Source organism: Aeromonas sp. MTB (genome assembly GCF_056632455.1).
In genome coordinates this window covers 4,457,501-4,515,171 of record NZ_CP147026.1, presented here as the reverse complement: position 1 = coordinate 4,515,171, position 57,671 = coordinate 4,457,501, and the positions used below count along the sequence as shown (strand labels likewise).

The 57,671-nt window shown below is 58.9% G+C and carries 48 protein-coding genes and 1 riboswitch (2 of these 49 running past the window's edge); of the genes, 20 read left to right on the top strand and 28 right to left on the bottom strand.

What is annotated here, in order from left to right:
* Positions 1-2,017 carry the 5' portion of an immunoglobulin-like domain-containing protein gene (locus WBR25_RS20695; RefSeq protein ID WP_479749122.1) on the bottom strand. The gene continues 173 nt to the left of window position 1, outside the view, so the window shows 2,017 of its 2,190 coding nt (coding positions 1-2,017); it begins with the start codon at positions 2,015-2,017; the stop codon falls past the left edge of the window.
* A gap of 54 nt (positions 2,018-2,071) precedes the next feature.
* A riboswitch (cyclic di-GMP riboswitch) is annotated at positions 2,072-2,157 on the bottom strand.
* 424 nt (positions 2,158-2,581) lie between these two features.
* Between WBR25_RS20695 and prlC the strand changes: the two genes are divergently transcribed.
* Together prlC and WBR25_RS20685 are read left to right on the top strand one after the other, a co-directional pair.
* Entirely contained in the window at positions 2,582-4,624 is a 2,043-nt protein-coding gene (gene prlC / locus WBR25_RS20690; RefSeq protein ID WP_338773163.1) for an oligopeptidase A, read from the top strand.
* A 207-nt stretch (positions 4,625-4,831) separates the two neighbouring features.
* Complete coding sequence (locus WBR25_RS20685; protein ID WP_236269593.1) at positions 4,832-7,378, top strand: putative bifunctional diguanylate cyclase/phosphodiesterase; 2,547 nt, start codon at positions 4,832-4,834, stop codon at positions 7,376-7,378.
* A 6-nt stretch (positions 7,379-7,384) separates the two neighbouring features.
* On the opposite strand, the gene WBR25_RS20680 is transcribed toward WBR25_RS20685, so the two are convergent.
* Positions 7,385-8,125: a substrate-binding periplasmic protein gene (locus WBR25_RS20680; RefSeq protein ID WP_479749120.1), complete on the bottom strand. Its 741-nt coding sequence runs from the start codon at positions 8,123-8,125 to the stop codon at positions 7,385-7,387.
* Between the two features lie 76 nt (positions 8,126-8,201).
* Here WBR25_RS20680 and WBR25_RS20675 point away from each other — a divergent pair, with 76 nt between their 5' ends.
* Positions 8,202-8,951, top strand: a complete 750-nt coding sequence (locus tag WBR25_RS20675) for a class I SAM-dependent methyltransferase (RefSeq protein ID WP_076493766.1) — start codon at positions 8,202-8,204, stop codon at positions 8,949-8,951.
* A gap of 70 nt (positions 8,952-9,021) precedes the next feature.
* Here the strand turns inward: WBR25_RS20675 and WBR25_RS20670 are convergent, their stop codons facing one another.
* From WBR25_RS20670 to rhlB, 3 genes are read right to left on the bottom strand one after another with little or no spacing between them, the layout of a single operon-like run.
* On the bottom strand, positions 9,022-9,276 hold the full coding sequence (locus WBR25_RS20670; RefSeq protein WP_479749118.1) for a Rho-binding antiterminator: 255 nt from the start codon (positions 9,274-9,276) through the stop codon (positions 9,022-9,024).
* A 30-nt stretch (positions 9,277-9,306) separates the two neighbouring features.
* A complete protein-coding gene (gene gppA / locus WBR25_RS20665; RefSeq protein WP_021229247.1) occupies positions 9,307-10,797 on the bottom strand; it encodes a guanosine-5'-triphosphate,3'-diphosphate diphosphatase in 1,491 nt (496 codons plus the stop codon).
* 11 nt (positions 10,798-10,808) lie between these two features.
* Positions 10,809-12,098 carry an ATP-dependent RNA helicase RhlB gene (rhlB, locus tag WBR25_RS20660; protein ID WP_005339414.1) on the bottom strand — a complete coding sequence of 430 codons (1,290 nt, stop codon included), beginning with the start codon at positions 12,096-12,098 and terminating at the stop codon, positions 10,809-10,811.
* Between the two features lie 113 nt (positions 12,099-12,211).
* Between rhlB and trxA the strand changes: the two genes are divergently transcribed.
* From trxA to WBR25_RS20625, 7 genes are all read left to right on the top strand, one after another.
* Complete coding sequence (gene trxA / locus WBR25_RS20655; protein ID WP_005339416.1) at positions 12,212-12,538, top strand: thioredoxin TrxA; 327 nt, start codon at positions 12,212-12,214, stop codon at positions 12,536-12,538.
* 203 nt (positions 12,539-12,741) lie between these two features.
* Positions 12,742-14,007 (top strand): transcription termination factor Rho, encoded by a 1,266-nt coding sequence (gene rho, locus WBR25_RS20650; protein ID WP_005339417.1) that lies wholly within the window; start codon positions 12,742-12,744, stop codon positions 14,005-14,007.
* 108 nt (positions 14,008-14,115) lie between these two features.
* Complete coding sequence (locus tag WBR25_RS20645; RefSeq protein WP_479749115.1) at positions 14,116-15,108, top strand: hypothetical protein; 993 nt, start codon at positions 14,116-14,118, stop codon at positions 15,106-15,108.
* A 33-nt stretch (positions 15,109-15,141) separates the two neighbouring features.
* Positions 15,142-16,611 carry a 4-hydroxy-3-polyprenylbenzoate decarboxylase gene (gene ubiD, locus WBR25_RS20640; protein ID WP_479749114.1) on the top strand — a complete coding sequence of 490 codons (1,470 nt, stop codon included), beginning with the start codon at positions 15,142-15,144 and terminating at the stop codon, positions 16,609-16,611.
* A gap of 146 nt (positions 16,612-16,757) precedes the next feature.
* A complete protein-coding gene (fre, locus tag WBR25_RS20635; protein WP_005339423.1) occupies positions 16,758-17,456 on the top strand; it encodes an NAD(P)H-flavin reductase in 699 nt (232 codons plus the stop codon).
* A 16-nt stretch (positions 17,457-17,472) separates the two neighbouring features.
* Positions 17,473-17,604: a hypothetical protein gene (locus WBR25_RS20630; protein WP_257124013.1), complete on the top strand. Its 132-nt coding sequence runs from the start codon at positions 17,473-17,475 to the stop codon at positions 17,602-17,604.
* Between the two features lie 71 nt (positions 17,605-17,675).
* Positions 17,676-18,689, top strand: coding sequence for a GGDEF domain-containing protein (locus WBR25_RS20625; RefSeq protein ID WP_342402526.1), 1,014 nt, complete (start codon positions 17,676-17,678; stop codon positions 18,687-18,689).
* 54 nt (positions 18,690-18,743) lie between these two features.
* On the opposite strand, the gene ubiK is transcribed toward WBR25_RS20625, so the two are convergent.
* A complete protein-coding gene (gene ubiK / locus WBR25_RS20620) occupies positions 18,744-19,001 on the bottom strand; it encodes a ubiquinone biosynthesis accessory factor UbiK (RefSeq protein ID WP_005339429.1) in 258 nt (85 codons plus the stop codon).
* A 300-nt stretch (positions 19,002-19,301) separates the two neighbouring features.
* On the opposite strand from ubiK, the gene WBR25_RS20615 reads away from it, so the two are divergent.
* Positions 19,302-21,743 carry a VolA/Pla-1 family phospholipase gene (locus WBR25_RS20615; RefSeq protein ID WP_479749111.1) on the top strand — a complete coding sequence of 814 codons (2,442 nt, stop codon included), beginning with the start codon at positions 19,302-19,304 and terminating at the stop codon, positions 21,741-21,743.
* A 66-nt stretch (positions 21,744-21,809) separates the two neighbouring features.
* On the opposite strand, the gene glpG is transcribed toward WBR25_RS20615, so the two are convergent.
* The 7 genes from glpG to WBR25_RS20580 form a co-directional block, all read right to left on the bottom strand.
* Positions 21,810-22,643, bottom strand: coding sequence for a rhomboid family intramembrane serine protease GlpG (gene glpG / locus WBR25_RS20610; RefSeq protein ID WP_158111266.1), 834 nt, complete (start codon positions 22,641-22,643; stop codon positions 21,810-21,812).
* Positions 22,640-22,963, bottom strand: coding sequence for a thiosulfate sulfurtransferase GlpE (gene glpE / locus WBR25_RS20605; RefSeq protein ID WP_005355913.1), 324 nt, complete (start codon positions 22,961-22,963; stop codon positions 22,640-22,642). Before glpE ends, glpG begins: the two co-directional genes overlap by 4 nt.
* Before the next feature lie 122 nt (positions 22,964-23,085).
* The gene (locus tag WBR25_RS20600; protein ID WP_005342433.1) at positions 23,086-23,787 is read right to left on the bottom strand and encodes an ABC transporter ATP-binding protein; all 702 of its coding nucleotides are present in this window, start codon (positions 23,785-23,787) and stop codon (positions 23,086-23,088) included.
* 10 nt (positions 23,788-23,797) lie between these two features.
* Positions 23,798-24,571, bottom strand: coding sequence for a high-affinity branched-chain amino acid ABC transporter ATP-binding protein LivG (gene livG, locus WBR25_RS20595; RefSeq protein ID WP_005357323.1), 774 nt, complete (start codon positions 24,569-24,571; stop codon positions 23,798-23,800).
* Positions 24,568-25,836 carry a high-affinity branched-chain amino acid ABC transporter permease LivM gene (locus tag WBR25_RS20590; protein ID WP_005355922.1) on the bottom strand — a complete coding sequence of 423 codons (1,269 nt, stop codon included), beginning with the start codon at positions 25,834-25,836 and terminating at the stop codon, positions 24,568-24,570. The genes livG and WBR25_RS20590 overlap by 4 nt, the downstream gene beginning before the upstream one ends.
* On the bottom strand, positions 25,836-26,762 hold the full coding sequence (gene livH / locus WBR25_RS20585; protein WP_005339439.1) for a high-affinity branched-chain amino acid ABC transporter permease LivH: 927 nt from the start codon (positions 26,760-26,762) through the stop codon (positions 25,836-25,838). The genes WBR25_RS20590 and livH overlap by 1 nt, the downstream gene beginning before the upstream one ends.
* A 66-nt stretch (positions 26,763-26,828) precedes the next feature.
* Complete coding sequence (locus tag WBR25_RS20580; protein ID WP_005339442.1) at positions 26,829-27,950, bottom strand: branched-chain amino acid ABC transporter substrate-binding protein; 1,122 nt, start codon at positions 27,948-27,950, stop codon at positions 26,829-26,831.
* A 434-nt stretch (positions 27,951-28,384) separates the two neighbouring features.
* Between WBR25_RS20580 and WBR25_RS20575 the strand changes: the two genes are divergently transcribed.
* On the top strand, positions 28,385-29,389 hold the full coding sequence (locus WBR25_RS20575) for a substrate-binding domain-containing protein (RefSeq protein ID WP_005355925.1): 1,005 nt from the start codon (positions 28,385-28,387) through the stop codon (positions 29,387-29,389).
* A gap of 64 nt (positions 29,390-29,453) precedes the next feature.
* On the opposite strand, the gene WBR25_RS20570 is transcribed toward WBR25_RS20575, so the two are convergent.
* Both WBR25_RS20570 and WBR25_RS20565 read right to left on the bottom strand, forming a co-directional pair.
* The gene (locus tag WBR25_RS20570; RefSeq protein ID WP_206692012.1) at positions 29,454-30,779 is read right to left on the bottom strand and encodes a 6-phospho-alpha-glucosidase; all 1,326 of its coding nucleotides are present in this window, start codon (positions 30,777-30,779) and stop codon (positions 29,454-29,456) included.
* A complete protein-coding gene (locus tag WBR25_RS20565; protein WP_323925388.1) occupies positions 30,776-32,365 on the bottom strand; it encodes an alpha-glucoside-specific PTS transporter subunit IIBC in 1,590 nt (529 codons plus the stop codon). Before WBR25_RS20565 ends, WBR25_RS20570 begins: the two co-directional genes overlap by 4 nt.
* 282 nt (positions 32,366-32,647) lie before the next feature.
* Between WBR25_RS20565 and WBR25_RS20560 the strand changes: the two genes are divergently transcribed.
* Together WBR25_RS20560 and WBR25_RS20555 are read left to right on the top strand one after the other, a co-directional pair.
* Entirely contained in the window at positions 32,648-33,352 is a 705-nt protein-coding gene (locus tag WBR25_RS20560) for a GntR family transcriptional regulator (protein WP_005357335.1), read from the top strand.
* Positions 33,353-33,571: 219 nt separating this feature from the next.
* Positions 33,572-35,836, top strand: a complete 2,265-nt coding sequence (locus tag WBR25_RS20555; protein ID WP_479749107.1) for a methyl-accepting chemotaxis protein — start codon at positions 33,572-33,574, stop codon at positions 35,834-35,836.
* A 74-nt stretch (positions 35,837-35,910) separates the two neighbouring features.
* Here WBR25_RS20555 and WBR25_RS20550 read toward each other — a convergent pair whose 3' ends face one another.
* The 5 genes from WBR25_RS20550 to glyQ form a co-directional block, all read right to left on the bottom strand.
* Positions 35,911-36,405, bottom strand: a complete 495-nt coding sequence (locus WBR25_RS20550) for a DM13 domain-containing protein (RefSeq protein WP_150998327.1) — start codon at positions 36,403-36,405, stop codon at positions 35,911-35,913.
* A 481-nt stretch (positions 36,406-36,886) separates the two neighbouring features.
* Positions 36,887-37,774, bottom strand: a complete 888-nt coding sequence (locus tag WBR25_RS20545) for an endonuclease/exonuclease/phosphatase family protein (protein WP_005357351.1) — start codon at positions 37,772-37,774, stop codon at positions 36,887-36,889.
* A gap of 449 nt (positions 37,775-38,223) precedes the next feature.
* Positions 38,224-39,180 (bottom strand): FRG domain-containing protein, encoded by a 957-nt coding sequence (locus tag WBR25_RS20540; RefSeq protein WP_479749105.1) that lies wholly within the window; start codon positions 39,178-39,180, stop codon positions 38,224-38,226.
* Positions 39,181-39,464: 284 nt separating this feature from the next.
* Positions 39,465-41,534, bottom strand: coding sequence for a glycine--tRNA ligase subunit beta (gene glyS, locus WBR25_RS20535; RefSeq protein WP_479749104.1), 2,070 nt, complete (start codon positions 41,532-41,534; stop codon positions 39,465-39,467).
* Positions 41,535-41,543: 9 nt separating this feature from the next.
* The gene (gene glyQ / locus WBR25_RS20530) at positions 41,544-42,467 is read right to left on the bottom strand and encodes a glycine--tRNA ligase subunit alpha (RefSeq protein ID WP_005339464.1); all 924 of its coding nucleotides are present in this window, start codon (positions 42,465-42,467) and stop codon (positions 41,544-41,546) included.
* A gap of 222 nt (positions 42,468-42,689) precedes the next feature.
* Here glyQ and WBR25_RS20525 point away from each other — a divergent pair, with 222 nt between their 5' ends.
* Both WBR25_RS20525 and WBR25_RS20520 read left to right on the top strand, forming a co-directional pair.
* A complete protein-coding gene (locus tag WBR25_RS20525) occupies positions 42,690-43,262 on the top strand; it encodes a DNA-3-methyladenine glycosylase I (protein WP_107683489.1) in 573 nt (190 codons plus the stop codon).
* Positions 43,263-43,391: 129 nt separating this feature from the next.
* The gene (locus WBR25_RS20520; RefSeq protein ID WP_005339468.1) at positions 43,392-44,048 is read left to right on the top strand and encodes an OmpA family lipoprotein; all 657 of its coding nucleotides are present in this window, start codon (positions 43,392-43,394) and stop codon (positions 44,046-44,048) included.
* Positions 44,049-44,192: 144 nt separating this feature from the next.
* On the opposite strand, the gene WBR25_RS20515 is transcribed toward WBR25_RS20520, so the two are convergent.
* Both WBR25_RS20515 and tusA read right to left on the bottom strand, forming a co-directional pair.
* Positions 44,193-44,540, bottom strand: a complete 348-nt coding sequence (locus WBR25_RS20515; RefSeq protein WP_021229265.1) for a RidA family protein — start codon at positions 44,538-44,540, stop codon at positions 44,193-44,195.
* Between the two features lie 21 nt (positions 44,541-44,561).
* The gene (gene tusA, locus WBR25_RS20510; RefSeq protein WP_005339470.1) at positions 44,562-44,807 is read right to left on the bottom strand and encodes a sulfurtransferase TusA; all 246 of its coding nucleotides are present in this window, start codon (positions 44,805-44,807) and stop codon (positions 44,562-44,564) included.
* A 169-nt stretch (positions 44,808-44,976) separates the two neighbouring features.
* Here tusA and WBR25_RS20505 point away from each other — a divergent pair, with 169 nt between their 5' ends.
* Positions 44,977-45,168: a hypothetical protein gene (locus WBR25_RS20505; RefSeq protein WP_005339471.1), complete on the top strand. Its 192-nt coding sequence runs from the start codon at positions 44,977-44,979 to the stop codon at positions 45,166-45,168.
* Between the two features lie 75 nt (positions 45,169-45,243).
* Here WBR25_RS20505 and WBR25_RS20500 read toward each other — a convergent pair whose 3' ends face one another.
* The 6 genes from WBR25_RS20500 to WBR25_RS20475 form a co-directional block, all read right to left on the bottom strand.
* Positions 45,244-46,482, bottom strand: a complete 1,239-nt coding sequence (locus tag WBR25_RS20500) for an ABC transporter substrate-binding protein (RefSeq protein ID WP_216949862.1) — start codon at positions 46,480-46,482, stop codon at positions 45,244-45,246.
* Positions 46,483-46,486: 4 nt separating this feature from the next.
* Positions 46,487-47,932, bottom strand: a complete 1,446-nt coding sequence (locus tag WBR25_RS20495; protein WP_199765756.1) for an ATP-binding protein — start codon at positions 47,930-47,932, stop codon at positions 46,487-46,489.
* Positions 47,929-48,651, bottom strand: a complete 723-nt coding sequence (locus tag WBR25_RS20490; RefSeq protein ID WP_005339475.1) for a response regulator — start codon at positions 48,649-48,651, stop codon at positions 47,929-47,931. The genes WBR25_RS20495 and WBR25_RS20490 overlap by 4 nt, the downstream gene beginning before the upstream one ends.
* A gap of 278 nt (positions 48,652-48,929) precedes the next feature.
* The gene (fadA, locus tag WBR25_RS20485) at positions 48,930-50,093 is read right to left on the bottom strand and encodes an acetyl-CoA C-acyltransferase FadA (RefSeq protein ID WP_005342451.1); all 1,164 of its coding nucleotides are present in this window, start codon (positions 50,091-50,093) and stop codon (positions 48,930-48,932) included.
* A 21-nt stretch (positions 50,094-50,114) separates the two neighbouring features.
* The gene (fadB, locus tag WBR25_RS20480; protein ID WP_479749099.1) at positions 50,115-52,262 is read right to left on the bottom strand and encodes a fatty acid oxidation complex subunit alpha FadB; all 2,148 of its coding nucleotides are present in this window, start codon (positions 52,260-52,262) and stop codon (positions 50,115-50,117) included.
* A gap of 204 nt (positions 52,263-52,466) precedes the next feature.
* Positions 52,467-54,404, bottom strand: coding sequence for an acetoacetate--CoA ligase (locus WBR25_RS20475; RefSeq protein ID WP_429147970.1), 1,938 nt, complete (start codon positions 54,402-54,404; stop codon positions 52,467-52,469).
* Between the two features lie 191 nt (positions 54,405-54,595).
* Here WBR25_RS20475 and pepQ point away from each other — a divergent pair, with 191 nt between their 5' ends.
* The 3 genes in view from pepQ to WBR25_RS20460 are tightly spaced (at most 36 nt apart) and all read left to right on the top strand, a layout consistent with a single transcriptional unit that may run on beyond the window.
* Positions 54,596-55,918 (top strand): Xaa-Pro dipeptidase, encoded by a 1,323-nt coding sequence (gene pepQ, locus WBR25_RS20470; protein ID WP_129504971.1) that lies wholly within the window; start codon positions 54,596-54,598, stop codon positions 55,916-55,918.
* On the top strand, positions 55,918-56,535 hold the full coding sequence (locus WBR25_RS20465; protein WP_043825947.1) for a YigZ family protein: 618 nt from the start codon (positions 55,918-55,920) through the stop codon (positions 56,533-56,535). Before pepQ ends, WBR25_RS20465 begins: the two co-directional genes overlap by 1 nt.
* Before the next feature lie 36 nt (positions 56,536-56,571).
* On the top strand, positions 56,572-57,671 hold the 5' portion of the coding sequence (locus tag WBR25_RS20460) for a TrkH family potassium uptake protein (protein ID WP_005339482.1). The gene runs 358 nt beyond the window's last position; the window shows 1,100 of its 1,458 coding nt (coding positions 1-1,100); the start codon lies at positions 56,572-56,574; the stop codon falls past the right edge of the window.

Sequence of the window (57,671 nt, the reverse complement as noted above, 5' to 3'; positions counted from 1 at the left end):
CACCTTCGCCACCGCCGCTGTTCTCTTCGGTCAGCGCAACCGGGAAGCGCTGTACCACCGGCTGCTGGCCATCTGCCAGACCGGTGATCACCACGTCGTAGCTGCCATCGGTGACATTGCTGCCCAGCAGTACCAGGGTGCTGGTGCCGTTCACCTGGCTGCTGGTGGTACCGTGGCTGTGGCCGCTCTGCTCCAGAGTTGCGGTGATCTGTACCGGGTTGGCGGTGGTCAGGTTGAAGCGGATGCTGACCTGACCGTTGACTATGGTGTACTCGCTCGCCATGGCGCTGACGGTAAAGTCGCTGCTGCCTTCGGCGGGGGGCGTTGTGCCGCCGCAGTCGCTGTCGCCCTGTACGCGCCAGACGCCCCAGTCACCCGTGGTGCCCGGCTCTTCGTTCTGGGTCCACCAGCCTGCCAGCCAGTTCTTGCCGTTGTGGCTGACGATGTCGCCACCCACGTAGACCTTCTTGGCATCCCAGCTGTTTTCACAGACGGCGCCCTGCTCCCTGACGGTCACGTTGCGCTGCTGGGTTACCTGCTGACCGGCGCTGTCGCTCACCTGATAGGTAAGGGTGTAGCGGCCGACCTTGCTGCTATCGACGTTGCCGCTGACCTTGATTTGGGCGGTCAGGTCGCCATCTTCTTCATCATGGGCGCTGACGCCGGTCATCGGATCGAAAGCGGTACCCAGCTCCAGCGTGGTGTCGGTGACACCGCTGAACACCGGCTTCATGCTGTAGACCTCGATGGTACGTACCTGCTCGGTGACGTTGTTGTCGCGATCGCTCACCTTGTAGGTGAGGGGGTAGAGGCCGATGCGCTGGCTGTCTACCGAGCCTTCTACCTGGATCTGGCCAGTCAGGTCGCCATCTTCCTTGTCGTTGGCGCTGACACCGGCCAGCGGATCAAAGGCGGTACCCTGCTTGATGCGGGTATCGCTCAGGCCGCTGAACACCGGCTTGCCGTTGTCGACCGGCGGCGTGATCTCCTGATCGTGGATGAAGGGGCCGTAGCTCTTGATGAAGGATTCGTTGTAGGACTGACCGGCGGCGTTGCGGCCCATGTCCCAGTTGATGGACCAGGTCATCACGCCACGCAGCGGTTGCCCCTCGCTCTTCAGGCGGTTGAAGGCGTTGTAGAGCTTCTGCGGATCCTGCACATAGCCGGTGGCGGCGGCGTCAATGTTGGTCGGAATGCCGAACACCAGCTTGTCATGGGGGATCTTGTAGAAGCCGCGGGTTCCGTTGCTCAGCGAATCCGCCATGTAGTAGATGAACTCTTCTTTCAGGGCATCGTTGTTCTGGGCAATCCAGCCGATACCATCGATGTAGATACCGTCGCCACCCTGGTTGTAGAACTGAGGGTTGATCCAGTCGTAGTACCCTTCCAGATTGCGGATATAGGGGATGTAGGCGCCAGTCTGGGTCAGATAGGGGAACTCCGGCGCCATGGTGATGAGGAAGTTTTTCCCCTGGGCGCGGTAGTGATCCTTGACCAGACGCAGGGCCGCCGGGATCACGGTCTGGTTGTCGGCGGCGGTGATGGCGGCCTGTTCCAGGTCGATATCCAGCCCGTCGAAGCCATAGGTCTCCACCAGACGGATGATCTCGTCGGCAAAGGCCTGCTCCTGACCCTTGCGCAGCTCGATGTGTGCATCGGCACCGCCCAGCGCCAGCAGCACGGCACGGCCCTGACGGTTCAGCTCGGCGATCTGCTCTATAAACTGGCTTTCGCTCATGCCGATGGCCGGGTCGAGTTTGAAAGTGGGGATGGGATCGCTGCCATAGACCTTCATGAAGGAGACATCGACCACGTTGTATTGCGGGTTGACCTGATCGAGCTTGACGCAGGGGGCGATACCGCCCTTGTAGCCCGAGCCGTCACACCAGTTGTGCCAATAGCCGACCACTACGCCGGACTGGGGGTTGACCATCGCCTGACCGGCACTGGCGGCATATGCCATGGGGGCGCCCATGCCGAGCAGACAGCCCAGCAGGGATAACTTCAATTTGTTCATCTTGATATCTCCATACAGTACAAACGGAGCGTACAGCTATGGCCGAACGCTCCCGGGGGCAGCCCCGCTGTCATAGGTGTTTTCCCTTAGACCGGTGGCTTTGCGTCGCGCCCTTTCGGGTCACTTTGCCTTTTTCACCCGATTTCTGTGCAGCACAGAGAATCAAGTGACCTGAGTAACAGGCTGCTTATGATATGCACTTAAAAATAAATTAATCAACGTATGTGTATGATTTGTTTTGGTTATTAACTTGTTGATTGGTTATTTTCCAAGCATGGAAAGGGCCGGTGATAGGCCGCTGTAACCTACTCTTTTGTCGATTGGATTTGGTCTGCTCCCTTGTGGTTCGAGAGTTGAAAAAGCCGCAAAAAGAGCAAAAAAGTACCGATTATTCATGCTGTTGCCGTCCAGTATCTGGCAGAGAGGTGTTTGAGCTCACAAAGAGGGGAAAACAGTGCCGAGAGGTGGATTCCCGCTTGATTATTGCGTGGCTTGGCCACATGTTAGAAAGCCATACAGAGCTGCTAAAGCGGTCTGTTCAAGACCAAACAAGAGGTAACCGGGATGAATAACCCTTTGCTGACAATGGATTCGCTGCCCCCTTTCAGCCAGATCAAGCCGGAGCAGGTTCAGCCTGCCGTGATTCAGGCTATTGCTGACTGCAAGCAGAAGATCAGCGATGTGCTGGCCCAGCGTGATCCCCATACCTGGGATAGCCTGATTGCCCCGCTGGAAGAGGTAAATGACCGCCTGTCACGGATCTGGTCACCGGTCAGCCACCTCAACTCCGTACTCAACAGCGAAGCGCTGCGCGAGGCCCATGACGCCTGCCTGCCGCTGCTCTCCGAATTCCAGACCTATGTCGGTCAGCATGAAGGGCTCTATCAGGCCTATCTGGCCCTCTCCGAGAGCGATGATTTTCCGCTGCTGAGCGGTGCCCAGCGCAAGGAGATCCAGAATACCCTGCGTGACTTCCGCCTCTCCGGTATCGGTCTGCCTGCCGAGGCGCAGCAGCGTTACGGCGAAATTCAGGCCCGCCTCTCCGAGCTGGCCTCCCGTTTCAGCAACAACGTGCTGGATGCGACCCAAGGCTGGCACAAGCTGGTGGCCGATGAAGCCGAGCTGGCCGGTCTGCCCGACAGCGTGCGTGCCGCTGCCCGTCAGATGGCGGAACTTAAAGGCAAAGAGGGGTGGCTGTTCACGCTGGATATCCCTTCCTACCTGCCGGTGATGATGTACGCGGACAACCGCGAGCTGCGGGCCGAGATGTACGAAGCCTTCACCACTCGCGCCTCCGATCAGGGCCCCAATGCGGGCAAGTGGGACAACTCCGCCATCATGAGCGAGCTGCTCACCCTGCGCCGAGAATTGGCTCAGTTGCTGGGGTTCGCCAACTATGCCGAGCTCTCCCTGGCCACCAAGATGGCGGACAAGACCGAACAGGTGGTGAGCTTCCTCACCGATCTGGCGGCCAAATCCCTGCCGCAAGGCAAGGCCGAGCTGGAGGAGATCCGCGCCTTCGCCGCCGAACAACACGGTCAGAGCGAGCTGGCCGCCTGGGATCTCGCCTACTACGCCGAGAAGCTCAAACAGCACAAGTTCTCCATCTCCGACGAGCAGCTGCGCCCCTACTTCCCCGCCAGCAAGGTGGTGAAGGGGTTGTTCGAGGTGGTGAAGCGGGTGTTCGGCATGAAGGTGCGCGAGCGTCTCGGCATCGACACCTGGCATCCGGACGTGCGCTTCTACGACATCTTCGATGCCGACGACGAGCTGCGCGGCAGCTTCTATCTCGACCTCTACGCCCGCGAGCACAAGCAGGGCGGGGCCTGGATGGATGTTTGTCTGGGCCGTCGCTACCGTCAGGATGGCTCGCTGCAAAAACCGGTGGCCTACCTGACCTGTAACTTTAACGGCCCGGTGGATGGCAAACCGGCGCTGTTCACCCACAACGAAGTGGTCACCCTGTTCCACGAGTTTGGCCACGGCATCCACCACATGCTGACCCGCATCGATGTGGCCGGTGTCGCCGGTATCAACGGCGTGGCGTGGGATGCGGTGGAGCTGCCGAGCCAGTTCCTCGAGAACTGGTGCTGGGAGTCCGAGGCGCTGGCCTTTATCTCCGGCCACTACGAGACCGGCGAGCCGCTGCCTGCCGATCTGCTGGAGAAGATGCTGACCGCCCGCAACTTCCAGGCCGCCATGCAGATGCTGCGCCAGCTGGAGTTCGCCCTGTTCGACTTCCGTCTCCATCAGGAGTTTGACCCGGCCAATCCGGCGCAGCTTCCGGCGCTGCTGGATGAGGTACGCAGTCAGGTAGCAGTGATGACGCCACCGGCGTTCAATCGCTTCCAGCACAGCTTCTCCCACATCTTCGCGGGCGGCTATGCGGCGGGCTACTACAGCTACAAGTGGGCCGAGGTGCTCTCTGCCGATGCCTTCTCCCGCTTCGAGGAGGAGGGGATCTTCAACCCGGCCACCGGCCAATCCTTCCTGAAGAATATTCTGGAGAAGGGGGGCTCGAAGGAGCCGATGGAGCTGTTCCGAGCCTTCCGTGGTCGTGAGCCCAAGGTGGATGCACTGTTGCGACACAGCGGGATCGCTGCCTGAGATTCCTGACCCGCCGCCTGTGTGAGCTTCAAGCAGGTACACTGTTTTGCGGCATAGTGGGATCGAGTCGTGATTTCTGCGACAAAAAGGGACCTTTTGGTCCCTTTTTTCAAGGCTTTTTAATATCTTGCTGATTGCATATTTGCACTGCCCACGGCTCTTCAGTAGAGTCGTGTTCTAACCTTCAAGGAGAGAAAGCCACTTGCCATGAGGCGAGCACTCGATTCCGTCTATCAAATCATCTCAAGTCTGGCTCATTCGAGCGGCCAGGGATATTTCGATACCTTTGTGAGTGAAATCGCCGCTGCTGTGATGGCTGATGTCGTCCTGATCGCCAGCAGGGAATCAAATGCTACCCACCTGACGGTTCAGGCTGCCCATCCCTCCTCTCTTGACCCCGATACCCTGACGCTGCCAATCACTGACTCTCCCGATGCCATTACCTGGCAGGAGGGGGAAGCCTGGTTCAGCGATCGTCTGTTGCAGCTGTTCCCCGCGATGCCGCTTGCCGATGCGTGGCAGGCCCAGGCCTACGCCGGGATCGCCCTCAAGGATGCGGATGGCGAGACCATAGGCATCTGCTGCCTGCTCTATCGTCAGCCGCAGGCCAATATGACCAAGGTGATGGGGCTGCTCCGGTTGCTGGGGCCGCTGGCCGGTCGCGAACTGGCGCTGATGCTGCAACGCCAGCTGCCGCAACTCTTGCCTGATACCCCCCATGTGCTGCAGAGCATGCTGTTTCAGGCCCCGGTGGGGATCGGCAAGCTCGATCTCACCGGCCGCATTCTCTGGGCCAACCCGGCCATCGAGAAGATGCTGGGTTATCCCCTCGACGAGCTGCTTCATCGCTCCATCTCCGACATCAATCACCCGGAGGATTGGCAGCGCAGCCTTGAGTGCTACGAAGAGATCCGGCGCGGCGAGCGCAGCAGTTTCACCCAAGAGAAGCGCTACTTCTGCAAGGGGGGCGAGATCCTGTGGGGGCGGGTGACTGTCACCCTGATCCGCGACGAGCAGCAGCAGCCGGACTACCTGATGGTGCTGCTGGAGAATATCGATCCCCTCAAGCGCCATGCGGAGCAGCTCAAGCTCTCCCACCGGGTCTACGACAACCTCTCCGAAGCGATTCTGGTGTGCGATGCCGACAGCCGCATCATCTCGGTCAACCCGGCCTTCGAGCAGATCACCGGCTACAGCAGCGACGAGGTGCGGGGCCAGCGTCCCAGCATGCTCAAGTCCGGGCTGCACGATCAGACCTTCTATGCCGACATGTACCACGCGCTGGAGCGGGTGGGGGTGTGGCGTGGCGAGGTGTGGAACAAGCGCAAGAACGGCAAGCTCTATCCGCAGCAGCTGATGATCAGCACCCTGCGCGAAGCCGGCAAAATCCAGCAATATATCGCCATTTTCAGCGATCTTTCCCAGACCAAAGTGGCCGAGCAGAAGATCGCGACCCAGGCCAACTACGACAACCTCACCAGCCTGCCCAACCGCTGGCTGTTTGGCCGCTGCCTCACCCGCTTCTGCGAGCGGGGCGAGCGCTTCGCGCTCATGGTGCTCGACCTCAACAACTTCAAGGCGGTCAACAACAGCATGGATCACCATGCTGGCGATGCCCTGCTGCGGGAGGTCTCGGATCGGCTGGTGAGCCGGGTGCGCACCGAAGATCTGGTGGCCCGCATCGGTGGCGATGAGTTCGCGTTTCTGGTGCCCGGCATCGTCACCCGCCGTCAGGCCGAGGTGTTTGCCAAGCAGGTGATCGGCAGTTTCGCCCGCCCCTTTATGCTGGCCAACCAGCATCTCTATGTGACCGCGACCATCGGCATGACTCTCTGTCCGGTCGATGGCAGCGAGAGCGACGAGCTGCTGCGCAATGCCGAACAGGCGCTGTTTGCGGCCAAGCGGCAGGGAAGGTTGCTCGGTGCCTACTGCTCATCCATGCGGGAAGAGGTGCGCCAGCGCCACCAGATGCAGCAGGATTTGGCCGAAGCGATCAAGCTGGAGCAGCTGACCATGGCCTACCAGCCGATTTGGGACAACCGCAGCGGACGGGTCGCCAAGCTGGAGGCGCTGGTGCGCTGGTATCACCCCCACTGGGGGCAGGTATCCCCTGCCGAGTTTATTCCGCTGGCGGAAGAGGCGGGATTGATTCAGGGGCTGGGTGCACTGGTATTGTGGCAATCGTGCCGGGATCTGGCGCGATTACAGCAGTCCGGTTTCCCGGATCTGCAGATGTCGATCAACCGCTCCACCATGGAGTTCCAGACCATTGACCCCGAGGCGAGCGAGTGGCTTAAGGTGATCCAGCACTTCGGGCTCGATCCTGCCGACATCGTCATCGAAATCACCGAATCTCTGCTGATGGAGAGCAGCGATCAGCACAGGGTGCGGATCGATGCCCTGCGCGAGGCAGGTTGCAAGCTGGCCATCGACGATTTCGGTACCGGCTACTCGGCGCTCAACTATCTGCGCACCTTCCCGGTCGATCTGGTCAAGATCGACCGCTCCTTCGTGCGCCATATCCCCTTCAACGAGCAGGATCGGATGCTGCTCGACGGCATCATCAACATAGTGCACAACCTGGGCATGCAGGTGGTGATCGAGGGGGTTGAGACCCGCGAGCAGCTCAACTTCCTCTGCCAGAAGGGGTGTGCCTTCACTCAGGGTTATCTGCTCAGCCGCCCGCTGGCCTATGACGATCTCACCGAATATCTGCAGCTCAATGACAAAGGGATGTTTCTGCAGATCAGCTAGTGGCGCTTACTCCTTCGATGTCATCTGTTCCTGTTTAGTTTTCAATGTCCGGTAATCCTCGCCGAGATAGCGCAAATAGATGCGATCCAGTACTCCCTCATCCTGCATCTGTTGCAGCGTCTTGTTGTAGGCAGGCAGCAGGTCAGCCTTCTGTTTGCCAAAACAGAGGTAGAGCGGCGTGGAATCGATAAAGGGGGTGAGGGCGCGGATCCTGACGTCCTGCTCCCTCGACAGAATGGGGGCAGAGAAGTAGTCCAGGATGATCATATCGACCCGGCTCTTTTCCAGCATCAGTAGCAGCTGTTTGTCGGAGTGAACCTTGATGGGCTCCCAGCCGGTGAAGTTCCTGATCTTGGCCGTATAGTCATACCCCCTGACCATCCCTACTTTCAGCTCCTTGGCCATCTCCCACGAGAAGTTCTGTAACGGACTGTCGGTACGCACATAGGCGGCCAGAGGATAGAAGGCGGTGGCAAGGTCAGAGTGATAGCAACCGGGGAGAGGGGCATTGTCGAGAATGCCATCCGCCAGCTGGGTGCTGACATATTGCTCGCAGCGCCCCCAAGGCAGTTCAAGCAGGGTGAGATTCATGCCAAGGCGGCGCGCCACCTCTTGATGGATCTCCACCGAAATGCCCTCTTTCAGGTTGCCCTGTTCGGCATAGGAAAAGGGAGGCCAATCTACGCCGCAGACCTTCAGGTTTGTGCCGCTCTGGGCGGCGAGGAGCAGGGCAATGAACAGGTTCATGGGATTTCCTCCCTACAGCGACTTGAAGGGGCTGTGGTACACTCGGTTCACTGAACTTAGAACGCATCCAAAGACCATGCAAATCCTCCTCGAAGATCCCGCCAAGGCCGCGCAGGCAGACGCGCTGGCCAGCCAGCTTGCCCAGCTCGACCTTCCCCAGTTTGCCCTGGTGTTTACCCCGGAAAGGTTGGAACTGCGCAAGCTGGACGAGCCCAAGCTGGGTGCCGTCTATGTGGACTTCGTGGAAGGGGCGGTGGCACATCGTCGCAAGTTTGGTGGCGGTCGCGGTCAATCCATCGCCAAGGCGGTGGGGCTCAAGGCCGGAGCCACTCCGACCGTGGTGGATGCCACCGCCGGGCTGGGGCGCGACGCCTTCGTGCTCGCCTCCCTCGGTTGCAAGGTGACCCTGATCGAACGCAGCCCTGTGGTGGCTGCTCTGTTGCAGGACGGGCTGGCGCGGGCGGCACAGGATCCCGAGATTGGCCCCTGGGTCAGCGAGCGGATGCACCTGCTGCAAGGCCCGGCGGTGGACAACTTGCTGGCGCTGCCGGAGCGGCCAGAGGTGATCTACCTCGACCCCATGTTCCCCCACAAGCAGAAGTCGGCGCTGGTGAAAAAAGAGATGCGGGTATTCCAGTCGCTGGTGGGGCCGGATCTCGATGCGGATGCTCTGCTGCCAGCTGCGCTTCAAATGGCAGAGAAGCGGGTGGTGGTGAAGCGGCCGGACTACGCCGGCTGGCTCAACGAACAGAAGCCCAGCATGGCTATCGAGACCAAGAGCAACCGCTTCGATGTCTACGTAATGGCGGCGCTGGCTGCGGGTTAAAAGCCAGTGCGAGTTGCGGATGCAAAAAAGAGGGCCAACGTCATGTTGGCCCTCTTTTGTCTTACTGGATTCAGTTGGTTGGCGCGAAGCGGATCAGCTTATCTTCCCCTTGCCAGTTTAGGCGCAGGGTCGCCAGATCCGCGAGGCTGAGCCGCTCGCCACTGTGCAGCAACAGATACTCGACCCCTTCGCTGGCTTCGATAGTGCGGATCTTGTCATCCCATTGGTGATCATCGCGGCTGGTGAGGGTCACCGGCAGTTGCCAGCTGGCAGCAATTTCGAGCCAGTCGTAGAGATCGCAGCTGATGGGTTGATAATCCGGCATGATCGGCTCCAAAACAGGCAGGTTGCTGAGTCAGGCTTCCTGTACGCGGGTCGGCCAGCCCATCTTCTGCTGGCGTTCCACTTCAAAGCGCAGCTCGCTGGCACGCAGGTAGTGTTCATCCATCCAGCCCTTGGGCAGGGTCAGGGTCAGTGACTCCTCTTCTGCCTGCAGGGTGAAGCTGGGCACTGTGCCCTGGGTGCGGCGCATGCAGAGGATCAGCGCGATGCGCAGGATACGGGCCAGCCGGATCGCCTGACGACCGGTGACGGCACCCTGTTTCTCCAGTGGTTCCAGCTTGAATTCGTCCCGCTGGTTGAACAGCAGGGCCGACAACAGCTTCTTTTGCGCAGGGGTAAAGCCCGGCATATCGATGTTGTCGATGATGTAGGCGGCGTGTTGCGGCGCCTTCTTGTATTCGATACAGAGGCCGATCTCGTGCAGCAGGGCGGCATAACGCAAGATCGGGCGACCGTAGCGTTTGGAGAGTCGCCAGGCCGGTTGCAGCTGGTTGAACGCCTCGACGGCGGTATCGCGCACCCGTTCGGCGTGCTCTTTATCCAGCTGATAGCGGCTGATCAGGCTGTCGGCGGTGCGATCCCGGGCATCACAGTCGTGATTGTTGCCCAGCAGACCGTAGATCAGTCCTTCACGCAGGGCGCCACCCGCGAGGGTCATGCTCTCGATATCGAGGGTTTCGAAGATGGCAATCAGGATGGCGAGGCCGGAGGGGAACACGGTCAGCCGTTCGGCCGCCAGCCCTTCCAGCTGCAACCGGTCGAGCTTGCCGCAGGCGATGGCCTGACCCATCAGTTCCTGCAGTTTCGGCAGGGTGACCCGTTCGCTCTTCCCTTGCGCCAGCATGATCTCTTGCAGCGCCTGTACCGTGCCTGAGGCGCCAACGCAGGTGCGCCAGCCGAGGATGCGGTAATCTTCCGCCACCTTCTCCAGCACCGCCTTGGCGGCAGCAATCGCCTGCTCGAAACGGGCTTCAGAGAGCTCGCCATCACCAAAGTGATTGTTGAGCCAAGTGACGCAGCCCATGTGCAGGCTGTTGAGCAGTTTTGCTTCGCTATGTTCGCCAATCACCAGTTCGGTACTGGCACCGCCGATGTCGATCACCAGCCGGTTGCCTTCCCCGGCAGAGGTCCAGGAGACCCCTTCATAGATGGTCTTGGCCTCTTCCTCGCCCGAGATGATCTCGATGCTGTGGTTGAGTACCCGTTCAGCTTCGCTGAGGAACTCGTCGACGTTGGTGGCAAGCCGCAGGGTTGCGGTGCCCACCACCCGGATATTGTCGGCCGGAATGTCCTGCAACTGTTCGGAGAAGAGACGCAAACAGTCCCAGCCCCGCTCCATGGCGGCACGGCTGAGACGAAATTCCGGATCGAGCCCTGCTGCGAGGCGAACCTTGCGCTTGACCTTGGCGACGGTGCGCAGGGCTCCGGCGACCTCGCGCACCACCAGCATATGAAAGCTGTTGGAGCCGAGGTCGATGGCGGCATAGAGAGGCGAGTTGTGCAACGGGCCTGTCCTTAGCTCTTGCGCGGCGGACGACGACGGTTGTTGCTGTTTCCACCGCCCTGGCGATCCCGCATGTTGCGGTTCACCGGCTGACGGTTGCGGAACACCCGTTTCGGCGGGGTCACGTCATCCAGCAGCGCTTCACGATCATATTTACTGACCGGAATGGCGTGGTGGATGTACTCCTCGATGGCCGGTAGGTTGAAGGCATAGTCTTCACAGGCCAGGCTGATGGAGTGACCGCTCTTGCCGGCACGACCGGTACGACCGATACGGTGTACATAGTCTTCGGCGTCGTCGGGCAGGTCATAGTTGAAGACGTGGGTCACGTCAGGGATGTGCAGACCACGGGCGGCCACGTCGGTGGCGACCAGAATATCGAGCGCACCCTTGGTGAAATCCTCGAGGATCTTCATCCGCTTCTTCTGCGGCACGTCACCGGTCAGCAGACCGACTCGGTGGCCGTCGTTTTCCAGCCAGGCATGGACGTCTTCACAGACATGCTTGGTGTTGGCGAAGACGATCGCTTTTTCCGGCCACTCCTCTTCCATCAGGGAGAGCAGCAGCAACATCTTGTCTTCGTTGGAGGGGTAGAACAGCTCCTCCTTGATCCGCACGCCGGTCATCTGCTCCGGCTCTACCTGCACATGTTCCGGGTGGTTCATGTGTTCGTAGGCCAGCTCCTGCACGCGCAGGGAGAGGGTGGCGGAAAACAGCATGCTCAGGCGCTCGGTCGCGGGCGGCATGCGGCGGAACAGAAAGCGGATGTCCTTGATGAAGCCCAGATCGAACATGCGATCCGCTTCGTCCAGAACCACGACCTGAATGTTGCTCAGATCGATCACCTTGGACTTGAAGTAGTCGATGATGCGGCCGGTGGTGCCGATCAGGATGTCGACGCCCTGCTCCAGCACGGCCAGCTGCTTGTCGTAACCTTCGCCACCGTAGGCGAGGCCGAGTTTCAAGCCGGTAGAAGCGGCGATGCTGTCGGCATCGTTATAGATCTGTACTGCCAGTTCCCGGGTGGGTGCCATGATGATGGCTCTGGGTTGGTTAACCAGACGGGGCTTGGTCAGCGGGTGAGTCAGCAAATAGTTGAATGTCGCGGCCAGGAAGGCAATGGTCTTGCCGGTTCCTGTCTGGGCCTGACCGGCGAGGTCATGACCTTCTACCAGCAGTGGCAGAGACAGTGCCTGGATGGGCGTGCAATAGTGAAATCCCTTTGATTCCAGACCAGCCAGAACTTCGGGTTCGAGGCCCATTTGGGCGAATTTGTCGGTCGTTAAGTGTGTTTTGCTCATGGCGGTAGGTTATCAGGTTAGGCTTGCAATAATAAACAGGATCATTTCAAATAGGGCAACTATTGCCTTTGTTGATATGTCAATAAAGCCTTAATTACTGACTGGAGTTGGAGATGAGTGACAAGATTGTTCAGCTGAGCGATGCCAGCTTCGAGGCAGATGTAATCAAAGCCGATGGCGCCGTTCTGGTCGACTTCTGGGCCGAGTGGTGTGGTCCGTGCAAGATGATTGCCCCGATCTTGGAAGAAGTTGCCCAAGAGTACGAAGGTCGCGTGACCGTAGCCAAACTGAACATCGACCATAACTCTGATACTCCGCCCAAGTACGGCATTCGTGGTATCCCGACCCTCTTGCTGTTCAAGAATGGCGAAGTGGCAGCGACCAAGGTCGGTGCACTGTCCAAGACTCAGCTGAAAGAGTTCCTGGACGGCAACCTGTAATAATTAAAGAGGAGCGCATTGCAATAATGCGCTCCTTCTGTTTTATCACCTAGACGCTCATCCCGATTGGTGCTAGTTTATCGTTCGTTTGCTAACCTTTTGCCTGACTCTTTGCTAACCACAGCCTGGCAATCAAATCCGATCAGCATCAATCCAGCAGACTGTCTCCTCATTTCAATCCTTGCTTACAGACTTTCACCACTATGAATCTGACTGAATTAAAGAACACTCCTGTGTCCGAGCTGGTCAAGCTTGGCGAATCCATGGGGTTGGAAAATCTGGCTCGGGCGCACAAGAAAGATATTATTTTTGCAATCCTCAAGGCGCACGCCAAGGGTGGTGAAGATATCTTTGGCGACGGTGTGCTGGAAATCCTGACCGATGGTTTCGGCTTCCTGCGCAGTGCAGACGGCTCCTATCTGGCTGGCCCTGACGATATCTACGTCTCCCCGAGCCAGATCCGCCGCTTCAACCTGCGTACCGGCGATACCATCTCCGGCAAGATCCGGCCACCGAAAGAGGGCGAACGCTACTTCGCACTGCTCAAGGTTAACGAGGTCAACTACGACCGTCCGGAAAACTCCCGCAACAAGATCCTGTTTGAAAACCTTACCCCCCTGCATGCCAACGAACGTCTGCGTATGGAACGGGGTAATGGCTCTACCGAAGATATCACCGCCCGTGTACTGGACCTTGCATCCCCCATCGGTAAAGGCCAGCGCGGCCTGATCGTGGCGCCGCCCAAGGCCGGTAAGACCATGCTGCTGCAGAACATCGCCCAGAGCATCGCCTACAACCACCCGGACTGTGAACTGATCGTTCTGCTGATCGACGAGCGTCCGGAAGAAGTGACCGAGATGCAGCGCATGGTAAAAGGTGAAGTGATCGCTTCCACCTTTGACGAGCCTGCTTCCCGTCACGTTCAGGTTGCCGAAATGGTGATCGAGAAGGCCAAGCGTCTGGTCGAGCACAAGAAAGATGTGGTGATCCTGCTGGACTCCATCACCCGTCTGGCCCGTGCCTACAACACCGTTATCCCGTCATCCGGCAAGGTACTGACCGGTGGTGTGGACGCCAACGCCCTGCACCGTCCCAAGCGCTTCTTCGGCGCCGCGCGTAATGTTGAAGAGGGCGGCAGCCTGACCATCATCGCTACCGCGCTGATCGATACCGGTTCCAAAATGGACGAGGTTATCTACGAAGAGTTCAAGGGTACCGGCAACATGGAACTGCACCTCTCGCGCAAGATTGCCGAGAAGCGTGTCTACCCGGCCATCGACATCACTCGCTCAGGCACCCGTAAGGAAGAGCTTCTCACCTCAGGTGACGAGCTGCAGAAGATGTGGATCCTGCGCAAGATTGTCCACCCGATGGGCGAGATCGACGGTATCGAGTTCCTCATCGACAAGCTGGCGATGACCAAGACCAACGACGAGTTCTTCGACGCCATGCGGCGCCAGCAGAAGTAAGTCCGGTCAGAAAATGACGAAACCGCGGCCCTGGTCGCGGTTTTTGTTTATCTGTTTTCCGGTCGCCCTAGTAGTATGAGATCCCGATGTCACATGGATGGAGACGTCATGAAGCCTGTTTTCTGGTTATTGCTGGGGTTGCTGAGTGCAATGCCAGCCTGCGCGCAGAGTGCACCGGTCGCGGTGACAGCCGAGACGTTGCAGACGCACCAGCGCTATCTGGCGGGCCGTCTGCAGGAGGGGCAATTCGCAGCCATCGACTCTCTGCTGGCGACCCTGAGTCGCGAGCGGCGGGAGTTCCTGCTGTTGCAACTGCTGCGGGATATTCCCGCTACCTCCCCTGCATCCCCTGCGTTGCAACAGTGGGTCGAGGCTCAGGCCGACAAGGCACCCGAGTGGCTCATGGAGCAGCAGGTCGACGGTTTTCTGGTGCAGCAACCTGTCTATGATTTTGCCGCGCAGGCCCGTCAGCTGCTGGGGGCGTGGCAGCTGCAATCACTGATGCAGCGCTATCGGCAGCAGCTTGCCCAGGGCAGCTTCCAGCTAAAGTCCATCTACTACAGCAGTAACCCCGATCTCGCCATGCAGCAACAAGCCCTGTTGTTGGCCCTCGACAGCTTGCCGCAACCGATCTGGATGCGGGAGGCGCAAGTGCTGGCCAGCCAGAATATCTATCTGCCGGACAATCATCTGTTGTTCCATCTGTTGCAGCGCACCGGGGAACCGGCGCTCTATAGCATGTTGTGGCGGCGGCCGGCAGATCAGGATGCGCTGCGTGCACTCTCTACCATCAACCGCTTCCATCACGGCAGTGCTGCCAGCGATCTGCTGATTGCCGCCAGTGGCAACGAGGGGTTGAAGGGGGCCGCCCTGCGTCAGCTGAGCGCGCTCTCGCCCTTGCCGCCACAAGCCCAGAAATACTTGCTGGCGGAACTCTCCAACCGTCAATACGGGGCGCTGGTAGCCGGTCTGTTGATGGAGGTGGACGAGCCCCAGCTGCTCTCTGCACTGGCCAGACGCCTTGGCCAGCGTGACATGCCACCCATTGCACCGAGTCTGCTACCCGATTCGGGTACACCCGATGGGCAGCCAGGGTTATAATGCGTGACCTCCTGAACCCGGTTGGGAACTTGCATGAAATACAAGGATTTGCGTGATTTCATCGCGCAGCTGGAACAAAACGGACAACTCAAGCGCATCACCCGCGAGATAGATCCCTATCTGGAGATGACCGAGATAAGCGATCGCACCCTGCGTGCGGGTGGCCCGGCTCTGCTGTTCGAAAATCCCAAAGGCTACACCATGCCGGTGCTGACCAACCTGTTCGGTACCCCTGAACGGGTTGCCATGGGCATGGGCCAGCCCGATGTGGGCGCCTTGCGTCAGGTCGGGGTCTGGCTCTCCTATCTCAAGGAGCCCGAGCCGCCCAAGGGATTCAAGGAGCTGATGGAGAAGCTGCCGATCTTCAAGCAGGTGCTCAACATGCCGACCAAGCGCCTCTCTTCCGCCCCCTGCCAGCAGGTGGTGCAGGAGGGAGATGCGGTCGATCTCGACCAGATCCCGATCCAGCACTGCTGGCCCGGCGATGTGGCACCGCTGGTCACCTGGGGCCTCACCATCACCCGCGGCCCCTACAAGAAGCGCCAGAACCTCGGCATCTATCGCCAGCAGAAGATCGCCAAAAACAAGCTGATCATGCGCTGGCTGGATCACCGTGGCGGTGCCATCGATTTTCGCGAGTGGCAGGAGGCCCATCCCGGTGAGCGATTCCCGGTGGTGGTGGCGCTCGGTGCCGATCCGGCGACCATTCTCGGCGCGGTGACGCCGGTGCCGGATACTCTCTCCGAATATGCCTTTGCCGGTCTGCTGCGCGGCAGCCGTACCGAAGTGATCAAGGCCATCAGCTGCGATTTGGAGGTACCCGCCAGCGCCGAGATTGTGCTGGAAGGCTATCTTGAGCCGGGCGAGATGGCGCCGGAAGGCCCTTATGGCGACCACACCGGTTACTACAACGAGGTGGACGAGTTCCCGGTCTTCACCATCACCCACATCACCAAGCGGCGCGATGCCATCTATCACAGCACCTACACCGGCCGTCCGCCCGATGAACCGGCGGTGCTGGGTCTGGCGCTGAACGAGGTGTTCGTGCCGCTGCTGCAGAAGCAGTTCCCCGAGATTGTGGACTTCTATCTGCCGCCGGAGGGGTGCTCCTACCGGATGGCGGTGGTGACCATCAAGAAGCGTTACCCGGGCCACGCCAAGCGGGTGATGCTGGGGGTCTGGTCCTTCCTGCGCCAGTTCATGTACACCAAGTTCGTGGTGGTGTGTGACGACGACGTCAACGCCCGCGACTGGAAGGATGTGATCTGGGCCATCACCACCCGGATGGACCCGGCACGGGACACCACCTTGATCGAGCACACCCCGATCGACTATCTGGACTTCGCCTCGCCGGTCTCCGGCCTCGGCTCCAAGATGGGGCTGGATGCTACCAACAAGTGGCCGGGCGAGACCAATCGGGAGTGGGGTCAGCCCATAGTGCAGGATGAGGCGGTAAAGCAGAAGGTCGATGCCATCTGGGATGAGCTCAATATCCTCGGATGAGGCAAACATGACAGCTTTGCTGCAAAAAGTGATGCGATCCGCACTGATTTGAGTATTCTCGACTGACGGGGCCAGGGCTGCTGGTCGTCACTCCATAGTGAAACAATGAGCGAAGCGGGCCGAGCGAGCCCGCCACAAGGACAAGAATGCAACGTATCAAATGCCGCGTAGAGGAACTGCGCGAATATGTCGACACCATCTGGCATGTGGCCCTGACGCCGCAGCAAGCGATCAGCTTCAAGCCGGGCCAGTATCTGCTGGTGGTGATGAGCGATTCGGACAAGCGCCCCTTCTCCATCGCCAACTCGCCGACCCGCCCGGGCGTGCTGGAGCTGCAAATTGGTGCCACTCCCGAGAACGCCTACGCCGGTCAGGTGTTGGCCCGCATGCGCGAGCAGGGGGAGATCGAGGTCGAATTGCCGGCTGGCAAGGCGTTCCTGCGCGATGAATCCCCCCGTCCGCTGATCCTGATGGCGGGCGGCACCGGTTTCTCTTACGCCCGCTCCATTCTGGAGTACCTGATCGACACGGGCAGCAAGCGTCCGGTGTTCTTCTACTGGGGTGTGCGTCAGGCTCACTGGCTCTACGAACTGGAGCAGATGCAGCAGTGGGAGCGTGACTATGCGCCGCTCACCTTTATCCCGGTGGTGCAGGAGCCTGAGGCTGACTGGACCGGCAAGAGCGGGCTGGTGCACAAGGCGATCATGGATGACTTCGTCAGCCTCCACGACTACGACATCTATGTCGCCGGCCGTTTCGAGATGGCGGGGGCCGCGCGTGAGGAGTTCAAGATCCTCGGCGCCGAGCCGGAGCGCATCTTCGGTGACGCCTACGAATTTATCTGACGGGATCCCCGCTTGGATGACGCAGCCCCCGGTTTTGCCGGGGGCTTTTGTTTTTGTGGCTGCCGCAGTACCTGATCGTACCGAATGGTTGGATTATCGCGGCGTTATCCCATTATTTTTCAATATTTTGGCTATGAATGGCTACTAATCGAGCCTAGCTGATGGCATCTTTGTGGAGGATTGACAAGAGCATCCATAGAGCAAGCACAAGGAGGCGCAGTGTTGAGTGAAGAGGGCAGGGCATCTGCGGAGGATGACAGGGGAGAGACCGGCTCTATCGAGCGGGTCGCAACGCTGAACCCGTCCCCTCATGGCGGTGAAATAGCCCGTTTGCAGGCAGAGATCGCCGCTTTGCAGCATGAAAACTGCCTGTTGCAGGAGAAGCTCAATGCCGCCCTCGATGGCACCGGCATCTGTCTCTGGCAGGGCACTATTCCTACCGGCGAGCTGCGGGTCTTCAATCTGCAGAACTTTCAGGCCGGTGACATGGCCCCTCATTTCGATCAGTGGAGCGCCAAGCTCCATCCCGACGATCGCGCCCATGCCATGGGCAGCTACTTTGCCCACCTTGAGGGGAAAACCCCCTTCTATGAAGCCGAATACCGCACCATCAATCCGCAAGGCGAGGTCACCTGGCTGTGGGATAGGGGACGGGTCGTCGATCGGGATGGCGATGGCAAGCCGCTGCGGATCATGGGCTCCCATATCGATATCACCCAGCGCAAGGCCTATGAGCAGCGATTGGCTGAGCGAGCCAACAGCGACGCACTGACCGGCTTGCTCAACCGGCAGGGGTTTGGCAAGGCGTTTGCCCAGCTGCAGCCGCAAGGTGCGGGGGCGTTGCTCTTTATCGATCTGGATGATTTCAAGGGGATCAACGACCAGCTGGGCCACGCCTGCGGCGATCTGGTGTTGCAGCAGATGGCGGACTGGTTGCGCCTTATTATGCCTGGCTCGGCGCTATGTGGCCGTTACGGCGGCGACGAGTTTGTGGTGCATCTGCACCGGGATGTGTCGAGCCATGGCCTGGCGCAACTGGCTGACGCCCTGATCAGCCGGATGCACGGCTATGTGCCCAAACCCGGTTGCCCGCAACGGGTGGGGCTGAGTATCGGCATCGCCCTGTGGGAGGAGGAGCCATTGAGCTTCCGACAGGCATTGGAGGTGGCCGACCGTGCCATGTATGAGGCCAAGGCACGCGGCAAGCGGGCCTGGTATCTGCTTCAGGTGTGATGCTTTTTACAGGTTCAATTCAAAGCAAAAACCCCAGCCGAGCTGGGGTTTTTGTTATTCGCCTTTGGCGCCGAGCTGCTGCTCGAGCTGAGCCAGCTTGCTTTCGAGGGCGGCCAGTTTTTCACGGGTACGCAGCAGCACCTTGGTCTGCACGTCGAACTCTTCGCGGCTGACCAGATCCAGCTTGCCCAGCTGGGCTTGCAGTACCTGACGCATCTTCTTCTCGGCCTCTTCACCCATGCTGCGAATGCCGGGCGGCAGGGAGTTGTGCACCTGCTTGGCGATCTCTTCCAGTTTCTTCGGGTCGATCATGATGTCCTCCTTAAGCGTTGGCGGACATTCTACCGACAATTCCCTCACTTTGCCGAGATCGCGGCGGCTTTTTAGTCGTGATGGTGCCCGCTGGCTGGTCGGGTCTGGTGATGGGGCTACAACTGCTACCCTTGCGCCCCTTTGTTAACCTGAAACCATGACATGCACCACAAAGCTGAGCCAGAACTGTCCGGCATGAGTCTTATTTGGTGTTGGTTTTATGTTAACGTTTTGCAGTCGAGGTCGTGATGACCCCGTTGGCTTGTGATGGATAACAACCCTATAAAAAGAGAATAAAAAATGAAGAAGAAGCTAATTTATGCAGCTGTTGTCAGCGCCCTGCTGGCCGGATGTGGTGGAGATGACAACAAGGGAGACACCACCAGCTCCCTCGACTACGTCCTGAGTGGCGCCAACGGGGTGCGCCCGAGCGTGCTGGCCCCTCGTGCCAGCGACGGTACCCTGAAGTTTTCGACAGAAACGGCTGATCTGTCGAACCCGGTATCTGCCCTCTCCACTCTGGATGGTTGGTCAACCACCCAACCCATCCAGCTGGTACCGGCGACCGTGACCGGTGTCTCTGTGCCGGCACCGGCGGCCAGCGAGTATGCTTCTGCCGTTGCGCCCCTCTACCTGCTCGAGCTCACGCTGGATCCGGTCACTCTGCAACCCAACGGAGTCAAGGGCGGCAAGCCACTGGTTTATGGGACCGACTTTGTGGTCACCGGTGGGGACGGCAAGCTTAATCTGGTTCCGCTCAAGCCGCTCAATCCCTCTTCTTACTACATGATCGTGGCGACCGATGCCCTCAAGGACAGTCGCGGCACACCGCTCAAGGCGGGAGGCGATTACAGCAGCTTCAAATCGACAGCTGGCGCAACTACTCAGGAGCAGACCATCAACGGCCTGATCTCGCTGCAGGAAGGTCTGTTCAAAGCGGCCACCGGGATCACCAGCGATCGGGTGATCTTCTCCGACTGGTTTGCCACCCAATCTGGTGCCGATGTGCTGCTGGCAGTGAAAAGTGCCGCCGCTTCGGTGCTGAAGAGCCCGAGCTTGGACGCCGCGGTGCTGTGGAAACAGGATGCCAAGGGCAACACCAGCCTGCCAGCAACCTATACCATCAACGGTCTTAATGGCGGGGTGGATTTTCTGACCCAGCTGGCGAATGAGCCATTCTTGCCGCAGGATCAGAAAGATGCACTGACAGCCGCCTTTGGTGTTGGTACGCCGCTTAACGGGGTTGCCCAGCTAACCAAGGTGTATACCGGTACCGTCAAACTCCCTTACTTCCTCTCTACTCCAGCGATAGCCGGCTCCTGGGACAAGGCCAAGACCCAATCCTGGCACGGCGCCATTCCAAGCCTCTATGCCATCGCCAACGCGCTGAAAGCGGGCGATAGCGAGGTGATCGGTGGACTGGTCGGGGCGGGCGTGAACCCGGCATTGCTGGGTGAGCTGATCGCCGACCCGAGCCGTCAGAGTGAACTGCTGACCGAGGCAAGCAAGCTGATCGGGGTGACTCTCACCTCCGGTGGCAAGCCGCTGGATGCCGAGCGCAATATCGGCCGTTTCAACCCGTTGCCGACCCTGAGCGAAGTACAATCGGTACCGCTGCGGATCTTCGCCGCTGCACCGCTCAATACCATTACCGATGTGATCATCTATCAACACGGGGTTACCTCCATCAAGGAGAACGCCTATGCGCTGGCGCTGGGCCAGATAGGTGCCGGGTTAGACCCATCAGTGAACAAGGTGGTTGCTGTGGTGGTGATCGATCACCCGCTGCACGGCGAACGTGGCTACGCCCTGAGCAACAGCATGGCGACGGTGACCACATCGGAGAACCCGCTCCCCTATCTGAACCTCAACTATCTGACGGTGGCGCGGGACAATCTGAAACAGAGCGTGGCCGATCTGCTGGGACTGCGACTGGCTGTCGGTCTGGCCAACACCCAGGGATTGGGTGGCCAATTGGGTGGTGCCGGTCTGAAAGTTCACTTCCTTGGTCACTCACTCGGTGCCATTACCGGGGCCAATCTGCTGGCTGTCGCCAACCAGACCACCGGCAGTGCTCAGGCTGATGCCCTGTTCAAGTTCGATACCGGTGGTCTGGCGATGCCGGGTGGCGGCATCGCGCCGTTGTTGCTCAACTCGCCGAGCTTCGGGCCGACCATCAAGATGAGCGTGCTTACCTCGGGCAGTCCGGCGCTGAAAGCGGGTTTTACCGCCTATGCACCGAATTGCAAAACGGCTGCCGCCACTTGCTTCGTCAACGAGTTCCTGCCCAGTCTGGATGCGGCCACGCAGGCGGGTGCAGCGAGCACCTTGCAGAGCTATACCTTTGCCGCCCAGTCAGTGCTGGACTCTGCGGACCCGATCAATCTGGGCAGTGGCGTCGCCAAGAGCTTCCCGCTGTTCGCCACCGAAATTGTTGGCGATGGTGCGCTCAGCTTGCCGGATCAGGTGATCCCCAACAGCATCGCCTCTGCGCCGCTGGGTGGCACCGAGCCGCTGTTCCGTGTGCTGGGTTTGCAAGAGCTGAAGGGTTCCGGCGTGCTCCCGGCGGGTCACCATGCTGCGCGCTTCCTGAAAGGGGGCCATAGCTCGCTGCTGGCTCCTGACGAGAACTTCGATCAGGCTGGCGCGGTTACCACCGAGATCCAGACCCAGTTCGCCAGCTTCTTTATGAGTGGCGGTGCGGCGGTCAAGGTGACTGACGACACCCTGATCAAGCAGTAACTGCCTAGCGCGTAAAAAAACGCCGCCCTTCGGGGCGGCGTTCTCGTTTCTGCGGCTGCTGAAAAATCAGGTCGGCTGGTGGTTGCGATCCAGCCAGCCTTGCAGCAGGCCGACCAGCAGGCCGGTCAGGTGGGCGATATTGGCGGTGCTGGTGCCGAGCATGTCGAAGAAGCCGAGCACCATCCAGAACAGCATAAAGCCCATCAGCGCCGGTGGCAGAGTCAGGCCACAGGCGGGTTGCAGCTTGCTGCGCAGCCAGCAGTAGCCGAGCAGGGCATAGACCACGCCGGAGAGGCCGCCAAACAGCGGGCCGCTGGCAAAAAACTCGGCGATATTGGGCAGGGCGGCGCCCACCAGCAGCAGGATCAGCAACTTGCCGCTGCCGAGGCGCTGTTCGATCTGACCGCCGAGATACCACCACCACAGCAAGTTGAACACCAGATGGAGCACGGAGAAGTGGATCAGGGCGGGGGTGAAATAGCGCCACGCCTGCCAGTCGGTGAACTGGGCCAGTGTCGGGTGGAATGCCAGTTCGTCGTAGATGGGCAGGCCGATGGCCTCGATCCCGTAGATGGCGAGACAGGCGATGATGACCACCAGCGTCAGTGGCCCTGCCTGATGGAGGAAGTCGGTGATGGGATCCGTCATCCCCTTGCTGTAGTCGATGCGGGCATCGGCGCTACCAGATTGCCAGGAGGCCTCCATGTAGCGCGGATGGCCCGGCTCGGCCAGAAAGCGCTTCACCTCCAGCTGGGCCTGCGCGAGGCGCTGCTCGTCCGCCAGCCAGATGGTGACCCCCAGCTCGGACTGGGTCAGCTCGCAGGAGATGCCCAAGGTCGCCAGATAGTCCACCAGCGCCTGCGCCATGCGGGCGTTGTCGAGAACCAGCAGCTGGATCATGCCTCGCCTGCCTCGATGGGAAACTCCCGGCGCCACGCCTCGAAGCCGCCATCCAGACTGTAGACCTCGTCATAACCCTGTTGCAGCAGGTATTGGGCCGCCCCCTGGCTGCTGTTGCCGTGGTAGCACATCACGATGACCGGGGTATCGAAATCCACTTCGTTCATAAAGCGCACCAGGGTGCCGTTGGTGAGGTGGAAGGCGCCGACCGCGTGGGCCGCTTCAAAGGACTGCGGGTCGCGAATATCCACCAGACGGGCTTCACCCGCGCTCAGTTTCTGGTGGGCATCATGGGCATTGATATGGGCAAACTGGTCCATCGGGATGTCCTGCGAATAGGTTGATTACGGGCCAGTGTACCGCAAGCTTGGGCGCAAACTAACCCCACAAAAGATAAGGGAGCCTGCGGCTCCCTTGTCGATATGGCATGCTTGTCAGTGGGTTAACCGCCCAGATAGGCCTGCCGCACCGCCGGGTTGGCCAGCAGGGCGGCGCCCGTGTCTTGCAGCACCACGTGGCCGTTCTCCAGCACATAACCGCGGTCGGCCAGCTTGAGCGCCTGGTTGGCGTTCTGCTCCACCAGAAAGATGGTCATCCCCTTCTGGCGCAACTGCTCGATGGTGTCGAAGATCTGCTGGATGACGATGGGGGCCAGCCCCAGCGAGGGTTCATCCAGCAGCAGCAGGCGCGGTTTGCTCATCAGGGCACGGCCGATGGCCAGCATCTGCTGCTCGCCGCCGGACATGGTGCCCGCCCGTTGTTGCAGGCGCTCGTGCAGGCGCGGGAACAGGGTGAACACCTGGTCCAGCAACCCGTGCTGTTCGGCCTTGTCGACGAAGAAGGCGCCCATCAGCAGGTTCTCCTCCACAGTCAGGCGGGCGAAGATACGGCGCCCCTCCGGCACCACGGCGATATCCTTGCGCATGATGCGGGCGGTGGTGAGGGAGCTGATCTGTTCCCCCTCAAACCAGATGGAGCCGCTGCTGGGCTTGGGTTCGCCGCAGAGGGTCATCAGCAGGGTGGTCTTGCCGGCGCCGTTGGCACCGATCAGGGTGACGATTTCACCCTCTTTCACCTCGACGCTGACATCGTGCAGCGCCTGAATTTTGCCGTAGTGGGTCGATACGTTGCGAAGTTCTAACATCATTTTGTCCTTACGACTCGCCCAGATAGGCCTTGATCACTGCCGGGTTGTTGCGGATTTCATCCGGCTTGCCGTGGGCCAGCGGGGTGCCCTGGCTGACCACGAAGATGCGGTTGGAGATGCCCATTACCAGCTTCATATCGTGTTCGATCAGCAGCACCGAGACCCCGAACTCGTCCCGCAGGCTCATGATGAGCTCGTCCAGCTCGTCGGTCTCCTTCGGGTTGAGGCCGGCAGCAGGTTCGTCCAGCATCAGCAGCTCGGGCCGGGTCGCCATGCAGCGGGCGATCTCGAGGCGACGCTGCTGACCGTAGGCCAGGTTGCCGGCGGCGCGGTTGGCGAGATCTTTGAGCCCCACTTTATCCAGCCAGAAGGCGGCCCGCTCCAGCCCCTCCTGCTCGGCACGGCGGAAGGCCGGGGTCTTGAACAGGCCAGCGATAAAGCTGGTGTTGAGGTGCTGGTGCTGGGCAACCAGCAGGTTCTCCACCGCCGTCATCTCCTTGAACAGCCGCACGTGCTGGAAGGTACGCACAATCCCCTTGCGGGCGATGAGGTGGCCGGGCAGCCCCTGGATCTCCTCACCCTTGTAGCGGATGGTGCCGCCGCTCGGGCTGTAGAAGCCGGTCAGGCAGTTGAAGATGGTGGTCTTGCCCGCGCCGTTGGGACCGATGATGGAGATCACCTCGCCCTTGTCGATATCCAGCTTGACCCCGTTGACGGCCAGCAGGCCCCCGAAGCGCATCGACAGATCAGAGACTTCCATTAACTTCTGATGTGTACTCATTTCTTCAACTCCAGATGCGGACGGGTCATCGGCAGCAATCCCTGTGGCCGCCAGATCATCATGAACACCATCAAGAGGCCGAACATCAGCATGCGGTACTCGTTGAATTCGCGGGCCAGCTCCGGCAGCACCGTCATCACGATGGCAGCCAGCACCACCCCGATCTGGGAGCCCATGCCACCCAGCACCACAATCGCCAGCACAATGGCCGACTCGATAAAGACGAAGGATTCCGGGCTGATAAAGCCCTGCCGCGAGGCAAAGAAGCTGCCTGCGAAACCGGCGAAGGTAGCGCCTATGGTGAAGGCGGTCAGCTTGATGATGGTGGGGTTGAGCCCCAGCGATTTGCAGGCGATCTCGTCTTCCCGCAGCGCTTCCCAGGCGCGGCCAAGGGGCATCCGCAGCAGGCGGTTGATGACGAACAGGGTCACCACCACCAGCACCAGCGCCATCAGGTAGAGGAAGATCACCTTGTGGTTGGCGTTGTAGGTAATGCCGAAGAAGTTGTGGAAGGTATCAAAGCCCCCATCCTTGACGGTGCGGTTGAACTCCAGCCCCCCCAGCGTCGGCTTGGGAATGCCGGAGATGCCGTTCGGGCCGCCGGTCAGGGTGGTCATGTTGTTGAGCAGGATGCGGATGATCTCGCCAAAACCCAGGGTGACGATGGCCAGATAGTCCCCCCGCAGCCGCAGCACCGGGAAACCGAGCAGGAAGCCGAAGGTAGCGGCCATCAGCCCGGCGATGGGTAGGCACTCCCAGAAGCTCAGCCCGAAGTAGGTGTTGAGCAGGGCATAGCTGTAGGCGCCGACCGCGTAGAAGCCGACATAGCCGAGATCGAGCAGACCGGCGAGGCCGACCACCACGTTCAGCCCCAGCCCCAGCATGATGTAAATCAGGGTGAGGGTGGCGAGATCGATGGCGCCGCGAGAGGCCATAAAGGGCCAGCTCACCGCGAACAGCAGCACCAGCACGGCGGTGAGGTTATAGAGCTTGGGCGCCTCTTCCGGGCTCGGCAGCACCAGCTTGGTAAAGCCGACCGAGAAGCCGCTGATGGAGGCCTGAAACAGCTTGGCAATCTGGCCGCGCAGCATCTGGAACCAGAAAACGAGGGTGGCGCCCCCCAGTAGCCAGGCCAGCGACACATCGAGGCGGCTCACTACCTGCAGGCTGGAGCCATCGGTCTCCAGCTTGAAGCCGAGCAGCCAGAAAGAGAGAACCAGCAGCACCAGGCTGGCGATACAGGCGTGGATAAATTGATGTTTCATCACACTTTCTCCACTTCCGGACGACCCAGAATGCCGGTCGGCATAAAGAGCAGCACAAAAATGAGCAGGGCGAACGCCATCACATCCTTGTACTCGGTGCTGAGATAACCGGCGGTGAGGGCTTCAACCACACCGAGCAGCAGGCCGCCCAGTACGGCGCCCGGAATGCTGCCGATGCCGCCCAATACAGCGGCAGTGAAGGCCTTCAGACCGGCCATAAAGCCGAGGTAGGGGTTGATGACGCCGTAATACATGCCGAGCAGCACCCCGGCGACGGCGGCCAGCGCGGCCCCCAGCACGAAGGTGATGGAGATGACCACGTGGGTGTCTATCCCTAACAGGTTGGCCATCTTGATATCTTCCGAACAGGCGCGGCAGGCGCGGCCCATGCGGGAGCGGCCGATGAACTGGGTCAGTGCCAGCATGGTGATGAAAGTCACCACGAAGATAATCAGCTGCATATAGGAGAGGCTGGCCTGAAAACCATCTTCACCCCCCAGGGTCCAGCCACCGGAGATCAGGCTGGGCATGGCGATATCCCGTGAGCCCTGCGCCATTCGCATCATGTTCTGAAGGAAGATCGACATGCCGATGGCGGAGATGAGGGGGATCAGCCGGTTGCCACCGCGCAGTGGCCGGTAGGCGACCCGCTCGATGCTCCAGCCATAGGTGCCGGTGATGATGATACTGACCAGGAAGGCGCCCCCCAGCAGTAGAAAGGTGCTGTCGATGCCCATCATCATGAGCCCCGCCATCACCATAAAAGCGACATAGGAGCCGATCATGTAAACCTCGCCGTGGGCGAAGTTGATCATGCCGATGATGCCATAGACCATGGTGTAGCCAATGGCGATCAACGCATAGGTGCTGCCTATGGTTAATCCGTTCAGCAGTTGCTGAACCAGATAGAGGAGGTGTTCGGACATACTGCGTTCCCTGTACTTGCCCGCAAAGAGAGGAGGGGGTGAGCGTACTCACCCCCGATCGGCAGATTATTTGACTTGGCTGGAAGTACCGTCAGCGTGCCACTGGAACACACCGAATTCGAAGCCTTTCAGGTCACCGTTCGGTGCCCAGGTCAGGGGGCCCATCACGGTATCGATCGGCGCAGCCTTGATGGCGGCGGCAACTGCAGCCGGGTCATCTTCACCCGCCTTGGCGATACCGGCTGCCAGGGTTTGCACCGCTGCATAGGTGGTCCAGACGAACGGGCCGGAGGAGTCCTGACCCTTGGCCTTGAACGCCGCCACCAGCGGGGCGTTGGCAGGTACCAGATCGTATTTGTTCGGCAGGGTCACCAGCAGGCCTTCGGAAGCCGGGCCACCGATGGCGGAGATATCCTTGTTACCCACCCCTTCCGGGCCCATGAACTTGGCTTTCAGCCCTTTCTCGCCAGCCTGACGCAGGATCAGACCCAGCTCAGGGTGATAGCCGCCGTAGTAGACGAAATCGACGTTCTCTTTCTGCAGTTTGGCGATCAGGGCGGAGAAGTCCTTGTCACCGGCGGTGATCCCTTCAAAGGCCACCACTTTCACGCCAGCCTTGTCGAGCGCCGCTTTGACGCTGGAAGCGATCCCTTCACCGTACTGCTTCTTGTCGTGGATAACGGCCACGCGCTGGGGTTTGACCTGCTCGATGATGTACTTGGCGGCAGTCGGGCCCTGATCGCTATCCAGGCCGATGGTGCGCAGGGTCAGCTGGTAACCGCGCTCGGTGATCTTGGGGTTGGTGGAGGCGGGGGTGACCATCAGGATCCCCTCGTCTTCATAGATGTCGGAGGCGGGCAGGGTGTTGTCGGAGCAGAGGTGGCCGACCACAAACTTGACGCCGTCGTTCACCACCTTGTTGGCGACGGCCACCGCCTGTTTGGGATCGCAGGCATCGTCATAGACGACCGCTTCGATCTGCTTGCCATTGATGCCGCCAGCCTTGTTGATCTGCTCGACCGCCATCTTGCCGCCGGTGAACTGCATGTCCCCGTACTGGGCGACCGGGCCGGTGACCGGGCCTGCGATACCTATCTTGATGGTGTCTGCCGCGTGGGCGATGGAGATCGATCCAAACAGAGCCAAAGAAACCGCTGCGCCAACTGTGATTTTGCTCAACTTATGCATTGATTCGTCCCTTAATCAGTGGATTGTTTCATTTCCGTGTGCCATTCCGGATCTACATCCCGTGCATCCGGCTATAGGTATGGTTCTATCATTCCTCACGGGGCAATAACAAGCTGTTAAAGATACTAACCAGAGGGGGTTGGATGGGCGGATTTTGAAATAAATGACCTGTTATTTTCGGCTAATCAGAGCTTAATTTTGATTTGTTGACTTAACATCTTGGTAACGAGAGGCGATTCTGACAAACGCCAGAGGATTAATCTGGCGATATTTTACTCTGACAGCGCTCCCATTTTGACCACAATCCATTTGCGCAAACAGAAATGAGCGCCTAAATTAGCCGGCATTGACAATTCCGTGGCAGAGCTCGTTAAAACCAAGCCTTTATTCGGGAAATCTGCTAATGTTCCGCCTTTGACAGTCAGGAGACAGAGATGGCCACTATCAAGGATGTCGCCTCGCGCGCAGGCGTATCCATCTCCACCGTCTCACATGTGCTCAACCACACTCGGCGGGTCAGCGAAGACGCGACCCAGAAAGTGATTGAGGCGGTGGCAGAACTCAACTACGCGCCCAACTCGGTAGCGCGCAGTCTTAAAATAAATTCGACCAAGACCATTGGTATGCTGGTCACCACCAGCGTAAACCCCTTCTTCGCAGAAGTGGTGCAAGGGGTTGAAGCGTACTGCTTCGAACAGGGCTACAGCCTGATCCTCTGCAACACCGAAAACCAGCCGCCTCGCCAACAGCATTACCTGAGAATGCTGATGGAAAAACGGGTGGATGGCCTGCTGGTATTGGGTACCGATATCGACACCCCGTTGCGCGACATGCTGCGCATCCACAAGAACGTGCCGCAGGTGGTACTGGATTGGGGCACGGAGTGCGATTTCGCCAACGTCATCAACGACAACGCCCGCATCGGCGCCCGCATGGCCGTTCGCCATCTGCTGGAGCTGGGGCACCGCGATATCGTCTGCATCACTGGCCAGCTCTCCAAGCCGACCACCCAGCAGCGACTGGACGGGGTACGTGATGCGCTCGGTGAACATGGTCTGACCCTCAAAGATGAACAGGTCTTTGAAGGGGACTACGAGAGCCAGAGCGGCTTCGATGCCATGCAGCGTATCCTGGCCCTGCAGCCTCGTCCGACCGCGGTCTTTGCCTTTGACGATCCCATGGCGATCGGCGCGATTTGCGCTGCCTGGGAAGCGGGAGTCAAGGTGCCGGACGATATCTCCATCATCGGTTACGACGATGTGGAGATGGCGCGCTTCTCCAGCCCGCCGCTGACCACCATCCGCCACCCGAAGGCCGAACTGGGCCAGCTGGCGGTGAAGCATCTGGTCAGCCGGATCCGCAACAAGGAGCTGGAAGTGGAGTCGATGACGGTACAGCCCGAGCTGATCGTCCGTCGCTCGGTCAAACCGCTGCGTTAATCCGCACCCGTTGCCAAAACGAAAAACCCCCTCTGTCACGAGGGGGTTTTTGTTTATGGGCGGTTTACTTCAGTTCCGGCCAGTAGGCTTTGTTGGCCTCTATCAAGTCATCGAGAATGGACTTGGCTACCGAGGCACTGGGCACTGTCTTGGATAGGGTGATCGCTTGCCACAGCTTCTGGTAAGAGTGCTCGACCCAGGCTTCGACCACCAGTTTCTCGACCGCGACCTGCTGACCCATCATGCCCTGCTGGAACAGCGGGATGCTGCCCACCTGCAGCGGCTCTGGTCCGCTGCTGCCGACCAGGCAGGGGATCTCGACCATGGCTTCCGGGTCAAAGTTGGGGATGGCGCCGCGATTGGGAACGATCAGCAACATCCGCTCTTGGGTGTTGAAGGCAATGGCGGTTGCCAGGTCAACGATATAGGAGGCGTGTTCATCGATCTCCAGCTCGCCCGCTGCTGAATTGCCTGCCTTGACGATGTCGGTACAGGCGGTGAAGACCTGCTTCTCGCGGTGCTCCATCACCTCGTTGGCGCGGGTGTGTTCCGGGTTGGAGTGGGCCACCACATAGTCCGGGTAGAGGTAGTACTTCAGATAGGTGTTGGGCAGGGTATCCGGGTCGAGCGCCCATACATCCTTTGCCTTGGCGAAGGTATCGTTCCAGCTTGCTTCGGCATGGCTGGCGCTATTGGGCACATAGCCGTGGCGGGCGACGTGCTCCTTGATCTTCGGCATCAGGTCGTTACCTTCCAGATCCTCGATGCGGGTCCACCAGCCAAAGTGGTTGAGGCCGTAGTAGCGTACCCGCATCTCTTTGCGGGATTTGAGACCGGCAATCTGGGCCATGCGCCCCTCGATCCCGATCGGCATGTCGCAGATGTTGAGGATTTTGGCGTTGGGACGCAGGCGACGGGTCGCTTCGGCCACAATGGCGGCCGGGTTGGAGTAGTTGAGCATCCAGGCATTGGGTGAGTACTGCTCCATATAGTCGACCAGCTCCAGCACTCCGCCGATGGAGCGCATGCCGTAGGCGATACCGCCCGGGCCGCAGGTCTCCTGACCGACCACGCCATGACGCAGCGGGATCTTCTCGTCCAGCTCGCGCATCGGATATTTGCCAACCCGGATATGGGCCATGACGAAATCTACATCGCTAAACGCTGCTTTGGGGTCGGTGCCATAGCTGAAGGCGATCTCGGGAGCCTTCTCTTTCAGCAGGATTTTGCAGGCTTCGGCGATGATCTCCTGACGGGCACCATCGTTGTCGTAGAATTTGATCTCCTTGAGCGGGAAGCGATGTTGATTTTCCAGCAACATCAGAACGATACCAGGAGTAAAAGTGCTGCCACCACCGGCAATGACTACAGAGAATTTTTTCATGATCATGACTCCATTACTAAAGACGATTGTTGATGACTGTTGTTCATAATCGATTCCATATTTTCACGTACCTGAGGTACATGCAGACCGATAATTACCTGGATACTATCGCCATGGCGGACGACACCATGGGCCCCCAATTTAATAAACTCCTCATCTGCAGCGGCTAGCTTGCTGTTAACCAGCGATATTCTTAAGCGGGTGGCACAATTATTCAGACTGCGTATATTTTTGACTCCACCAAGCGCTTCGATAATTTGTGTTGCACTATCACTGCCACGCTGGTTTTTGGCTGCCTGATAATCTGACTTGGAATAAAGCTTTATTTCACTGTCTTCCCGGCCCGGTGTTTTAAGATTGAGTCTGATAATCAGCGCGCGGAATATCAGGAACCAGATTCCGGTAAAGACCAACCCGATAGCGATCTGGGTGAACATCATTCCCGCATGGTTGTGGAACATGGGTATCCAGTTCTGCGGCAGGAACTGGTCGAGCAGACCTCCACCCATGTTGCCGACCACACCAAACAGGTACATCACAGTCGACATGGTGGCTGCCAGCAGGGCGTGGATGGCAAACAGCAGCGGCGAGATGAAGAGGAAGGTGAACTCCAGCGGCTCGGTGATACCGACCAGAATGGCGGTCAGGGTGGCCGGGATCAGCAGGCCTGCCACCTTGGCCTTGTTCTCTTTGGCTGCCGTGGCATAGATGGCCAGAGCAATCCCCATGGCACCGAAAATCTTCGAGTTGCCGTGCAGGGCAAAGCCACCCTGAGGGAACTGTTCAATCAGCGGGCGAGTGCTCTGGCTGAACTCCAGCATGTGCTGTGCCCAATAGAGCTGAATGCCCCCCTCTACTGCCGCTGGACCGAAGATGAAGGGGCCGTAGATAAAGTGATGCAGGCCGGTCGGGATCAAAATCCGCTCGAGGAAGGTGTATACCCACACCCCGACCGGACCCGAGACCAGCATGAAATTCTGCAGGGAGGCGATGCCCATCTGTACTTTTGGCCAGCCAAGCAGGGTCAGCCAGGCGCAGGGGATCATCACGAAGAAGGCGACAATGGTGACAAAGGAGCTGCCCTGAAAGATGCCGAGAAAGACCGGCAGTTGGCGATCAAACAGGCGGTTGTGCAGTGCCGTCACGATGCCGGAGATGACGATGGCCCCTATGATGCTGGTATCCAGGGTTTTGATCCCCGCCACCATGGTGAGGCCACTTTCCCCCCCCACATCCTGACTGAAGTCGACCCCGAAATAACTGCCCCAGGTCATGCCCATGGCGTTGATAAAATAGTTCCAGGTCATGAAACTGACCAATACAGCCAGACAGGCTCTGGCTTGAGCCTTATTTGCCAGACCGATTGGCAGGCCAATGGCAAATATCAGCGGCATATTCCTGAATACTGTCCAGCCACCCTCTTCAATAATATGGATGATCTGGAAGAATAATCCTTGTGGGTTTGCCAGTGATTCACCGACAAACATCGGGTTTTTCAGCATAATTGCAATGCCTACTACCATACCTGCAAAAGGAAAAAGCAGTACAGGAGTGAACATTGCTCCGCCAAAACGTTGAATTTGACTGAGCATATATTGTCCCTTGGTTGAAATAGCTAATCGAATCCTTGCCGGTGTTGCCAGATGCAAATTAGCAACGATAAAAAGAGACCTCATGAAATATCTTGGAATAATGTGATCTGACGCATGCAGTTATTTAGACAAAGATGTCTAACTTTTGCGATATTGTTGTACCTCTTGGTTTCGTGATGTTCTTGCAGCTTTAGTTGAAAGTTAAGTTATTGTTTTTAAGCAATTTAGCTACTTGATTGAGAATAAGATGGTTGGCGTTGTGACCACAGGAGATGTCTAGCAGTGATCTATAAATCGGTGGCTGATCGACTCAGGATCAGGGTAAACGGTGCCGAGTGCCGGGTGGGAGATGTGTTGCCGGGCGAAAAAGCGCTGGCAGAACAGTATGGTGTCTCCCGCATGACCATTCGCAAAGCGGTAGACATGTTGATCGAGTGGGGATTGGTCGAGCGGCGCCACGGCAGCGGCACCTATGTGACGAAAAAGGATGTCCAGCATGAGACCAAAGGGCTGAGCGGGTTTACCGAACTGATGCGCGAGCAGGGGCGCACGTTGACCAGCCAGGTGTTGGAATTTCGCACCATGCCTGCGCCACCGGCCATCGCCAGCCAGCTGAGGGTGAAGGTGAATGAACCCGTCTATTACTCCAGCCGGATCCGCTCGGTGGATGGTCGGGCTCTGCTGCTGGAAGAGAGCTATATGCCGGTCAGACTGTTTCGCAATCTGTCGGTCGCCCATCTGGAAGGGTCCAAATTCGACTACATCGAACGGGAGTGCGGCATCGCGATTGCGGGTAACTATGAGTGCTTCAGTGCCGTGCTGGCGGATCGGGTTACTGCCGAGCTGCTCCATATCGAGCAGGGGGCCCCTATCCTGCGGCTCACCTCGCTCTCATACAGCGAGAGCGGAGAGTTCCTCAACTACTCCATCATGTTCCGCAATGGTAACGACTACCATGTCGACTACCACCTGCACCGTTTTCGTTAATCCGCTCGCCAGCCTGCGGGTTGGTTATTGTCTGGATGCAGGGCCTTTCACGAAGCAGGGAATGGCCCTCTATCTGGTGGATATTCCCCTCGTTTGAGCTGTCTCGCATTTTGCCTGTTAATCGTTTGATCAATATCAACAAAGGGTTAAGTTCTGATGGACTCCCGACTTAACCGTTCCATCCTGTAGGTTGGGTATGACTGTCAAGGATGGTGTCTTATGTTCCCCCCTCGCAAGCTGGGTCACCAGATCACGCTGCTGGCAATCGGCGGCATCGTATTGCTCGCCGTGGTGCTGCTTACCTTTAACCTGTTTGAAAATCGCCAGCGGGCGCTCGCGGCCGAGCAGGCTGCACTGCGTAGCCAGCTCCAGAACGTGGAAGCGGTGATCAAAAACACCAGCCATGAAACCGTGCTGGCGGCGACTCTGATCGCCCAGCGGCCGGATGCAGCCAGGGCGGTGGCCGACAAGGATTGGCAGACCCTCGCCAATCTGTTTGATCCGCTCTGGCCCGCCCTCAAGGCGCAGGGGATCGAGCAGTTCCAGTTCCACCTGCCGCCAGCTACTTCCCTCTATCGGGTACACAAGCCGGAAAAACACGGTGATGACCTCTCTGCCATTCGCCCCACTGTGGTTGAGGTGAATCGCGAGCATCATGCCGTTGGCGGGCTGGAGATTGGCGTGGCTGGTACCGGTTTGCGCGGGGTCGTGCCGGTCACCTTCAACGGGCAGCCGGTCGGTTCGGTGGAGTTCGGTCGTGCTCTGGATGAAAAGCTGTTTGGCCAACTGCTGGACAAGCAGGTGCAGCTCGCCATCTATCTGTTTGAGCAGGGCAAGCTGGTGACGCTGGTTGGCACATCCCGGCTTGGTGAGGCGATGGAGTGGTATCAGCCGGTACTGGCCGGTGAGGAACGCTTCGTCAATATGACGCAGCAGGGGAGTGATTTGCTGGTGATGGCGGCGCCCCTGCGCGATTACTCCGGCAAGGCGGTCGGTATCATCGAGTTGACCCGGGATCACAGTCTGGTCGCGGCCGATCTGGCTCGTCAGGGCTGGCAGATGGCGATCATCTCTCTGGTAGGAGCTCTGGTGATTGCCATGGTGATGGCGTTCGCACTCAATCGCATCAATCGACCGCTGCTCGACAGCGTCAAGGCGCTGGAGGCGCTGGCCAATGGCTCCGGCGATCTCGGCAGCAAGCTGCCAGTGGCGGGGCCGGAGGAGATCCGCCGGCTCGGGTCGGCATTCAATGCCTTTGTTGCCAAGATCCGCGACACCATCAGCCAGCTCACCGCCACTCTGGGCGAACTGGCTGGCGAGAGCGAGCGGTTGTCGCGCAGTGCGGCCGGCAATCTTGGCAGCATGACGCGCCAGCAGGAGCAGACCACCCAGCTCGCCACCGCCATGACCGAGATGACCAGCACGGTACACGAGGTGGCCAACAACACGGCACAGGCGGCCGAAGCGGCCAACGAAGCGGACAATCAGGCGGTCACCGGTGATGAGGTGGTGCAGCAGAGCGTCAACATGATCGAACAGCTGGCCGAGGAGATCGCCAGCGCGGGCAACACGGTGAAAGAGGTTGCCAAGGCCAGCGAGCAGATTGGCTCGGTGCTGGCGGTGATCCAGTCCATCGCCGAGCAGACCAACCTGCTGGCCCTCAACGCCGCCATAGAGGCGGCCCGGGCCGGGGAACAGGGGCGCGGTTTTGCGGTGGTGGCCGACGAGGTGCGCTCGCTGGCCGGGCGCACCCAGCACTCCACCGCCGAGATCCGTGGCACCATCGAGCAGCTGCAACGGGCGGTGGGCACCACGGTGACCATGATCGAACACAGCGTTTCGCGGGCGGGGGAGTCGGTGGAGCGGGCCAATCAGGCGGGGGAAGCCCTCGGCCGGATCAAGGGGGCGGTCAACAGCATTCGTGACATGAACACCCAGATCGCCGCTGCCTCGGAGGAGCAATCCTCGGTGAGCGACGAGATCACCCGCAATATCGTCAGTGTCCACGAGATCTCCCAGGCCACCACGCTGGTGGCGCGGGATACCGCCCATATCGCCAGCCATGTGGCGACCCTGGTGGATAAGCTGGGGGATCTGGCCGGACAGTTCCAGGATGGTTCCAACGTGCGGATGGTGCTGAGTCGTGCCCGCGCCGCTCATATGGGCTGGAAGACCCGGGTGCGCGCCTATCTAGATGGGCAGGAGGGGTTGTCGCGCAGCGAGGCGGTCAGTGACAAGGAGTGCCGCCTTGGCCACTGGTACTTCAGCGAAGGGCAGGCATGCTGCGGCGATCAACCCGCCTTCAGGGCGATGGCCGCCCCCCACGCCAGACTGCATCAGGTGATCCAGCAGATTATCGAGCTGAAAAATCAGCACAAGCATGAAGAGGCAGAGGCTCTCTATCGCGAGATCGAGCAGAACTCAGAGCAGGTAGTGGGCTGCATCGATCAGCTGCTGCAGGAGATGACCAAGCCGGAGCGTTAATGACGAGCGGATCGGATAGCCAAAGGGCTGACAGCGATGTCAGCCCTTTTTCAAGGTGCGGGTCTGGGGCGAGGTTACTGCTCCGGACGCAGATCCTGATAACGGGCGGCGGTGATGAACTGGCCGAAGGTTTCACACCAGACGATCACGCTGCTGAAGCGGGCCGGATCGATCGTGGCGGGCAGCGGCACGATAAAGTTGTCGAAGGTCTTCACCGGCCCGACTCGCACCATCTGATCCTTGAGGCGGGCAAAATCGGCTTCGGTCTCGACAAACTCGGGGGAGAGGTAGAGCTGGTAGTCCGGCCCGGGGGCCAGCTTGCCCATCAAGCTGACGGCATCCGGCCCTATGCTCACCTTGCCTTCCCCCCAGTGCAGCCGATCGCTGTCTTTCAGATCCCGGCGAAAGGTGCCGTGGAATCTCGCTTGCTGCTGGCTGGCCGCTACCTGCTCGGTATCAGGTGCGGGTGGCGCGATCAGGATCGGCAGGGTGTAGACTCCGGCGGCAAAGCCTGCCGCCGCGACCAGCAGATGGGTGCCCAGCAGCAGGGCCATGGTTTTGCGTTTCATGATATCTCGGTCGTTGATGAACAGGTGCCAGCATCATAGCAGTGGTGCTGGCTAAACCGCTTGTCATCCAGCGCTATGGAGCCGGATGTTTGCGCAGCCGCGGTTGATATGGCTTAGAGGCTGGCGAAATCCACCTCGGGCAGGGTTTCGAAGCCGGGGCCATGATGGATTCGACAATGACCAATCAGTACCAAGTTGCATACTCCGCAGGCCTGTAGGTTCGCTTAGTGCAGCGAAATCGGACTCGCTAGGGGGGGGGGCTCGGCTGTTTCAGTGAGTAAGTTGCGGCCAGCCGGAGGGGGGAAATCGGGGATAGCTGTAGAGGAAAGAGCGATATACAACAAGTTAGATCTTCAGCTAATCAATGGCTATGGGTTGGCAAGAGGGATATGTCATAGCCCCGAGAGTATTTTCCTCTCGGGGCGTGATATCCAGAAGAGCATGCTATAAAAGCAAAAAGCCTCAGGAATTGACCACCAAATTACTGTTCGGTTAATTGCAGTGTCGCCATAATTGGCAAATGATCGCTGACGGTTGGCCAATTGATACCAGCATAAACACCAGTCTTGGCTGGAATGGTGACATTTTTGATATTCCAGCGCTGCGCATTGCTGGTAAAAATGTAATCAACCCCGATTTCAGGATTATTTGCAGGCCATGTACGATGCTCCCGATTTAGTGGGGTGATCGAGTTCCAGTATTTTGTGACTTCCTTGATGCTGGTGGTTTCTGGCGTGTCATTAAAATCACCCATGAGCACTTTTATGCCACGAATTTCAATTGTCCGGTCATTAAGCTCCTGGATTTGGCCAATCCGTATTTCTGGATTCTCCTTGGTATCCAGATGGGTGTTGATTGCGGTAATAGTGGCCGGGAAGCCCGGCACGGAAACTTCGGTGATCAGCGCTATTCGTTGTTCTCTGTTACCGGATGGCAGTTGTACAATTTCTTTGGTTTTGATCGGATATTTTGACAAGAATGCCAAACCATATTTACCACCATCAAAGTCAATTGCTGCACCAAACACACCGTTCATGCCGGTGAGTTTTTTTAATTCAGCCAAGTGATCGATATTACCACTGCGCTTTGTTAGTTGATCAACTTCCTGCAATGCAACAATATCAGCTGAACTAGCCTTTATTGCTGCTGCAATAGAGCTGATATTTGACACTTTTGCCGCACCAATATTGAACGTGGCAACAGTGATGGATGGGCCTTTATTTTGTGCAAACACCTTGTTGGGTAACCCGTTCATGGCGCTGGCCACTTCACGGCTGTTCTGGTTGTTGTTGGCTCGCCCATCCTGAGCATTGGCACAGAGTGGAAGTGTTAGCGCCCCAATGAAAAAAAGACTGTATAGTTTGTTCATAAATATCTCTATAGAAAATGCTGTCTTTTGCGTTATTTTTTTATCGGAAAAGGAATGGTTTTATGGAGGTTTTTATATTCAACCTCTGATTTTTATACACTAAGTTTTCGATGAGAATTAACCAAGTTGTTTTTGCTGTTATTGTGATGCAGCCCACTATTCAGGAGTTTCAACTGCCCCATTATTAAACAGGTATTTATAAAGAAAATAATAGCAGTGTGAATGGTGCCAGCCATAGTTGATCGGCGTCAGGCAGACATACCACAAGCTACCACTTTCTGTAGGTGCGATTAGCTCAGCGTAATCGGACGAACGAGAAGCTTTGATTGCGGTTGTTGCCGTGCAACAGCGTCGGCCAGCCGGAGGGGAAAATTCGGCTGGCTGTGATAGCGGGAGATCCTATTTACGCTAACGTCCGATTACGCCTGACGGCTAATCGAACCTACGGGCTACCATTTTGTATCGAAAAGTGAATAGTTTTTAATATATTTTGTTTGATACTCCAACTCAGGAAATAATGACGCCTCATAGATCCCACAGAAGGAAAGCTCTTTTAATATTTTGTCTTTGAATTTTTTAGGTATAACAAAAGAGCGAGACATTTTATCAAACTCATCATTTATCTTAATGTATTGTCTGTTCGCTAGTATTTTTCCAGTGTGACAGGTGAAACAGCCTTGTTGGGTTATTAGTCTTTTATTTAAACGTTTAGGTGAATACATGAAGCCTGCATGTTTTATTCTGTAGTTTGTACCACCACGAAGCTCATTGAAAATTAAATCGAAGCCTACATTTATGGGCTGTCCGCGGAAGTTACCTTGAGGTGTCAATAGCTGCTCAAGTGGCTTGTTATTTATTGCTATCTGATTTCGAATGAAGCTAATGTTACGTTCATCTATTATATTGAAAACTTTAATGAAAAGTTCTCTTAAATCATCAGCATCATTGAATAATATCAATTCTCTTGTTAGTATTTCGCCGAAATTAAAGTTGTAATAATCAAAGGAATATATATCCTCTATGTAATCTGGTAAGAAGAATAGTCGCCCATCGATATCTTTATCTCCAGAACAAGCAAAATATAGAGCAACTAATACGTTTTCTGTCCAATCAAGAAGTCTTGTTGGTAATCCGTAATGTTGTGCATATGTCAAAAGCTCTAATGTATCGGTGTGGCGTTCTCTAGCTTCTGGATGAATTCTAACAAATTCACTGATTAGTTTATTTTCATCATAGTAATTACCATTGACGGGGCGGAATAGACTTGGGATAAGCTTATGACTTGAGTTAGAGTGCCCCCTAAACCACCAATTTTTAGAGTTGTGTGATTTTTCTGAAGTCGCTAGCCATATTGCGTCTGCAACACATTTAATTTCAATCGGATTGGTTTGGTTATTTATTTTCATACATTCCCATATAAAATAATGAGTTGAGAAAAATACTACTATAGTCTTTTATTCATATCAAAAATTTTAATTAAATATGTGATGTAACTTTAATTTTATTAATTATGACATTAGATTATTTTGTGTCCTTCTAAAAGGAAGTTGTGGATTTTACTTTATTTTCAGTCATATTGCCGTTATTCATATATGCCGATAAGAACTTACACACCCTATTTCGTGTATCCATATAATAAAAAACGGCGCCTTAACGGCGCCGTTTTATATATCACTCAACCCAACCCAAATCACTGCAGCAGGGAGATATCCGCGACTTGCAGGAACAGGTTGCGCAGGTTGTTCAGCAGCGCCAGACGGTTGGCCTTGAGGGCTTCGTCGTCGGCCATCACCATCACTTCGTTGAAGAAGGTGTCGACCGGCTCGCGCAGGGCGGCCAGACGGGTGAGGGCAGCCTGATAGTCACCGGCGGCGAACAGCGGGGCCAGTTCGGCTTGCAGTTCGGCAACCTGGGTAGCCAGCGCCTTCTCGGCGGCATCGACCAGCAGTTCCGGTTTGACGGCAGTCGGCAATTCGCCTTCGACCTTGGCCAGAATGTTGCTCACGCGCTTGTTGGCTGCAGCCAGTGCCAGTGCGGCATCCAGGGTGCGGAAGTGGCTGACGGCCTTGACGCGACGATCGAAGTCGAGCGGACGGGTCGGGCGGCGGGCCAGTACGGCCAGCACCACGTCGGCACCGATGCCTTCGTCCTGATAGGCGGCGCGGAAGCGGCCCAGCATAAAGTCGACCACGTCGGTAACGACGGTTTTGTTGGTCAGCTTGTCGCCGTAGACGCGTACCGCTTCTTCAACCAGTTCAACCAGATCCAGATCCAGCTGCTTCTCGGTCATGATGCGCAGGGCACCGATGGCGGCGCGACGCAGGGCGAACGGGTCTTTATCACCCTTCGGCAGCATGCCGATGCCGAAGATACCGGCCAGGGTGTCGAACTTGTCGGCCAGCGCGACGGCGCAGGCAACCAGACCAGACGGCAGGGCATCACCGGCAAAGCGCGGCATGTACTGCTCGTTGAGGGCCACGGCCACCGCTTCGTCTTCGCCATCGTGACGGGCGTAGTGCATCCCCATGACACCCTGGGTGTCGGTGAACTCGCCGACCATGTTGGTCATCAGGTCACACTTGGAGAGCAGACCGGCACGCTTGGCCTGAGCTACGTCGGCGCCGATACGCTCGGCGATAAAGCCGGCAACGGTCTCGATGCGCTCGACCTTGGCCTTGACGGTGCCCAGCTGTTGCTGGAACAGCACGGTTTCAAGGCGCGGCAGGCGAGAGGCCAGGGTCTGCTTGAGGTCGGTCTTGAAGAAGAATTCGGCGTCAGAGAGACGGGGGCGAACCACCTTCTCGTTGCCGCTGATGATCTGGCTCGGGTCTTTGGACTCGATGTTGGTGACGAAGATGAACTTCGGCAGCAGCTTGCCGTTCTTGTCGTAGACCGGGAAGTACTTCTGGTCACCCTTCATGGTGTGAACCAGCGCTTCAGCCGGCACGGCCAGGAACTTCTCTTCGAAGTTGGCGGTCAGCACCACAGGCCACTCGACCAGTGCGGTCACTTCTTCCAGCAGGGCGTCGTCCAGATCGGCTACGCCACCGAAGGCGGCAGCGGCCGCTTCGACGTCAGCCTTGATCTTGGCCTTGCGCGCCATGAAGTCGGCAATCACCATGCCGCGCTCCTGCAGGATCTGCGGGTACTGGCTGGCGTTGTCGATGGTGAATTCGCTCTCGCCCATAAAGCGGTGGCCGCGAAGGGTGCGGGCAGAGTCGATACCCAGAATATGGGCGGGAACCAGCTCGCCATCCAGCAGCAGGGTCACGGTGAAGACCGGACGCACGAACTGGATGGTCTTGTCGCCCCAGCGCATCATTTTCGGGATGGGCAGCTTGGCCAGCGCCTGGCTAACCAGCTCGCCCAGCAGATCGACGGCCGGACGGCCTTCGACCTTGGCGGTGTGAACCAGCCACTCACCCTTGTCGGTGACCAGACGCTCGGCTTGCTCAACGGTGATGCCGTTGCCACGGGCCCAGCCTTCGGCAGCCTTGGTCGGCTTGCCTTCGGCATCGAACGCCTGAGCCACGGCCGGGCCGCGCTTCTCGACGCTCTTGCTCGGCTGTTCGCCAGCCAGCTGGCTTACCTTCAGCGCCAGACGGCGCGGTGAAGCAAACCACTCGACGTCGCCGAAGGCCAGATCGGCCTTGGTCAGTTCGGCTTTGAAGTTGTCGGCAAAGGCTTCGGCCAGGGAGCGCAGGGCTTTGGGCGGCAGCTCAGCAGTACCGATCTCTACCAGAAATGTATGTTGTGCCATGTCCGTTCCTTAACCTTGCTTGTTCTCACTGCGCTGACACATCGGGAAGCCCAGCGCTTCGCGGGAGGCGTAGTATGCCTCTGCCACGGCCTTGGTCAGGGTGCGAATGCGCAGGATATAGCGCTGACGCTCGGTGACCGAGATGGCCTTGCGGGCATCCAGCAGGTTGAAGGAGTGAGCGGCTTTGAGGATGCGCTCGTAGGCAGGCAGCGGCAGCGGTTTTTCCAGTGCCAGCAGATTCTGGGCTTCCTTCTCGTACTGCTCGAAGCAGTGGAACAGGAACTCCACATCGGCGTGTTCGAAGTTGTAGGTGGATTGCTCCACTTCGTTCTGGTGGAACACGTCGCCGTAGGTGGTCTTGCCCAGCGGGCCGTCAGACCAGACCAGATCGTAGACGCTGTCCACGCCCTGAATGTACATGGCCAGACGCTCGAGACCGTAGGTGATCTCGCCAGTGACCGGCTTGCACTCGAGGCCGCCAACTTGCTGGAAGTAGGTGAACTGGGTCACTTCCATGCCGTTCAGCCACACTTCCCAACCCAGACCCCAGGCACCCAGGGTCGGGTTTTCCCAGTTGTCTTCCACGAAGCGGATGTCGTGGATTTCAGGGTCCATGCCCAGCTCTTTCAGGGAGCCCAGATAGAGTTCCTGAATGTTGTCGGGGGAAGGCTTGATGATCACCTGGAACTGGTAGTAGTGCTGCAGGCGGTTCGGGTTTTCACCGTAGCGGCCGTCAGTCGGACGGCGGGACGGTTGCACGTAAGCGCAGGCGATGGGCTCCGGGCCCAGGGCACGCAGACAGGTCATGGGGTGGGAGGTACCGGCACCCACTTCCATATCCAGCGGCTGAATGATGGTACAGCCCTGGCGGGACCAATAGTCCTGCAGCTGCAGGATCAGGCCCTGAAAGGTTTTGACATCGAATTTTTGCATAATTTTTTTCGCGCGAAGTGAAAATCAGAGCAAGATTTGCTGAATGTGAACCGAGGGAGTATACCGTCTGGCATGGTCGGATAATAGGCGAAATTGCAGCGGATTCGCGGGATGGTGCTGCGCTGTGGCTGGTCGGGCTGGATGTCCGGTATATGATGTGAGCAGTGCCGCCTGCAGAGTGGGCAGGGTCGGGCAAACCGCTGAAATAACGAGGGAGAGGAAATGGAACTGCGCTGCGCCTGGGTGACCAAAGACCCGGAATACATTGAATACCATGACAAACAGTGGGGCAGGCCGGTCTACGACGCCCGCGAGCTGTTTGCCAAGCTCTGCCTCGACGGCCAGCAGGCGGGGCTGTCGTGGATCACCATCCTCAAGCGCACCGAAAGCTATTACCGCGCCTATGCCGACTTTGATCCGGTGCAGATTGCCCGCTTCGACGAGCAGGATGTAGAGCGGTTGATGCAGGACACCGGCATCATCCGCAACCGGCTCAAGGTGCAGTCGATCATCAGAAATGCCCGCGCTTATCTGGCGTTGCAGGAGCAGGGGATCGACTTCGCCGACTACCTGTGGGGTTTTGTCGGCGGCGCCCCCATCGTCAACCAGCGGCAGGGCAACGGCGATATTCCGGCGACCTCGCCGGAGTCGGATGCCATGTCGAAAGCGCTCAAGAAGCTCGGCTTCAACTTCGTCGGCAGCACCATCTGTTACGCCTTTATGCAGGCGGTGGGGATGGTGAACGATCATCTGGTCAGTTGTCCTTGCCACGCCGAGTGTCAGTTACCGCGCTGACGACCCGCCGATTGGACAAAAAAACACCACTCTCGCCATCTGTTCAGGCTTGCGTCAGACAATGGCGTGCCAGCGCGTTACAATCCGGCCCCCGGCATGGTGCCGGATTGTTTTCACAGAGGTTTTTTCATGCGAGCCAAGATCCTGGTGCCTGCTCTGGCACTGACCGTTGCCCTGAGCGGCTGTACCACCAACCCCTACACAGGTGAATCCCAGACCTCCAAAGGTGCCTGGGGCGCGCTGGCTGGCGCCGCTGCCGGTGCGGCCGTAGGTGCGCTCTCTTCCAGCAAGGGTGACCGCAAGAAGGGCATCCTGACCGGCGTTGCTGCCGGCGCGGCGCTGGGTGGCGGTATCGGCTACTACATGGACGTGCAGGAAGCCAAGCTGCGCGAGAAGCTGCAGGGCACCGGCGTCAGCGTGACCCGCAATGGCAATGAGCTGATCCTCAACATGCCGAACAACGTGACCTTCGACAGCTCCAGCTCCCAGCTGAAAGCGGCCGGTGCCAACACCCTCTCCGGCGTGGCCATGGTCGTTGCCGAGTTCGACAAGACCCGCCTGAACGTGGTCGGTCACACCGACAGTACCGGTTCCCGCGATCTGAACATGAAGCTCTCCCGCGATCGTGCCGATGCCGTTGCCGCCCAGCTGATTGGTCAGGGCGTAGCAGGTAGCCGCATCTCCACCACCGGCGTGGGCCCGGATCAGCCGGTTGCTACCAACAGCACCGCCGCTGGCAAAGCCCAGAACCGCCGCGTGACCATTACCCTGACCCCGACCGCCTAAGTCGTTCAGGTTTCGGTAACGAAAAGGCCCCGCCAGTGATGGCGGGGCCTTTCTATTGGCGCCGTGGCGAGCAATGACGCCTTGTTGTTTGCTCCCTTCTCCCCTCGTGGGAGAAGGGGTGGGGATGAGGGGGATAAGCGCCTCTTAGACAGCCGCTGTCAGCTGCACTTCCACCTTGTAGCCTTCGTGGGCGAGGCGGGCTTGTACACAGGCGCGCACGGGGGCGGTGCCAGCCGGAATCCAGGCATCCCACTGCTCGTTGAAGGCTGCGATGTCACCAATGTCTTTGAGATAGATATTGGCCATCAGGATCTTGTCTACGCCGGAGCCGTTGGCTTCCAGCAGGCGCTGCAGGCTTGCCAGCACTTCGCGGGTCTGCTGGTGGATGTCGGCCTCTTCGCTGACGGGCACTTCCACCACGTAGAGGGTGCCATTGTGGATGACCACGTCTGACCAACGCTGGGTGGTGCCGATTCGGGTAATGGTTGTCATGGAGTGCTCCGGTACGGGGGCTTATTGACCCTTGCGGATCAGATAGCGGTAGGGGGCCTGCTCTGTCTCGCTGGCGACCAGGGTGTGATCCATAAAGCGGCAGAAACTGGGGATGTCGCGGGTGGTTGAAGGATCGTCGGCGCTGACCAGCAGGGTCTCGCCATCCGCCATCAGCCGCACTTTCTTGCGAACCATCATAACGGGTTCCGGGCAACGAAGCCCGATTGCGTCCAACTCGTGAGTTGCGCCGCAGAATAAATCACTCATCTATTATCAACCTTCAACCTATTCGGCTGCCAATGATACTCAGGGCTAAAAAATAATCAAACAAACGACCCATTCACCAGCATATGTAACCGAAATGTTATTCGACCCTATCCAGCTTGCGCTGGACGAGTAATATAAAAATTGAACCATATTCAACAAGGAGGTGAATATGCAGGTCTCCTACGGCAGATTACAAGCCTATGCAGGCATGGGGTTCTTGTCCTTCGCCATGATAGTGATGGGCAGCCCGATCGGGAATACCGGTACCTGGTTCGGCTCCATGGTGATGGTCGGGTTGGGGCTCTGGATCGAGCTCAGCGATTACTATGACGAGGATGAGGACGAGAACGATCAATCCTGAATCGGATGACGATTCAACAACAAAGGCGGAGCAATTCCGCCTTTGTCATTTCTGCCGTTTGGCAATGTGCCCGGATTAGCGGGTCGAGCGCATCGCCCGCTCCAGATGCAGCGCCGTCTGCTCCGGGTTGGCCTTGGGGTCGTTGAAGAAGTTGCTCAGCACATCGAGGATCGCCTGCCGCATATTGGTCGGCGTCGCCATCCCTTCCGCCATGCTGGGCAGCAGGTTGTCCTGCTTTTCCGCCAGCAGGAAGTCCTGATAGGAACGGACGGCGCAGCGGTCGAACTTGCTCATGTCGGGATTGGTCAGCGCCGGAATAGACCCCTTCACCCGATTGAACTCCTCCTGGAATTTTGGCGTCATCAGCAGCTGGGCCAGATCCCCCTGCGCCTGCAGCTGGGCCGGATCCCGCTGTTTGAACATGGCGATGGAGTCGAGGTTGTAGCTGAACAGTCCGGCGCTGCCCGGGCTTGGCAGACAGGCGATATCCTCACCCGGTCGGTAGTTGCCCGCACTCAGTTCCCCCTTCACCCAGTCCCCCATCAACTGCATAGCGGCGCCACCGCTCTCCAGCAGATTGGTGGCCTGATGCCACTTCAGACCGGCGTATTTTTGCGGCACATAGGCGCGCAGCTGCTGGAAGCGGGTCAGCACCCGCACCATGTCGGGGCCGGTCAGGGTGGCGCTGTCCTGTTCGAGGAACGCCTTGCGATAGAATTCTTTTCCGCCCTCACCGAGTGCCACTGTTTCAAACAACACCGCCAGCTGCCAGGGCTCGTTGCCAATGGCGAGCGGGGTGATGCCCCGTTTTTTAAGCTGGTCGGCGACGGTGACAAACTGGGCCCAGTCGGTGGGCGGAGTCAGCTTGTTGCGCTCGAAGATCTTGCGGTTGAGCCACAGCCAGTTGACCCGGTGGATGCCGGTGGGCACCGCCATCAGGGCGCCATTCTGGCTGAGGGTGGCACGCACCATGGGCGGCATCTGACTGTACCAGCCGAGGTGTTCGGCCATCGGGCTGAGATCGCGCAAAAAGCCGAGTCCGGCCCACTCCTTGAGCTCATAGCCCTTGAGGTGGGCCGCTTCGGGCGGGTTGGCCGCCAGTGCCCGGCTCTTCAATACCGTCATGGCACTCTTGCCGCCGCCGCCCTGTACCGCAAAGTCGTTCCACTGGTTGCCCTGTTTGGTCCACTCGGATTTGAGCACTTCGACCGCTTTCGCTTCGCCGCCGGATGTCCACCAGTGCAGCACCTCCACTTGGGAGGCGGCAACGGGAGCAGAGAGCAGGGCGATAACAGAAAAAGACAACCACTTCATAAGGTTACTGCCTTGGTAGGGAGAGCGTGGCCTGCAGGCCACCTTGCGGACGATTTTCCAGCACCAGATCGCCGCCGTGGGCGTGGGCGATGTTGCGGGCGATGCCAAGGCCGAGGCCGGTGCCGGCTTGATCGGTACTGAGCCGGTAATAGGGCTCGAAGATACGCTCGAACTGATCGTCCGGCAGGCCGGGGCCCTCATCCATGATAAAGAGGATCAGCATCTCCTCGTCATCCATGATGATGATGCGCACCTTCTGGCCGTACTTGATGCCGTTGTCCACCAGATTGCCGATGCAGCGCTTGAGCGCCAGCAGCTTGCCGCGATAGGGCCACTTGCAGTGGCCTTCGATGGTCAGCCGCTCGTCGTGCAGGTTCATCGACTCCGCCATCTGTTCAAGCAGGGCGTTGATGTCGATATCCTCGATATTCTCGTGAATGTCGGTCTCTTTGACCGTCTGCAACGCCCCTTTCACCATCAGCTCCAGTTCGTCGAGATCCTTGTTGAACTTGGCGATTTGCACCTCGTCGTCGAGCAGTTCGACCCGCAGCCGCAGTCGGGTGATAGGGGTCTTGAGATCGTGGGAGATGGAGCTGAACAGCCGTTCCCGATCATCGATATAACGGCGAATGCGGTGCTGCATGATGTTGAAGGCGCGGGTGGCCGCCACGATTTCCGACGCCCCTTCCTCTTTGAGCGAAGGCTGGTCGATATCCTTGCCCAGATTGACCGCCGCCTTGGCGAGACGGCGCAGCGGGCGGGTCTGCCAGCGCACCAGCATAAAGGTGAAGAAGCAGAGGAACACCGTCATCAGGGCGATGAAACGCACCTGGTTGCTCGGCATCACGGTATCGTCGAGGGTCATGTAGGGGGCGGGCAGCAGGGCTGCCAGATAGAGCCACTCCCCCTTTTCAATCTCGATCTGGGTCACCAGCACCGGCGGATTGAGCGGCTCCAGCGACAGGGTGTAGCGGGCCCAGGAGGAGGGGAGATCCGCCAGCAGGGTGTCGTTATTGAAGACGTGGAGGTCATCGGGTCGGGAGAAGTCCACCTTGATCGCCATGGCGTCGGAGAGCTTGCGGGTCAGCACTCCCTGCACCTCCTCCAGCACCTGCGTCTTGCGTTCGCTGTCGGGGATGGCGTTGATGTGGATTTCCTCTTCGTTGAGCGAGACGAAGAAGCGGCTGCCCCCCATGTTGCGCAGTTGGTCCAGCGCGATATGGCGATACTGCAGCGGCAGGGATTTGAAGAAGTTGACGGTGGAAGCGGCAGACATGGCGAGGTTGCGGGTGGTGCTGAGCATCCCCTCCAGCTCCCGCTTCTGGATCTGCTGCATCCAGATGCCGGTCAGAATGGTCTGGGAGAGCAGGATGGCCAGCAACAGCAGCAGGATCATCCGTGACAACAGGGAGCGGGGTACCAGCGCCCCCCAGGACCACTTGTTGCTCATGGCAGTTCGTGTACCTCGGCAATCAGCATGTAGCCGCTGCCGCGGATGGTCTTGATGATGCGCGGGCTCTTGCCGTTGTCGCCCAGCTTCTGGCGCAGACGGCTGATCTGTACGTCGATACCGCGCTCCATCGGCAGGCTTTCGCGGCCGCGGGTGGCATCCGAGATGGTGTCCCGATCCAGCACCACGCCGGGCTGTTGCAGGAACATGCCGAGCAGCATGGCATCGCTGCCGGAGAGATCCAGCAGGCTGCCATCATCATGGGTCAGCTGGTGGCTCAGGGTGTCGAGGGTCCACTCGGCGAAACGCAGGCGGCGGCTTGGTTCTTTCTCTTTTTCCGGCTGGCGGAATTCGGCGCGGCGCAGCAGTGCCTTGATGCGGGCCTGCAGTTCACGGGGGCTGAACGGCTTGGCGATATAGTCGTCGGCACCGAGTTCCAGGCCGATCACCCGATCCGCTTCGTCGGAGGCGGCGGTCAGCATGATGATGGGCACCTGGGAGTCACGACGGATCTGCTGGCAGAGGGTAAAACCGTCCTCGCCGGGCATCATGATGTCCAGAATAATCAGGTCCGGGCTGTGCTGGGCGAGTTGCTGACGCATCTCGTTGCCCTCCGCCGCCGTCAATACCTGAAAGCCCGCCCGGGTCAGGTACTCATTGAGCAGCTCGCGGATCTCTTGGTCGTCATCGACGATCAGCAGTTGTTTGCTCATTGACATATGTATGTGCATCCACCCATTTTTTTGTGCAGATTGAACCTGTCGGGGGAGTAAAAAGCAAGCAAGCCCCCTATCTAATGTGAGGTTTAAGGCAATAACAGCCTATTGATAAGATTAAAACGAAAAAAGGCCGACCCAAACGGGACGGCCAACAGACAGCTTCTGACCACTGACGAGCACCCCGTGTGGCGATCGTCACAGACTTGAAAAGGGGCCAGTCAGACTGGCCCCGAAAAGGGACAACTCTCAGTAGTGCATCCCGTCGATCCGGCTGGTTATCACACCCGTTCAAACACGGTGGCGATGCCCTGGCCCAGACCGATACACATGGTGGCAACCCCCAGGGTGGCATCCTTCTCCTCCATCAGATTGATGAGGGTGGTGGAGATGCGGGCGCCGGAGCAGCCGAGCGGGTGGCCCAGCGCAATGGCGCCACCGTTCAGGTTTACCTTCTCGTCTACCAGATCCTGCAGACCCAGATCCTTCACGCAAGGCAGGGACTGGGCGGCAAACGCCTCGTTCAGCTCGAACAGGTCGATATCACCGACAGTCAGACCGGCACGCTTGAGCGCCTTCTGGGTGGCCGGCACCGGGCCGTAACCCATGATGGCGGCGTCACAGCCGGCGATGGCCATGGCACGTACCTTGGCGCGCGGCGTGAGGCCGAGGGCCTTGGCGCGATCCGCGCTCATCACCAGCATGGCGGCGGCGCCATCGGACAGGGCCGAGGAGCTGCCAGCGGTGACGGTGCCGTTGACCGGGTCAAACACCGGGCGCAGTTGGCTCAGGGTTTCGACCGTGGTCTCCGGGCGGATCACCTCGTCATAGTCGTAGAAGAAGCGGGCGCCGCTGGCGTCGTGGCCTTCTAGCCCGACGATCTCCTTGGCAAAGCGCCCTTCCACGGTTGCGGCGTGGGCGCGGCGGTGGGAGCGGGCGGCAAACTCGTCCTGCTGCTGGCGGCTGATGCCGTGCAGCTTGCCGAGCATCTCGGCGGTCAACCCCATCATGCCGGAGGCTTTCGCCACCGACTTGGCCATGCCGGGGTGGAAGTCAACGCCGTGGCTCATCGGCACGTGGCCCATGTGCTCGACGCCGCCGATGATGAAGATATCCCCATCACCCACCTGAATGGCGCGGGAGGCGTCGTGCAGCGCCTGCATGGAGGAGCCACACAGGCGGTTGACGGTAACCGCCCCTACCTGCTTCGGAATACCGGCCAGCAGCGCGGCGTTGCGGGCGATGTTGAAGCCCTGCTCCAGGGTCTGCTGTACGCAGCCCCAGTAGATATCCTCGATCTCGTTCGGGTCGAGATTGGGGTTGCGCAGCAGGATGGATTTCATCAGGTGCGCGGACAGATCTTCTGCACGCACGTTGCGGAAGGCGCCGCCCTTGGACCGGCCCATCGGGGTCCGGATACAGTCGACAATGACTACGTCTTTCATGAATGGATCTCCTTTCCGCAATCAGTAGAAGGTTTTGCCCTGGGCGGCCATCTCGCGTAAGCGGTCGCTGACGCGGTAGAGCGGGCCCAAGTCGGCATACTGGTCGGCCATGGCCACGTACCGATCCAGACCAATGGTGTCCAGATAGCGGAACACGCCGCCGCGGAAGGGAGGGAAGCCCAGACCGTAGACCAGTGCGATGTCGGCTTCAGCTGGCGTGGCGACTATGCCCTCTTCCAGACAGAGCACCACCTCGTTGATCATCGGGATCATCATGCGAGCGATGATGGCTTCCTTGTCGAAATCCTGTTTCGGCTTGGCGATGGGGGCCAGCAGCTCGTAAGCAGTGGCATCGGCCACCTTCTTCGGCTTGCCCTTCTTGTCCTGCTCGTAGGCGTAGAAGCCCTTGCCGTTCTTCTGACCGAAGCGGTTCACTTCGTACATCACGTCGATGGCGGTGCGACCTTCCTTGCTCATGCGCGCCGGGAAGCCCTGCGCCATCACGTCACCGGCATGGTGACCGGTGTCGATGCCGACCACATCAAGCAGGTAGGCGGGGCCCATGGGCCAGCCGAACTCCTTCTCCATTACCTTGTCGACGGCGGCGAAGTCGGCGCCATCGGCGACCAGCTTGTTGAAGCCGAAGAAGTAGGGGAACAGCACGCGGTTGACGAAGAAGCCCGGGCAGTCGTTGACCACAACCGGGGACTTGCCCATGGCGGCGGCATAGGCCACCACGCGGTTGATGGTTTCATCGGAGGTCTGCTCGCCGCGGATGATCTCCACCAGTGGCATGCGGTGCACCGGGTTGAAGAAGTGCATGCCGCAGAAGTTCTGCGGGCGCTTCAGCCCTTTGGCCAGCAGGGAGATTGGGATAGTGGAGGTGTTGCTGGCGAGCACGGCGTCTTCGCCAATGATCCCTTCCACTTCGCCCAGTACGGCGGCTTTCACCTTGGGATTCTCGACCACGGCTTCGACCACCACATCCACATGCTTGACGTTGTCATAGCTGAGGGTCGGAGTGATGGCAGAGAGCACCTGGCCCATCTTGATGCCGTCGATGCGGCCCTTTTCGAGCTGGCCGTTGAGCAGCTTGGTGGCTTCACCCATGCCAAGTGCTAGCGCCTTCTCGTTGATGTCTTTCATCACCGCCGGAATGCCCTTGCTGGCAGACTGGTAGGCGATGCCGCCACCCATGATGCCGGCACCCAATACGGCGGCGTGGCCAGTGGCCTTGCTCGCCTGTTTGGCCGCCTTCTTGGCCAGCGCCTTGATGTGCTGATCGTTCAGGAAAATCCCGACCAGCGCCTTGGCCACGTCGGTCTTGGCCAGCTTGATAAAGCCCTGTGCCTCGGCGGCCAGCGCTTCGTCACGGCCCATACCTGCGGCGGCTTCGACGGTTTTCACCGCAGTCATAGGCGCCGGATAGTGTTTGCCCGCCACGGCGGCAACCATGCCGGCGGCGGTGGTGAAGCTCATCATGGCTTCCAGTTTGGAGAGGCGCAGCGGCGCTTTTTTGGCGGCGCGACGGCTCTGCCAGTCCAGCTTGCCCGCGATGGCGTCCTTGATCATCTGCAGCGCAGCGCTCTGCAGTGCATCCGGGGCGACCACGGCGTCGATGGCACCCACCTTGAGGGCGTCATCGGCACGGTAATCCTTACCGGTGGTGATCCACTCAAGCGCGTTGTCAGCGCCGATCACCCGCGGCAGACGGACGGTGCCGCCAAAGCCCGGCATGATGCCGAGTTTGGTCTCGGGCAGGCCAATCTTGGCGCTGGTGTCAGCCAGACGGAAGTCGGTGGAGAGAATGGTCTCGCAGCCGCCGCCCAAGGCGTGGCCCTTGATGGCGGAGAGGGTCGGAACCGGCAGATCTTCGATGGCATTGAAGATGTCGTTGGCCTTTTTCAGCCAGCCGAGCAGATCTTCTTGCGGCAGATCGAACAGTTCCAGGAATTCGGTAATGTCGGCACCGACGATAAAGGCGTCTTTGCCGGAGGTGAGGATCAGACCTTTTAGTTCACGTTCTTGTTGTAATGCGGCGATCGCTTCGCTCAGGGAGAGCAGGGTAGCGCGATCCAGCTTGTTGACTGAACCCGGGGCATCAAACCTCAGCTCGGCAATGCCGTTTTCGAGGTAGCTGACCGACAGGGTTTCGCCTTGGTAGATCATGAGAGTGTCTCCTTGTTCCCACTCAGTGGGGAGTGGTGCTCCTTAATCCCCAGCAGGGGGCGAGGCTCACTATTGATCCAAAAGGAGACATTTTCAACACCTATTTAAAACATTTGTTTAACAGTTATCGGGTAAAAGCTCCTCATCACAAAACGGGCAAAAGAGAGGCGCCTTGCGGCGCCTCGGATGAATGTGAGTTTGTTATCAACTGGCCAGTTCCGGCCGGTTTCGATACTGGTTAAGCACCTCGGGATCGGCGAGGGCGTGGGTATTGTTGACCGGTCTGTTGTGCACCACTTCGCGCACCGCCAGTTCGACGATCTTGCCGGACTTGGTGCGGGGGATGGCATCCACCTGCAGGATGCGGGCCGGCACGTGGCGGGCGGTGCAGTGCTGCTTTATTTGCTGGCGGATCCGCTCGCGCAGCGGCTCATCCAGCTTGCAGCCCGCCTTGAGCTTGACGAACAGCACCACCCGCTCGTCCTGCTGCCACTGCTGGCCGATGACGATGCTCTCTTCCACTTCGTCGAGCTGTTCGACGTAGCGATAGATCTCGCTGGTGCCGATGCGCACTCCCCCTGGATTGAGTGTGGCGTCGGAGCGGCCGTAGAATAGAATACCGCCGGTCGGGGTCAGCTCGATCCAGTCGCCGTGGCACCAGATGTTGTCGAACCGCTCGAAGTAGGCTGCGTGGTACTTGTCGCCATTCTCGTCGCCCCAGAAGTAGATGGGCTGGGCCGGGAACGGCTTGGTGCAGACCAGCTCGCCCTTCTCCCCCTGCACCGGCTGGCCCGCTTCGTTGAATACCTGCACCGCGAGACCGAGGCCGCGCCCCTGACTCTCGCCGCGATAGACAGGGCTGAGCGGGTTGCCGATGACGAAGCAGGAGCAGATATCGGTGCCGCCTGAGATGGAGCTGAGCTGCACATCCTGCTTGATCTGCTGGTAGACGTAGTCAAATCCCTCCGGCGACAGCACAGAGCCGGTGCTGCAGATCAGCCGCAAGTGCGGCAAGTCGTGGCTCTTGATGGGGGCATAACCCTGCTTGTGCAGTGCATCGAGATACTTGGCCGAGGTGCCGAACAAGCTGACCTGCTCGTCGCGGGCCAGATCCCACAGCACGTTGCCATCCGGGTAAAACGGCGAGCCGTCATAGAGCACCAGGGTGGCGCCGGAGGCGAGGGCGCTCACCAGCCAGTTCCACATCATCCAGCCGCAGGTGGTGAAGTAGAAGATCCGCTCCCCCGGTTTGATGTCGCAGTGCAGCTGGTGCTCTTTCAGATGTTGCAGCAGGGTGCCGCCGATGCCGTGCACGATGCACTTGGGTTTGCCGGTGGTTCCGGAGGAGTAGAGGATATAGAGCGGATCGTTGAAGGCCATCGGCTCGAACTGGAGGCCGGCGTCCGGCTGGCTCGCCAGCAGTTGTTGCCAGTCGTGACCAAGCTGCAGCGGGTTGCCGAGCAGGGGGATCATCACCGTCTGCTCTATGCTGTCGATCTGGCTGACGACCCTTGCCACTTTGTCCTGAATATCAATGGCCTTGCCGTTGTAGCGATAGCCATCCACCGCAAACAGCACCCGCGGCCGGGTCTGGCCGAAGCGCTCTACCACGCTGGCTTCGCCAAAGTCGGGGCTGGTGGAGGTCCAGATCGCCCCAATGCTGGTGGTTGCCAGCATGGCAACCACGGTTTCCGGAATATTGGGCAGGTAGGCGGCGACCACATCGCCACGACCAATCCCCTGATGACGCAGCCACTGAGCCAGCCGGGCAACCTGTTCCCCCAGTTCACCCCAGCTAAGAGTACGGCTTGGGCTCCCTTCGATGCGGGAGATGATGGCCGGGCTCTCGTCCTGACGGCGCAGCAGGTTTTCGGCGAAGTTGAGGCGGCTGTCGGGGAACCAGCGAGTGCGCTGCATATCCTGACGGTTCTCCGCCACTATGTTGCCGAGCTCGCCTTTGACGCCGCAGTGCTGCCATACCAGCGGCCAGAAACGGGTGGTCTTCTCCACCGACCATTGATAAAGCTGCGGGTAGTTCTGCAACTGCAAGCCGTGGAAACGGTTTACCTCCGCCATAAAACGGTAGAGGTTGGATTGCTGCATCCCGAGCGGATCCGGTTGCCACAGGCAGAGGTTGTCCATGAGTAATCCCTGACTTCATGTATCTACCGGCAGTGTATTGAATTGTTTTTGATTTGTTAATGATTGGTTTTCTGTTGATAACAAACACGTTTGTAACGTATGCGTTACCTCACGAAGCGGCAGCTTGACGGGTCGAGCCGCCAAGCGCTTGATGTTATGCTGCAATCACATTCACCTCGGAGCAGGACGCCATGAGCAGCTACAGCCAACTTTTTGCCCAGCACCTCGATACCTTGCAGCAGCGCACCCGCGACATTCTGCAACAACAGGGGCTCAGCGGACTGGCCATCCACTCCGGCCAGACTCACCGCATCTTCCTCGATGATCAGGATTACCCGTTCAAGGTAAACCCGCACTTCAAGGCCTGGTTGCCGGTACTGGACAATCCCCACTGCTGGCTGCTGGTGGACGGGGTGAACAAGCCGGTATTGCTGTTCTACCGCCCGGTGGATTTCTGGCACAAGGTAGCGGATCTGCCCAATGCCTTCTGGGTCGAGTTCTTTGATATCCGTTTCCTGACCCGGCCGGAACAGGTGGCCGACCATCTGCCAGCCAACAAGCAGGAGTGGGCCTATCTTGGTGGCCATCTGGAAGTGGCCGAGCTGCTTGGTCTGACCCAGCCCAATCCGGAGGCGGTGCTCAACTACCTGCACTATCACCGCGCCTACAAGACCCCCTACGAGCTGGAGTGTCTGCGCGAGGCGAACCGGATCGGGGTTCGCGGCCATATCGCCGCCAAGGACTCTTTTATGGCGGGGGCGAGCGAGTTCGAGATTAATCTGGCCTACATGAAGGCGGTCGGGCAGGGAGCCAATGAGGCGCCCTACGGCAATATCGTCGCTATCAACCGCAATGCGGCCATCCTTCACTACACCCATTTGTCCGCCGTGCGGGTGCCCGATGCGGAACGTCACTCCTTCCTGATCGATGCCGGCGTCGATTTTCACGGTTATGCCTCCGACATCACCCGTACCTGGGCGTGGCGGCGCGGCGAGTTTGCCGATCTGATTGCTGCCCTCGACGAGCAGCAGCAGGAGATCATCAAGGAGATCAAGCCGGGTCGCCGCTACAGCGAGCTGCATCTGCAGATGCACCACAAGCTGGCGCGCCTGCTGCAAGCGACCGAGCTGGTGGATATGTCGGTAGACGAGATGATCAACACCGGGGTGACCAACGTCTTCTTCCCTCACGGCCTCGGCCACTTCCTCGGTTTGCAGGTGCACGATGCGGGCGGTTTCATGCAGGATGAGCGCGGCACCCACTTGGCGGCGCCCGAGCTGTTCCCCTATCTGCGCTGTACCCGGGTGATGGAGGTGGGTCAGGTGTTCACCATCGAGCCGGGCCTCTACTTCATCGACAGTTTGCTGGAGCCGCTGCGTCAGGGCGAACAGGGCAAACGGGTCAACTGGAACAAGGTGGAGGCGCTGCGTCCGTTCGGCGGCATCCGCATCGAAGACAACGTGGTGCTGCACGCCAACGGGGTGGAGAACATGACCAGACAAGCAGGGCTCTGATGGCGGCAGCGTACTCCATTCCGGCTGCCCCGCTGGAGTTGACCGAAGAGATAAAGAAGAGTCGCTTCATTACCCTGATCGCCCACACCCCGACCGTCGAGGCGGCCAAGGGGTGGGTCAACGAGATCAAGCGCCAACATCCGGCCGCTCGCCACCACTGCTGGGCCTTTGTGGCGGGCGCGCCGCAAGATAGTCAGGTTTATGGCTTCAGCGATGACGGCGAACCTTCCGGTACTGCGGGCAAACCGATCCTGGCCCAGCTGATGGGTTCGGGGATCGGTGAAATCTGTGCCGTGGTGGTGCGTTACTACGGCGGCATCCAGCTTGGCACCGGTGGGCTGGTCAAAGCCTATGGAGGCGGCGTCGGTGCCGCCCTCAAGCAACTGCCCACCCTGCTCAAGGTGCCACGCACTCCCTCTCTCATTCACTGCGATTACGGTGACATGGGGACGGTCGAGTCGCTGATCAGTAGCCATAATGGCGAATTGCTGGCGGCCGATTACGGTCAGCAGGTCACCTTGCAGGTGGCCTGGGAGTCCTCGGTTTGGGCTCAGGTGGACCGTGAATTGACCGACCGGACTCATGGGCGGGTATCCCTCAGCCCCTTAGATGGCTAGAATCCATCGCTCTTTAATTGGGGAAAGGGAGCTGTAATGCACATTCTGAGCATTATTCGCATTGTTGGCCTGCTGGTTGCGCTGTTCAGCTCGACCATGCTGTTGCCTGCACTGGTGGCCTTTGGCTATCGGGATGGTGGTGGTGCCGAGTTCGTCAGCTCTTTTCTGATCGCCCTGCTGCTCGGCGTGGTGCTCTGGTTTCCCAATCGCTATCACAAGAAGGAGATGCGCTCGAAAGAGGGCTTTCTGATTGTGGTGTTGTTCTGGACCGTGTTGGGCAGTGTGGGGGCTGTGCCCTTCATCATGAGCGATGTGCCGGATATGTCGGTCTCGGAGGCCTTCTTCGAATCTTTTTCCGGCCTGACCACCACTGGCGCAACGGTACTGACCGGGCTCGATAACCTGCCCAAGGCGTTTCTGTTCTATCGCCAGTTGCTGCAGTGGCTGGGGGGGATGGGGATCATCGTACTGGCGGTGGCCATTCTGCCACTGCTGGGTATCGGGGGCATGCAGCTCTATCGCGCCGAGATCCCGGGGCCGGTGAAGGATACCAAGGTGACGCCGCGCATCGCCGAAACAGCCAAGGCGCTCTGGTTCATCTATCTGCTGCTCACCGCACTCTGTGCGCTGGCCTACTGGCTCGCCGGAATGACGCTGTTCGATGCGGTGTGCCATTCGTTCTCGACTCTGTCGGTCGGTGGCTTCTCCACTCACGATGCCAGCATCGGTTTCTTCAACAGTCCGGTCATCAACCTGATTACCGTGGTGTTCCTGCTGCTGGCTAGCGTGAACTTTGCGCTCCACTTTACCGTTTTCTCTCACCGTCCGGTGCGGCTCGGGCGCTACCTCTATGATTCGGAGCTCAAGGTGTTCCTGGCCATTCAGGCGACCCTGGTGATGATCTGCTTTGTCGCCTTGCTGACCCACGGACACTACGCCACTTGGCAAGAGGCGCTCAACCACGGTCTTTTCCAGGCGGTCTCTCTGGGGACCACCACCGGCTACAGCACCACGACCTATGCAGATTGGCCCTCGTTCCTGCCCATGTTGCTGATGTTCTCCGCCTTTATCGGCTGTTGCGCGGGCAGTACTGGGGGCGGTATCAAGGTGATGCGTTTTATGATCCTGTTCATGCA

What these genes read in the sequence shown, in the direction of transcription:
- prlC (WP_338773163.1), top strand. Translation starts at nt 2,582, where the DNA reads ATGAATAACCCTTTGCTGACAATGGATTCGCTGCCCCCTTTCAGCCAG.
- WBR25_RS20685 (WP_236269593.1), top strand. Translation starts at nt 4,832, where the DNA reads ATGAGGCGAGCACTCGATTCCGTCTATCAAATCATCTCAAGTCTGGCT.
- WBR25_RS20680 (WP_479749120.1), bottom strand. Translation starts at nt 8,125, where the DNA reads ATGAACCTGTTCATTGCCCTGCTCCTCGCCGCCCAGAGCGGCACAAAC.
- WBR25_RS20675 (WP_076493766.1), top strand. Translation starts at nt 8,202, where the DNA reads ATGCAAATCCTCCTCGAAGATCCCGCCAAGGCCGCGCAGGCAGACGCG.
- WBR25_RS20670 (WP_479749118.1), bottom strand. Translation starts at nt 9,276, where the DNA reads ATGCCGGATTATCAACCCATCAGCTGCGATCTCTACGACTGGCTCGAA.
- rhlB (WP_005339414.1), bottom strand. Translation starts at nt 12,098, where the DNA reads ATGAGCAAAACACACTTAACGACCGACAAATTCGCCCAAATGGGCCTC.
- trxA (WP_005339416.1), top strand. Translation starts at nt 12,212, where the DNA reads ATGAGTGACAAGATTGTTCAGCTGAGCGATGCCAGCTTCGAGGCAGAT.
- rho (WP_005339417.1), top strand. Translation starts at nt 12,742, where the DNA reads ATGAATCTGACTGAATTAAAGAACACTCCTGTGTCCGAGCTGGTCAAG.
- WBR25_RS20645 (WP_479749115.1), top strand. Translation starts at nt 14,116, where the DNA reads ATGAAGCCTGTTTTCTGGTTATTGCTGGGGTTGCTGAGTGCAATGCCA.
- ubiD (WP_479749114.1), top strand. Translation starts at nt 15,142, where the DNA reads ATGAAATACAAGGATTTGCGTGATTTCATCGCGCAGCTGGAACAAAAC.
- fre (WP_005339423.1), top strand. Translation starts at nt 16,758, where the DNA reads ATGCAACGTATCAAATGCCGCGTAGAGGAACTGCGCGAATATGTCGAC.
- WBR25_RS20630 (WP_257124013.1), top strand. Translation starts at nt 17,473, where the DNA reads ATGACGCAGCCCCCGGTTTTGCCGGGGGCTTTTGTTTTTGTGGCTGCC.
- ubiK (WP_005339429.1), bottom strand. Translation starts at nt 19,001, where the DNA reads ATGATCGACCCGAAGAAACTGGAAGAGATCGCCAAGCAGGTGCACAAC.
- WBR25_RS20615 (WP_479749111.1), top strand. Translation starts at nt 19,302, where the DNA reads ATGAAGAAGAAGCTAATTTATGCAGCTGTTGTCAGCGCCCTGCTGGCC.
- glpG (WP_158111266.1), bottom strand. Translation starts at nt 22,643, where the DNA reads ATGATCCAGCTGCTGGTTCTCGACAACGCCCGCATGGCGCAGGCGCTG.
- glpE (WP_005355913.1), bottom strand. Translation starts at nt 22,963, where the DNA reads ATGGACCAGTTTGCCCATATCAATGCCCATGATGCCCACCAGAAACTG.
- WBR25_RS20600 (WP_005342433.1), bottom strand. Translation starts at nt 23,787, where the DNA reads ATGTTAGAACTTCGCAACGTATCGACCCACTACGGCAAAATTCAGGCG.
- livG (WP_005357323.1), bottom strand. Translation starts at nt 24,571, where the DNA reads ATGAGTACACATCAGAAGTTAATGGAAGTCTCTGATCTGTCGATGCGC.
- WBR25_RS20590 (WP_005355922.1), bottom strand. Translation starts at nt 25,836, where the DNA reads ATGAAACATCAATTTATCCACGCCTGTATCGCCAGCCTGGTGCTGCTG.
- livH (WP_005339439.1), bottom strand. Translation starts at nt 26,762, where the DNA reads ATGTCCGAACACCTCCTCTATCTGGTTCAGCAACTGCTGAACGGATTA.
- WBR25_RS20580 (WP_005339442.1), bottom strand. Translation starts at nt 27,950, where the DNA reads ATGCATAAGTTGAGCAAAATCACAGTTGGCGCAGCGGTTTCTTTGGCT.
- WBR25_RS20575 (WP_005355925.1), top strand. Translation starts at nt 28,385, where the DNA reads ATGGCCACTATCAAGGATGTCGCCTCGCGCGCAGGCGTATCCATCTCC.
- WBR25_RS20570 (WP_206692012.1), bottom strand. Translation starts at nt 30,779, where the DNA reads ATGATCATGAAAAAATTCTCTGTAGTCATTGCCGGTGGTGGCAGCACT.
- WBR25_RS20565 (WP_323925388.1), bottom strand. Translation starts at nt 32,365, where the DNA reads ATGCTCAGTCAAATTCAACGTTTTGGCGGAGCAATGTTCACTCCTGTA.
- WBR25_RS20555 (WP_479749107.1), top strand. Translation starts at nt 33,572, where the DNA reads ATGTTCCCCCCTCGCAAGCTGGGTCACCAGATCACGCTGCTGGCAATC.
- WBR25_RS20550 (WP_150998327.1), bottom strand. Translation starts at nt 36,405, where the DNA reads ATGAAACGCAAAACCATGGCCCTGCTGCTGGGCACCCATCTGCTGGTC.
- WBR25_RS20545 (WP_005357351.1), bottom strand. Translation starts at nt 37,774, where the DNA reads ATGAACAAACTATACAGTCTTTTTTTCATTGGGGCGCTAACACTTCCA.
- WBR25_RS20540 (WP_479749105.1), bottom strand. Translation starts at nt 39,180, where the DNA reads ATGAAAATAAATAACCAAACCAATCCGATTGAAATTAAATGTGTTGCA.
- glyS (WP_479749104.1), bottom strand. Translation starts at nt 41,534, where the DNA reads ATGGCACAACATACATTTCTGGTAGAGATCGGTACTGCTGAGCTGCCG.
- glyQ (WP_005339464.1), bottom strand. Translation starts at nt 42,467, where the DNA reads ATGCAAAAATTCGATGTCAAAACCTTTCAGGGCCTGATCCTGCAGCTG.
- WBR25_RS20525 (WP_107683489.1), top strand. Translation starts at nt 42,690, where the DNA reads ATGGAACTGCGCTGCGCCTGGGTGACCAAAGACCCGGAATACATTGAA.
- WBR25_RS20520 (WP_005339468.1), top strand. Translation starts at nt 43,392, where the DNA reads ATGCGAGCCAAGATCCTGGTGCCTGCTCTGGCACTGACCGTTGCCCTG.
- WBR25_RS20515 (WP_021229265.1), bottom strand. Translation starts at nt 44,540, where the DNA reads ATGACAACCATTACCCGAATCGGCACCACCCAGCGTTGGTCAGACGTG.
- tusA (WP_005339470.1), bottom strand. Translation starts at nt 44,807, where the DNA reads ATGAGTGATTTATTCTGCGGCGCAACTCACGAGTTGGACGCAATCGGG.
- WBR25_RS20505 (WP_005339471.1), top strand. Translation starts at nt 44,977, where the DNA reads ATGCAGGTCTCCTACGGCAGATTACAAGCCTATGCAGGCATGGGGTTC.
- WBR25_RS20500 (WP_216949862.1), bottom strand. Translation starts at nt 46,482, where the DNA reads ATGAAGTGGTTGTCTTTTTCTGTTATCGCCCTGCTCTCTGCTCCCGTT.
- WBR25_RS20495 (WP_199765756.1), bottom strand. Translation starts at nt 47,932, where the DNA reads ATGAGCAACAAGTGGTCCTGGGGGGCGCTGGTACCCCGCTCCCTGTTG.
- WBR25_RS20490 (WP_005339475.1), bottom strand. Translation starts at nt 48,651, where the DNA reads ATGTCAATGAGCAAACAACTGCTGATCGTCGATGACGACCAAGAGATC.
- fadA (WP_005342451.1), bottom strand. Translation starts at nt 50,093, where the DNA reads ATGAAAGACGTAGTCATTGTCGACTGTATCCGGACCCCGATGGGCCGG.
- fadB (WP_479749099.1), bottom strand. Translation starts at nt 52,262, where the DNA reads ATGATCTACCAAGGCGAAACCCTGTCGGTCAGCTACCTCGAAAACGGC.
- WBR25_RS20475 (WP_429147970.1), bottom strand. Translation starts at nt 54,404, where the DNA reads ATGGACAACCTCTGCCTGTGGCAACCGGATCCGCTCGGGATGCAGCAA.
- pepQ (WP_129504971.1), top strand. Translation starts at nt 54,596, where the DNA reads ATGAGCAGCTACAGCCAACTTTTTGCCCAGCACCTCGATACCTTGCAG.
- WBR25_RS20465 (WP_043825947.1), top strand. Translation starts at nt 55,918, where the DNA reads ATGGCGGCAGCGTACTCCATTCCGGCTGCCCCGCTGGAGTTGACCGAA.